Below are 54,778 nucleotides of genomic sequence, written 5' to 3' on the forward strand. Positions count from 1 at the left end.
TCCTGGGCGGCCGCGCGATCCCCTACCCCGGCGCCCGCCAGGCGCAGAAGCAGAAGGAGCCCGAGATGCAGCTCGGCGTCATCGCAGACGACTACACCGGAGCGACCGATCTCGCGGGCATGCTCGCCAGGCTGGGGCTCAGCGCTGTGCAGCACCTCGGTGTGCCCGACGAGCCCGACACGAGCGGCGCGGATGTTGTCGTCGTCGCGCTGAAGTCGCGGAGCATCCCCGCCTCGGATGCGGTGGCGCAGTCCGTCGCGGCCGCTCGGTGGCTGCTGGAGCAGGGCGCGCCGCAGCTGTTCTTCAAGTACTGCTCCACCTTCGACTCGACCGACCGCGGCAACATCGGCCCCGTCGCCGTCGCGCTCGCCGATCTCGTCGATGCCGAGTCCGTCGTCTTCGCCCCGTCGGTGCCCGAGAACGGCCGCACCGTCTACCGCTCCCACCTCTTCGTGCACGACCAGCTGCTCTCCGAGTCCCCGCTCCGCGACCACCCGATCAACCCGATGCGCGACGCCGATCTGCGTCGAGTGCTGCGCGCGCAGGTCGACGAGCCGGTCGCCGCAGTGCACCTCGACGTCGTCGCTCAGGGTGCGACCGCGGTGCGCGATGCGCTCACAGCCGCGGCGGATGCTGGCACACGCTTCGTCATCGCGGACGCCGTCGACGACGCCGACCTCGTCACCTGGGGAGCAGCGCTCACCGACGCGAGGCTCGTCACCGGTGGCGCGGGGCTTGCCGTCGGCATGGCTCGCGCATCCCTGCTGACGGCGGATGCCGCGTCGCGCGCCTTCACCGTCCCCGCGGGCCCCGCTGCCGTACTCTCGGGCTCCTGCTCCGCGGCGACGCGACGGCAGGTCGCGCACCATCGAGACTCGCACCCGTCGTTCGAGCTCGACGTGCGCGCGCTTGCCGAGGGCGACGTCCCGATCGACGAGGCGATCGCGTTCCTCCGGTCGCACGTCGATGAGCGACCGCTCGTGTACTCGTCGAGCGACCCCGACGTCGTCGCGCAGATCCAGGCCGACCTCGGCGTCGACGCATCCGCCGCCCTCGTCGAGCGCGCATTCGGCCGCATCGCGGCGGCCGCCGTCGACGCAGGCGTCCGTCAGATCGTGGTCGCGGGGGGCGAGACGAGCGGGGCCGTCGTCAACGGCCTCGGCGTGCGCTCCCTCGCGATCGGCCCGGAGGTCGATCCCGGTGTGCCGTGGACTTCGAGCGGCGGCGAGGTGCCCGTCGCGCTGCTCCTCAAGTCGGGCAACTTCGGCCAGGACGACATCTTCACCCGCGCCCTCGACACCGCACCGATCGGAGACACCCGATGACCGCCGTCGCGAACGACCTCGTCCACTACGGGCAGCGCCTCGACCGGCTCGGCATGTGCCCCGGCACGAGCGGCAACATCAGCGCCCGCATCGACGACCGCATCCTCGTCTCTCCCACCGGGGCGCTGCTCGGAGCGCTCGACGCCGACCACTTGAGCGTCATCGACCTCGAGGGCCGTCACCTCGACGGGCCGAGGCCGACCAAGGAGGCGGTGCTGCACGCGGCCGTCTACCGGGTTCGTGCGGAGGCGAGCGCCATCGTGCACCTCCACTCCCCGTGGGCGCTCGCTGCCTCCTGCCTCGACGATCTGCCCCGTGATGACGCGCTCCCCGCCTACACGCCGTACTACGCGATGCGCGTCGGTGTCCTCCCCCGAGTGCCCTACGTCGCGCCGGGGCAGCCGGGTCTCGCAGACGCCTGCGCTGCCGGCTTCGAACCGGATGCGCGAGCGCGCGGTGTGCTGCTCGATCGCCATGGACTGGTGACTGTCGGCAGCTCGGTGGGTGATGCGACCGCGATCGCCGAGGAGCTCGAGCTCGCGGCGCGCATGCACTTCCTGCTCGACGGCCGGGCCGTCACACCGCTGACCGAGGCTGAGCGGGCTCTGCTCGCCTGATCGCAGCGCCGACTGGTGGGAGCCGGCTGAGCAACGCCCGTCCCGGTGACCTGGTCAGACCGCGAGCGGCTCGCCGCAGTCTCGGCAGGTCGCAGCGACGGGCACGACCATGAAGCAGTTCGGGCAGGTCGTCTCGCGCATGACCGCTGCGGGCGGCGGAGGGGGCGTGGCGGCCGCACGGGTGCGGGCCGGTCGGGTGGCCGGCCGGGTCTGCCGAGTAGGGATCGACGCGAGCACCGTCGGCGTGCCCCCATCGGCCGGCATCGTGGCACCGAAGGAGCGGTAGCACTCGAGGCGGTCCTCTGCGGCGACGCGTTCGCGAGTGCGGACGTCGGTGCCGGCGGGAACGTCGGGGTGGCCGTCCTCGACCAGTCGCTCGGCAGTCACGCTCAACGAGGTCAGCCGCGGCTCGCCGCGCTGCTCCGCGTCCGCCGCCACTGCGCTCAGCACTCGGCCGATCCACTCACCCACGGGCTGCCTGGTGGTGATGCCGGTCCTCGCCTGGATGCGATCGCTCAGCTCGTCGTGGCTGATCCAGGCGCCGTACTCGCCGGCGACGTCGATGAGCACCGCGCGAGCGGCAGGACACCACTGGCGAATCGCGTCGGACTGCGAGACGTACTTGCCGTTCGCGAGCTCTGGCATGGTCCTCCTCGATCGATGACCATCAACCGTATCGACGATCGCGCCCGCCACACGCGGGTCGGAGCGCGCTCGACGGCTCTGCGGCCCGACCGGTCGCCTGCCCGGCAGATCAGCGGATCACGCCATCCCCGACATACCCGACCACCTCGCGGCTCTCGAGCATCGGAATGATCTGCATCTTCCCGATCGACGCGAAGTGGGCGCTCTCGCGGTGCACGGTGAACGCATCCACGTCGTCGTAGATCTCGACGACCGTGAAGACGTTGGGCCGCTCGAGGTCGCGGGCGATGGAGTAGGAGCGGTTGCCCTCCTCCTGGCGGCTCTCGGCGGCGAGCGCCGGCAGCAGCTGCGCAACGCGGTCGGCCGTCTCGGGCTTGGCGGTGTAGGTCGCGATGACGACGTAGTGCTCGTTCTGCTCAGCCATGTCAGCACGGTAGCGCGGGCGCCCGCCTCGGATCCGAGTGCGGGCGCCCGCGCCGTGCCGAACCGAGTCCTAGTCGCGCGCCGTCTCCCCCATCGTCGGCGCCTGCGTCTCGAACGCCGCGTGCGTGGCGTGCGTGCGGTAGTCGGTGTACATGTACGGGTTGTCGAGCACCTTCGTCTCGGGGATCTCGGGGTTCATGCCCGCCGCCCACTGCTCCTCGCCGAGCGTCGACCGCAGGTGCTCGACGGTGTCCTCGAGCTTCGCGCGCAGCGGTGCGAGGTCGACGCCGACGAGCTTGCCGTCGTACTTCTTCGCGTCGCCGTTGACGAGCACGGTGTGCACGTCGCCGCGGCTCGCCTGCATCGCGATGTGGCCGTAGACGTTCACGAGCGGGAACATCGTCGGCGAGTGGTCGTTCTTGAGCAGCACGACGTCGGCGAGGCGGCCCTTCTCAAGGGCGCCGAGCTCGGAGTCGCGGCCGATCGCCTTCGCGCCGCCGCGCGTCGCCCACTCGACGACGTGCTGCGAGCGCAGCCGCGAGTGCGTCACCGTCTCGCCGAGCTCGTGCGCGCTCAGGTGCTCCCACGAGCGGTCGGCGCCGAGCGTCGTGCGCATCGCCGAGAACAGGTCGGCGCTGAACCACACGCTCGTGTCGACCGAGAGGGAGACGGGGATGTCGTGCTCGCGCAGGGCGTGCGAGGGCGGGTAGCCCTGGCCGCAGCTCTGCTCGCTCTCGGTCGAGAGCGAGACGATGCCGCCGGTCGCCGCGATGCGCTGGTACGAGTCCTGGCTGAGCGTCGCCGCGTGCACGTAGACGGTGCCCGGCTCCATGTACCCGTGCTCGTGCATGAGGCGCACGCCGTCGTCGTTCGTCGCGCCCCACACGCCGGCGTGTGTCGTGACGCGCACGTCGAGCTCGCGCGCCACCTCGAAGGCTGCCTTCTCGGGGAAGGCCGGGTCGCCGGTGACGTCGAAGGCGAGCTGCACGCCCGCGAGCCGCGGGTCGCGGATGGCCGCCTCGACCGTGCGGCGGTAGGCGGGGTCGGCCGTCCACTCCCACGGGCCGGCGAAGATGTTGCCGAAGCCCATCACGTAGCGGCCGGGCGACGAGACGAGCGCGTCGATCGCGGCCTCCGCGTGCTCGATGGTCTGGAGCCCGTGCGACCAGTCGACGGTCGTGGTGATGCCCGACTCGATCGCGTCGAGCGTGCTGAGCGCGTTGCCGGCCCAGTAGTCCTGCGGCCGGAAGGCGCGGCCGTGCTCGAGGTAGTACCAGACGAAGTACTGCGTGAGCGTCCAGTCGGAGCCGTACGCGCGCATCGCCGTCTGCCACATGTGGCGGTGCGAGTCGATCATGCCGGGCATGACGATGCCGCCCGCCGCGTCGATCTCGAAGGTGCCGTCGGGCACGGTGAGCGACGGCCCGATCTCGGCGATGCGCCCGTCGACGACGAGCACGTCGGCCTTGTCGTGCACGGTGTGGGCGTCGTCCATCGTGACGACCGTGCCGTTGCGGAAGACGATCGGGCGGCCGGGCTCGGGCGCCTCCGTCGGTCGGGGCGCTGCCCCTGTGGTGTCGGTCATCGCGTGCTCCTCGTCGAGTCTGCGTGGTTGATCTGCGTGGTGATGCGGGTGGTGGATGCGCGAGTCAGCACTCGACGCCGGGATAGTCCTTCCCGAGCCAGTGCTCGAGCTTCTTCGCGTACTCGCGCTGGAACGCGAGCGGCCCGCTGCGGGCCATGTAGTCCTCCTCGTAGACGCCGATGAAGATCGTCAGCGTGAGGAAGAAGTGCGCGCCCATCTCGAAGAGCTGCACGTAGTCGTGCTCGACGAGCGCGAGCCGCTCGGCCGGCTCGAGGTGCAGCCACGTGGTGCGCTCGACGCGCTGCCCCTGCGAGCCGAGGTACGGCATGTAGTCGGCCTCCCAGCGGGCGACGAGCGCCTCCGGGTCGGCCTTGTAGGCGGCGAGCATCTCGGGGTCGCGGTCGACCTGGAAGAGGAACTTGTTGAGGGCGTACCTGCTCATGCCGACACCGCCTCGCGCGACTCGGCCGACGCATCCGCCGCCGCCGCCTGCTCGCGCGGGTCGCCGTTCGGGTACCAAGTCATGTACATCTCACGCGTGTGATAGAGGTCGAGGTCGTCGACGTAGGCGGCCTTCTCGGGCCCCGCGATGCCGAGCATGAGGATGAGGTCGAGGAACCCGGGCGTCGCGTTGCCCGACTTCACCATCGACTCCCACGTGACGTTCTCGAGGATCGCCTCGATGTCGCCGGTCGCGAGCCACTCGATCGCCTGCAGGTCCCACTCGGGGTCGGGACCGTGCTCGCCGAACATGCGCGGGCCACCGAGCTCGAGCGAGAGGTGCCCCGAGCCGATCGCGGCGACGCGCTGGTCGCCGGGCCACGCGTCGATGACCTCGCGGATGGCTCGGCCTAGGTCGTAGAAGCGCTTCGGGCTGGGCAGCGGCGGAGCGAAGATGTTCGTGTAGATCGGCACGACCGGCAGGTCGGCCTGCGGCCGCGTCGTGATGATGGGGCAGATGATCGAGTGGTCGATCTTCAGCTCGCTCGAGACCGAGAAGTCGAAGCCGCGGTCGAGCAGCCCCTGCAGCATGTAGCTCGAGAACTCGACGTGCCCCTCGAGCTCGTACGTCGGCATGCTGAACTCGCGCACCTCGTTGTAGAAGGTCGCGTCGTAGCGCGGCTGCCTGCCGATCAGGAAGGTCGGGTAGTTGTCGTAGAAGAACTGGTGGAAGTGGTCGGAGCCGACCATCACGAGGATGTCGGGCTCGGCCGCCGTGAACGTCTCGCGGTAGGCCTCGACCTTGGCCTTCCACTCCGCCGCCTGCGGCATCTGCTCCTCGACCGGGGTGAGCTCGGTCGCCTTGTAGAAGAAGGGGTGGTGCGTCGTCGCGAGCACCGCACTCAGATGGGCCATGGGTTCTCTCCTTCGAGCGTCAGGCCTGGCTCGGCGCGGACGCCGGCGGCACGTATCGGGCGTTGCGGTCGACCTCCATGTAGATGGAGGGGCCGACGGGATCCTGCTGCTCCTCGGCGAGGTGGCCGATGAGCCCGGCGGTGCGGGCCAGCAGGGCGAAGCCGCGCAGCAGCCCGATGGGCAGCCCGGCGTCGGCGAGGGATGCGCCGGCGACCCCGGCGCCGTTGAGCGGCAGCGTGCGGCCGAGCACCTCGGCGTGCACGCGGCCGATCGCCTCGAAGAGCGACAGGTGCGGGCCGAAGACCTCCGCCTCGCGGGCGATGCGGAACATCACGGGCGTGCGCGGGTCGCCGTTCTTGTGGACGGGGTGGCCGAGGCCGGGCACCTTGCGCCCGCTCGCCTTCGCCGCGCTCACCGCGTCGCGCGCGACCGCGTCCCAGCGCTCGTCGTCCCACTCGGCGGTGTCGCCGAGGCCGGCGACGATCTCGTGCAGGAAGACGCCGGTGTCCTCGGTGACGCCGAGGAACCTCGAGCCGCCGCCGAGCAGCCCGGCCGCGATCGCGCCCTGGATCGACTCGGGCGCCGAGTAGTAGGTCATGCGCGCGGCGATCGCCGTGGGCGTGTAGCCGTGGTCGGCGAGCGAGACCAGCGCGGCCTCGAACACGCGCAGCTGACCGGCGGTCGGCCGGCGCTTCGTGGCGAGCCAGTAGGCGAGCTCGCCGAAGCTCACGGTGCCGAGCACCTCGGAGGCGAGGTCGAGCCCGAGCAGCTCGATCGTCTCGCTCGTGGAGGTGCCGATCCCGGTCGGGTAGGAGCGCTCGTCGGTCATCGGTCGTCTTCCTCTCGCTCGCGCAGCCACGCACGCACCTCGTCGCTCTGCTCGCCCAGGGTGGGCGGCGGCATCCGGTACTGCGGCTTGGAGCGCGAGAACGTGATGGCGTTGCGGATCATCGGCACAGCACGGTCGCCCTCGCCGACGGTGATGATGGGGTCGAGCCCGAGCTTCTCGGCGAGGCGCACGCCGCCGTCGATCGTCTGGATGGGCCCGCACGCGATGCCGGCCGCGGTGAGCCGCTCGAACCACTCGTCGATCGTGCCCTGCTGCAGGGCCTCGACGAGCAGCGGCCGCAGCTCGGCGCGGTTGTGGTTGCGCGCATCCGTCGTCGTGAAGCGCTCGTCGTCGCCGACCTCGGGGATGCCGAGGGTCTCGACGAGCGCCGTGAACTGCCGGTCGGTCGCGGCGACGATGATGATGTCGCCGTCCTTCGCGGGCAGCGGCTCGTAGGGGAAGAGGCTCGGATGCGCGTTGCCCATCCGGTAGGGCACGGTGCCGCCCGCGACGTAGGTCGACGAGTGGTTCGCCATGCCGGCGAGCGCGGTGGAGAGCAGGTTGACCTCGACGTGCTGGCCCTCGCCGGTCGCGTCGCGGTGGCGGAGGGCGGTGAGGATGCCGATGACCGACTGCAGGCCGCTCATGATGTCGAAGACCGAGACGCCCGAGCGGTAGGCGGGGCCGTCGGCGTCGCCCGTGAGGCTCATGAGGCCCGACATCGCCTGCACGATGAGGTCGTAGCCGGGCAGCCCCGCGCCGCCAGCGCTGCCGAAGCCGCTGATCGACGCGTAGACCACCGACGGGTTCGTCGCCGCGACGCTGTCGTAGTCGAGGCCGAACTTCTCGAGCCCGCCGGGCTTGAAGTTCTCGATCACGATGTCGGCGCGGCGCGCGAGCTCCTGCGCGAGCGCGCGGTCGTCGTCGTCGCGGAAGTCGAGCACGACGTCGCGCTTGTTGCGGTTGATGCCCAGGTAGTAGGTGGAGACGCCGTCGCGCTCCGGCGGCCGCCATCCGCGGGTCTCGTCGCCGACCGGCGCCTCGACCTTGATGACGTCGGCGCCGAAGTCGCCGAGGATCTGCGTGGCGAAGGGGCCAGCGAGCACTCGGGAGAAGTCTGCGACCAGCAGGCCTGCGAGGGGACCGGTGGTGACCTCTCCCAGCACGGCGCGAGCCTGCTCGGGGATGGGGGCGCTCATGCCGCGACCCTACGCTTGTCGATCATCGTGCTGGAGTCGACGAAGAGCATGAGCACCGCGCCCACGACCGAGACGCCGACGATCTGCAGGAGTCCTGCGCCCGACCATCCGATGCCGCCCACGAGCGCGCCGAAGGCGGTGCCCGAGAACGCCGCGGCGACGTAGTACGTCAGGACGAAGACGCCCTGGCCGCGGCCGACGCTCTCGGGGCGCACCGATCGCTGCAGCGCGGTGGAGAAGTTCGTGAAGAGGCCGCCGGACGCGAACGCGCCGATGAGGAACGAGAGCACGTACTGCGCCACGGGTGCGGTGGCGATCGTGTACATCGGGAGCGCGACGAGCGCGGTGCCGGCGAAGCTCACCATGAGCACCCACTTCTGCGGGTAGCGGTCGCCGAACCAGCCGAACAGCAGCGCGAGCATCGCGCCGAGGCCGCCCATCGCGACCGCGAGGCTCGACTGGCCCGGGTCGAAGCCGAGGTTCTCGACGAGGTAGGTCGGGTAGAGCCCGAGGTAGCCGTAGAACACGGTGCCGGCGAGCGCGGCGCCGATGCCGAAGACGATGACGTTGCGGTTGACGATCGCGGTGGGCATGTAGTCGAAGGCACGCAGCTCGAGCGCGCCCGTGCGGCCGGCCTCCGCCTCGGACATCTCGCGCTTCACGAAGACGGCGATGAGGATGACCATCACGATGCCGAGTGCGGCGAACAGCAGGAACGGGGCGCGCCACGTGCCCCACTCGGTGGCGAACGGCACGCCGACGAGCGGGCCGAGGAAGATGCCGGCGCCGAACGCGACGCCGACGAACCCGGCGGCGAACGCGCGGCGGTGGAAGAAGTAGGCGCCGATGATCGCGTAGAGCGCCGTGGCCTGCACGCCCTCGCCGAGCCCCGAGAGGAGGCGGTAGAGCGCCATGTCGACGAAGCCGGTCGAGAGGGCGACGAGGCCCGTGCCGACCGAGAAGACGATGACGCTCACCATCATGACCGTCTTGCGCGACCAGCGATCGACGAGGAAGCCGGCGGTGAAGCCCGCGATCGCGAGGCCGAGCGTGAAGCTCGTGGCCAGGAAGCCCGACTCGGTGAGCGAGAAGCCGAGCTCCTCGCGGATCTGCGGCAGCAGCGGGTAGAAGACCTGGCGGTCCATCGCGTTGAGCATCCACGATGCGCACAGCACCGCGAAGCCGACGGCGACGAGCACCGGAGTGACCTGCTTCGCCTTGGGTACGACCCCTCGCGGTGCTTCGACGGTGCCAGTCATGCGCGTTCTCCCTTGAACGGTGTCCGTGTAGCGGACAGATGCCCGCTGTGCGGTCGTCCACTGAGGGGTCACGCTAGCGGGCACGCTCGCGCGTGTCAACGTGGCGCTCCCGGGCCCTACCGGCGGCCGTGCGTCGCAGGCTCCGGGCAACGCGAAGCGCCGCGCCAACGTCGATCGGACGCGTGGGCGCGCGCGGAGCGGCCTACACCGAGGCGGCGGGGATGCGCGCGCGGAGCGCGTAGTCGACGCTGAGGTCGGATGCGGTGCGGAGCAGGTGCGGGAGGTGCTCCTCGGTGAGCCGCTCGATGGAGGTCTCAGCCGCGTGGGCGTTGACGTTGAGGGCGGCGAAGACCGAGCCGTCCTCGCTGCGGATCGGCGCGGCGATCGAGCGGATGGCCGGCGCGAGCTGCTGGTCGGACATCGCCCAGCCCTGCGCCCGCACCGTCGCAAGCACGTCGTCGAGCTCGGCGCGCGACGGCGTCCAGACGGGGGCGATGCCCGAGCGGGAGGGCTCCTCGAGCACGGCGGTGACGACGTCGGCATCCGCGTAGGCGAGCAGCACCTTGCCGAGCGACGTCTGCGCGGCCGGGAACCGCGTGCCGACCGCGACCGACAGGGTCACGAGCTTCGGCACCGCGACGCGCGCGACGTAGACCACGTCGGCGCCGTCGAGCTGCGCGATCGACGACGACTCCCCCGTGCGCTCGACGAGCTGCCGCAGCCGCGGCATCGCGTTCGCCCAGAACTCCGAGCCGGTGAAGTAGGCGACGCCCAGCTCGAGCACACGCGGCGTGAGCTCGAAGCGGCCGCCGTCGGTGACGACGTAGCCGATCTGCTGCAGGGTGATGAGGATGCGGCGGGCGGTCGGGCGCGCGAGCCCGGTGCGCTGCGCGACCTCGGCGAGCGTGAGCGACGGCGCACCCTCGAAGCTGCGGACGACGTCGAAGCCGCGGGCGATCGCCTCGACGAAGTCGGGGCTCGTTCTCTCGCGCATCCGCGTGCCTTCCCTCCGGCCCCGCTGACTGCCCGGGGACGCCCAGTGTAATCGGCGCTCGCGCGAGCGCTTGGTTGACCGAAGCGCCAGACGCGATTACTGTGCGGACAACTGTACGCATGCCGGTTGGTCGGCGGAGGCAGTGAGCTGGAGGCTGCGATGGAGATCGATCTCGGACTGCTCGTGCTGCGGCTCGCGCTCGCCGCGCTGCTGGCCGGCCACGCGACGCAGAAGCTCTTCGGCTGGTTCCGCGGCCGCGGCATCCAGGGCACCGGCAAGCTCTTCGAGGCCGACGGCCTGCGACCCGGCGCGGTGATGGTGACCTTCGCCGGTCTCTCGGAGCTCGCCGCCGCCGGGCTGCTCGCGCTGGGCCTCGCGACGCCGCTCGCGAGCGCCATGGTGATCGGCGCGATGCTCGCCGCCATCTCGACGCTGTGGCCGAAGGGCCTGTGGGCGCACCTCGGCGGCTTCGAGGTGCCGCTGACGTACGCGATCATCGCGTTCGTGCTCGCCTGCACCGGCCCCGGCGCGATCGCGGTCGACGCGCTGCTCCCGTGGCAGCTGCACGGACCCGTCTGGGCGCTCGGCGCCGCGGTGCTCGGCGTGCTGTCCGCGGCACCGCTGCTCGCCATGGTCGTGCGGCACCGGCGCGCGACCCGCGAGGGGAGCCAGCCGGCCGCTGGCTAGGCTGGCGCGGTGCCGCTCCCGTCGCCCCTCACGCTCGCCGGCAGCGCGTCGACCTGGGGACCGCTCGACTGGTGGCGGCTCGAGATGCACGCGCTGCGACCCACCTCGGCCGCCGCGGAGGTCGCGGTCATCTCGCCGAAGGCAGTCTGGTCGAAGGCCGGCAAGGGCCCGGTGCCGTGGCTCGGCTGCCTGCTCGTGCCGCTCTTCATCACATCCTTCGTCACGCCGCTCATCGGCGCCCTGCTCATGGTGGCTGCGGTGGTCGAGGACGACGGTTTCGACTGGGCGCTCGCCGCCGCGGGCTGGCTCACGCTCGTGAGCGCCGCCGTGACCGTCTACGGCGAGTGGCAGGAGCGGCGGCAGCCGCGCGCGCTCACGACCGGCACCGTGCTCATCATCGCCGGGTTCCACCTGCTCCCGGGCGTCGTCACGCTGGGCATCGGCCTGCTCGTCGCGCTGCCCACCATCGAGGGCCCGGCGGGCTGGTGGCTGCTCGTGGTCGTGGCCGACCTCGCAATCCACATCGCCATGCTCGTGCGCGGCCGCTCGCGCCGCGGCGGGCCGCAGCATGAGATCGACAACCTGCAGCGCGCCGTTGCCGAGCTGCCGGCGGACGTCGCCACGACGGTCACCGCCGAGCGCCGAGCGGCGATCGACCTGCTCGTCGAGCGCGGCCTCGTCGACGGCGAGACCGCCGAGCGCGCGAAGGCGGCACCGCTCGGACTGCTGGGCCCGACGATGGCGCCGGCGCTCATGCCGGAGCACATCCGTGCGTCGGTGGAACGGCACGACTGATCGCGAGCGCCGTCGTCGCGCGCCGTGTCACCCGCGCTCCGTAGGCTCGAGCTGCTCGAGGAGGCGACGATGATCCTGGAAGACCGCGCGGTGCTGCTCACCGCGAGCGACCTGACCCGCGCCAGCGCGTGCGAGTGGCAGGTGCTGACCGCGCTCGACGCGCGCCTCGGCCGTCGCGAACCGGTGCCCGACGAGGGCGACGCGATGCTCGAGCGCACCGCGATGCTCGGCGATCGCCATGAGGAGGCACTGCTCGCCGAGCTGCGCGCCCGCACCGATGTGGTCGAGATCCCCAAGGGCCTCGACGCCGAGGGCCGCTCGCTCGCGGTCGCACTGACGCAGCAGGCCGTCGACGCCCGTGCCGGCGCGATCTTCCAGGCCGCCTTCGAGGGCGAGCGCTTCTTCGGCTACGCGGACTTCGTCGAGCTCGACGAAGAGGGCCGCTACGTCGTCTCTGACGCCAAGCTCGCCCGCCGCGCGAAGGTGACGGCGCTGCTGCAGCTCGCCGCCTACGCGCGGGCGCTGCGCACGATGGGCGTGCCGGTCGCCGACGAGGTGCGGCTGCTGCTCGGCGACGGCACGGTGAGCGTGCACGAGCTGCGCGACATCGAGCCGGTGCTGCTCGAGCGGCGCGCTCGGCTCGAGCGGATCGTCGACGAGCGGCTCGCGGCCGACGCCGCCATCCCCTGGGGCACCGACGGCATCCTCGCGTGCGGCCAGTGCGCGGCGTGCGCCGAGCAGATCGCCCTGCACGACGACGTCTTCCAGGTGGCAGGCATCCGCAAGCAGCAGCGCGACCGGCTGCGCGCGGTCGGCATCGAGACGATGGCGCAGCTGGCGGATGCGTCGGAGGGCCCGAAGGGCATGGCGGCGGCGACGTTCGCGGCGCTGCAGCGGCAGGCGAGGTCGCAGATGCGCTCGCGCGACGCATCTGCGCCGACCGTCGACGTCGTCGACGACGCCGCGATCCGGGCGCTGCCCTCGCCGTCGCCCGGCGACCTCTTCTTCGACTTCGAGGGCGACCCGCTCTGGCAGCACGGCGACCACTGGGGCATCGACTACCTCTTCGGCGTGCGCGACGCCGCGGGCGAGTTCGCGGGCTTCTGGGCGCACTCGCTCGCCGAGGAGAAGCAGGCGCTCATCGACTTCCTCGCCTACGTCGACGAGCGGCGGCAGCGGCATCCCGACCTGCACATCTACCACTACGCCTCGTACGAGCGCACGCACCTGCTGAGCCTCGCCGCGCGCCACGGCGTCGGCGAGGAGCAGATCGACGACCTGCTGCGCGCCGGCGTGCTCGTCGACCTCTACCCGGTGGTGAAGCGCTCGCTCGTGATCGGCAGCGCGAGCTACTCGCTCAAGAAGCTCGAGCCGCTCTACATGCCCGGATCGCGGATGGGCGAGGTCACGAACGCGGGCGACTCGATCGTGTGGTTCCAGCAGGCCACCGAGCTGCGGGAGGCGGGCGATGAGGAGGCGGCTGCCGCGCTCTTCGCGCAGATCGAGGAGTACAACGCGTACGACGTCGAGTCGACGCATCGACTGCGTGACTGGCTGCTCGAGCTCGTGGCCGCGCCTGCCGCGAGCCCTGCTGGTGACGGCGCCGTGCCGCCGAAGGAGGTCTCGGCCGAGCGCGCCGAGGTCGTCGCAGCGCGCGAGGCGCTCGTCGAGCGGCTGCTGGCGCCAGCGGGCGACGATCCCGCGCAGCGCACGCCCGACCAGCTGGCGCTCGCGCTCGCCGCGGCCGCGGTCGGCTACCACGCGCGCGAGCGCAAGACGTTCTGGTGGGAGCACTTCTCGCGGCTCGATGACCCGCTCGACGACTGGCGCGACCAGCGCGACGTCATCACGGTCGACGAGGTGCTCGAGGTAGGGCCGTGGGAGCAGGCGAAGCAGAGCCTGGTGCGCCGCGTGCGCTTCCGCGGCACCGTCGGGCCCGGCACTCGGCTCTCCGACGAGACGACGCAGCAGTTCGCCGTCTACGAACCGCCGCACGTGCCCGGCGACGACCCGAACGCGTGGCGCTCGACGCATGCGAAGACGACGCTCACGCAGGCGGAGGACGTGTTCGAGCTGGTCGAGAGCGCCGGCCGCCACACCACCGCGATCCCGTGGGAGGCGACGCCCATCGCGCTCGCGCCGGCACAGCCGCCGAACAGCGGGCCGCTCGAGCAGTCGATCGAGCGCTGGGCGGGGGCGGTCGCCGACTCGCTCGCGGCCGACGGTGAGCTCGCTGCGGCGCTCCCCGACGACGCCTCGCTCGACGTGCTGCGTCGCCGTGCGCCCGCGCGCCTGGCCGCGGTCGAGGGCGACGGCACGACCGACGCGATCGTGTGCTCGCTCGCCGAGCTCGACGCATCCTTCGTCGCCGTGCAGGGTCCGCCCGGCACGGGCAAGACCTACACGGGTGCGCGCGTGATCGCCGCGCTCGTGCGGCGCGGCTGGCGGATCGGCGTGGTCGCGCAGTCGCACGCGACGGTCGAGCACATGCTCGACGGCGTCGTGAAGGCGGGCGTGCCGGCCGAGCGCGTGTTGAAGAAGCTGCGCGAGGGCGACAAGGGCGAGCACCCGTGGACCGCGGCGAAGGACGCATCGGAGGCGCTCGGCAGCGAACCCGGCGTCATGGGCGGAACGGCGTGGGCGTTCGCCGGGCACGCGAACAAGGGCTTCCCGCCGCTCGACCTGCTCGTGATCGACGAGGCGGGGCAGTTCTCGCTCGCCAACACGATCGCGGCCGGGGGCGCAGCGCGACGGCTGCTGCTGATCGGCGACCCGCAGCAGCTGCCGCAGGTGAGCCAGGGCACGCATCCCGCGCCCGTCGACGGCTCGGCGCTCGGCTGGCTGTGCGACGGGGAGGCGGTCATCCCCGAGCGCTTCGGCTACTTCCTCGGTACGTCGTGGCGGATGCATCCGGCGCTCTGCGAGGCGGTCTCCGACCTCGCGTACGACGGCCGGCTCGGCGCGCACGGCTCCGAGCGGAGGCTCGTCGGCGTCGACCCGGGGCTCGAGCCGGTCGCCGTGCGGCACGCGGGCAACACGACCTCATCGGCCGAGGAGGCGGATGCGGTGGTCGCCATCGTGCAGGGCCTCGTCGGCCGCGAGTGGCACGACGGCACGGCCGCGCGGCCGCTCACGGCGGGCGATGTGATCGTCGTCGCGCCGTACAACGCCCAGGTGGGGCTGCTGCACGATCGGCTCGCGGCGGCCGGCTTCGATGCGGCGTCGGTCGGGACCGTCGACCGCTTCCAGGGGCGGGAGGCGGCGATCGTGATCGTGTCGATGGCGGCGTCGAGCGCGGTCGACGTGCCGCGCGGCATCGAGTTCCTGCTGTCGGTGAATCGCCTCAACGTGGCGATCTCGCGGGGGCAGTGGCGGGCGTACCTCGTGCACTCCCCCGGGCTGCGCGCGCACCTGCCGCCGACGCCCGAGGGCGTGGCGCAGCTGAGCGCGTTCCTGCGGCTGCTGGGGTGACACGCCGCACCCTGGTGACGCATGGGCGCCTCTGTGAGACTCGAAGGGCGCGCCGGGGCGCGACCGACTCGGTCGTGACGCTCCGGCGCCACCGACGAGAGGAAGCACCATGACCGTGAAGCTCGAGGACGCCCGCCGCATCATCGCCGCCGCCGAGGCGAAGGCCGACGAGATCGGCCAGCCCATGAACATCGCCGTCGTCGACGCGGGCGGCAACCTCGTCGCGCATGTGCGGCAGGACGGCGCCTGGATCGGCAGCGTGGACATCTCGATCAGCAAGGCGTGGACGTCGCGCGCCTTCGACATCACCACGAAGGACCTCGGCGACAACGCGCAGCCGACGCAGCAGTTCTTCGGCATCCACACGACCAACGGCGGCAAGGTCGCGATCTTCGCCGGCGGCATCCCGCTCTCGCGCGACGGCGTCGTCGTCGGCGCCGTGGGCGTCAGCGGCGGATCGGGCGAGCAGGACCACTCGGTGGCCGAAGCGGGCGCCGCGGCGTTCTGAGCGACCTCAGGTGAGCCGTTGGCCCGGCTGACCTCGGCAGATGTTCGCCGGAGCGGGCTGCCGGCTGCATCGTGCAGTCGGCGTGCCGCTCCGGCGAACAGATTCTGAGCCGAGCCTCGTGCGTCGGACTTGCTCGACCGGTGTCTCCACGCAAGGCTGGCCCTGTACCCCGAGCCCGAGGAGGCAGCGATGACCGACGAGCGCCGCAGCGAGGCCGACGAGAACCTCGCGACCTACCTCAACGAGCACCTGCTCGCGTCGGAGGGCGGGGTGCAGGCGTTCAAGGCCGCCGCGCACACGTTCGAGGGCACGAAGCACGAGGCGGCGCTGCTGGCGCTCTCCGACGAGATCGAGCGAGACCGGCGGGACCTCGCGAAGATCATCCAGCAGCTCGACTTCCGGCCGAAGGGCTGGAAGCGCGTCCTGACGCTCGCCCTGCGCGCCGGCGGCCGCGCGAACCCGGTCAACCTCCTGCGACAGCGCCGGAGCTCGCTCGCGCAGTTCGAGCTCGACTTCCTCACCGGTGCCGTACGCGCGAAGCGCTCGATGTGGGATGCGCTGCTCGAGCTCGCGGAGGACGACCCGCGCCAGGATCGCAAGCTGCTGCTCTCGCTCCAGCTGCGCGCCGACCAGCAGATCGCCGAGCTGCAGCGCATCAACCGCGAGACCGTGCGCGAGCGCTTCCTGTCTCGAGAGGCGTGAGCAGCCGAGCGGATCGGCTCGCGAGTCCTCACGTCGGCGTCAGCGCCGCCGCTGTCGCCCTCATGGCCGCGGTGCTCGTCGGCTGCAGTCCGGCGGGCGCGACACCGCCTGCGGCGTCTCGCGCGTCACCGTCGTCCACCGCGACACCCGCGCAGACCACGCCCGCGGCGCAGCCCGCCGAGTCCCCCGCCGCGTCGCCGTCGATCACGCCGCCCGCATCCGAGCTCCAGGAAGCCGCTCTCGGCCTCCCGCTCATCGACGACTCGGCACAGACGCCCCAGTATCGCCGTGACGACTTCGGTGACGGGTGGGTCGACGTCGACCGGAACGGCTGCTCGACGCGGCAGGACGTGCTGCTGCGCGATCTGGTCGCCGAGACCTTGGCCGAGGACGGCTGCACGGTGCTGACCGGCACACTGGCCGTCGATCCGTACACCGGCGCGACCATCGCGTTCACCCACGACCGCGTCGGCGGCGACAGCCAGGCGGTGCAGATCGACCACATCATCAGCCTCTCTGCCGCGCACCGCGGCGGCGCGTGGACCTGGACCTACGACGAGCGCGTGGCGTTCGCCAACGATCCCGAGACCCTGCTCGCCGTCGACGGTCCCACGAATGCGGCGAAGAGCGACCGCGGTCCGGCCGACTGGATGCCTGAGGACCCCGCCTCCTGGTGCGACTACGCCGCCGACTCCACGACCATCGCTCGCGACTACAGCCTGGCCGTCTCGGCCGCCGACCGGCAGATGCTCGTCGACGTGCTCACCGCGTGCGCGTGAGGGACATCACCCCGCGCCCTGAGGAGGTGGCGCCTCAGCGCGCCATGACGGTCCTGACGATCTCCTTCGCCCACTCCGCCGCGCGCTGCAGCTCGCCGTCGAGCAGCGGACCCGCGTAGTCGTGCACGCGGAACGTCTTCTGCTTCGCCACGATGTCGAAGCCGAGGCTGTGCAGCTCCTGCTTCGCGGCACGCGCCGCCGAGCCAGGCAGTCTGGGCCGGTCGACGCGGGTGTCGAACGTGGCCGCCCGCGTGCCGTGCGGCGCGTGCTCGAGCGCCGCCAGCCACTCCCGGATGCCGCGCGCCGGCGCCCAGGGCGCGCCGTGCTGCGAGACCGCGTTCCCCCGGGTGGACGGGCGCGACATCGAGAACGCGTGCGTCGGTCCGCCGACGAGCACCAGGTCGAAGCCGTCGACGTTGGTCGGCGCCGCATCCGCATCGACCACGTCGACGGACATCGCGGTCTGCAGCTGCTCGGCGATGGCTCGCGCGACGCCTTCGGTGTTGCCCCACAGCGATTCGTAGACGATCAATGCGCGCATGCGTGCCTCCAGGGCCGTTGCTCGTGAGCGTATGCCCGTGGGGTCGCGTCCGCGCTACCCGATCTGCGGCGGAGCCACGCGCGGCGCCGCAGGCTGCGCTCTGCGCGCGATCTCCGCGGCGACGATCCACTCGACGATGAGGCCGACGTAGCCGGTCAACCAGGCGACGGCCGCGACCCACCCGATCGTCTCGGAGAGCGCGTGCGCCGCCGACGGGCTCGTGGGCGAGCCGAGCATGATCGTCAGGGTCGACTGCACCGACTCGCGGGTGTCGCCGCCGTCGACGAGCGTGAGGCCCAGCACCACGATGCCGATCGAGGTGAGCAGCGCCCAGATGATCGACCGGGTGCGGCGGGCGCCGACGCGCATCGCTCCCCGGCTGCGCAGCATGCCGCGCGCGACCGCGATGATCAGCACCGCGTAGCCGGGGATCCACACGAGGAAGCCCCACACGATGACGATGAGCATGAGCCACCCGAACGACGGCAGCTTGGCGAGCACCGCCACGATCGGCGCCACGATCGTGACGATGCCGACGACGATCATGAGCGGGTCGGATGCGCGGGGTCGCGGGCTGTCGAGCGGTGGCGGCGCGGAGGTCATGGGAAGAGCATGGCCCCCACGCGTGGGGAACGCACCGGCGCGATCGCGGTGCGTCGCCGCACCGCTTGCTCTCCTCAGGTTGGCGCGGGAGGGTTGCGGTGCACCCGCACCACCCGACGTTCCAGCTAGGAGGCCGCATGACCACCGCCGTCATCGTCGGCGCCGGCCCGAACGGGCTCACCGCCGCAGCGGTGCTCGCTCGCGCGGGCCTCGACGTGACCGTGCTCGAACGGCTGCCGTACGTGGGCGGCGCGAGCTCGTCGCGCCCCGCTTTCGGCGACCAGGCGGTCATCGACCCCGGCGCCTCCGGGCACCCGTTCGGCATCACGAGCCTCGCGTTCCGCGCGCTGGGTCTCGAGCAGCACGGCCTCGAGTGGCTGCACGCGGAGGTGCCGATGGCCCATCCGCTGCCCGGCGGTCGTGCCGCGATCCTCCACCGCGACGCCGAGCAGACGGCGCGCGAGCTCGGCGTCGACGCGCGCGCGTGGCTCGCGCTCCACAAGCCGGCGACCGACGACCCCAACGGCACGGCCGAGAGCATCCTCGGGCCGCTCGTGCGCATCCCGAAGGATCCGGTGCTGCTCGCGCGCTTCGGGCTCCGCGGCGCGTGGCCGGCGACGCTGCTCGCGCGCACGGTCTTCCGCTCGGGAGCCGCGCAGGCGCTCTTCGCCGGCTCGGTCACGCACGCGACCCTGCCGCTCGGGCTGCCGCTCACGAGCGCGTTCGGCATCGCCTTCGGCGGCGTCGGTCACAGTGCCGGCTGGCCGTTCGCGAAAGGCGGCTCCCAGTCGATCGCGGATGCGCTGCGTCGCGTCGCCGAGGCGGCCGGCGCCCGCATCGAGACGGGTGTCGACGTCACCGATCTGCGCGATCTGCCACCTGCCGACCTGATCCTGCTCGACGTGACCCCGCATCAGCTCGCGCGCATGGCCGGCGACCGGCTGACCGGGCGCTACGCGAAGCGGATGCGCTCGTGGAAGTACGGGCCGGCGGTCTCGAAGCTCGACCTGCTCCTCGACGGACCGATCCCGTGGGCCGATCCGCGCGCCGAGGGCGCCGGCACCGTGCACGTCGGCGGTCCGCTCGCCGAGGTCGTCGAGGCGGAGCACGCCGTCGCGGTGGGCCGCATGCCCGAGAAGCCCTTCGTGCTGCTCACGCAGCCGACCGCCGCCGACCCGGATCGGGCGCCGGCCGGCAAGCATCTCGTGTGGGCGTACGCGCACGTGCCGCACGGGTGGCCGGGCGACGCATCCGACATCATCGAGTCGCGCATCGAGGAGTACGCGCCGGGCTTCCGCGACCGCGTGCTCGAGCGGCAGTCGATGCCGCCCGCCGCGCTCGAGCTGTGGAACCCCAACCTCGTCGGCGGCTCGATCGGCGGCGGCACGCTCGCCGGCACCCAGCAGCTGCTGCGGCCCGTGCTCGCGCACCCCTACCGGGTGCCGATGCCCGGGCGGGTGTTCCTGTGCTCCTCGTCGACGCCGCCGGGCGGCGGCGTGCACGGCATGAGCGGTTGGCACGCGGCGCACGCGGCGCTCAAGGAGATCGGCGTGCACGAGGGCTGAGCCGTCGTGGCTCCGGGGCGCGCAAAGGATGTGCGCCGCCGCTCAGGGCAGCAGCACCGTGATCAGCGTCACGTCGACGTCGTCCCAGAGCCGCCCGAGCGCGCTCTGCTCGTTCGCGAGGCCGATCGGGTGCACCTCGACGCTCGTCGTGCCGTCGCTCAGCGTGGTCGTGTCGTAGCCGTCGGCCGGCTCCGTGCTCGCCGACCAGCCCTGCGCTTCGAGCCCCTCGACGACGGCGGGTCCGGTGCCGGGCGCGTCGAACCAGGTCATCACGACCGTCCGCCGCCCGTCGTCCTGCAGGTGCGAGATGCCGCAGGTCGCCACCGTCGGCAGCAGCATGTCGATCGCCTCGTAGACCTGCACCTGATCATCGATGCGGCCGCGCTCCGGCTGCTCTGCCGAGAAGGCGTCGAGCAGGCCGCTCTCGCACGATGCGAGCAGCCTCCGCTCCTCGTCCGCCGCCGTCGTGTCGGCATCCGCCCCCGCGTCGGCCGCGCTCGTCGGCTCGACGACCGGCTGGGTCGAGATGGCGGGGTCGGATGCCGCGCCGGCGTCGGGCCCGGATCCCCCGCCGCACCCCGCGAGCGCCAGCGCCGTCGCGAGCGCGGCTGCCACCGCGAACGTGCTCGTTCTCGTGCGTCTGCGCATGGGGCACCTCCGTCGGGGATCGACGCTCGGATGCCCGAAGCGTATGTCGCGGGCCACCGCTCCGCTGCGGGTCTCGGGCGATCTGTTGCAGAACTTGAGCGGGCGGCCAGCCGGCGGCTGCCCCTTGCCTCCGCCGCTCGCGCGCGCGACGCTGGCCGGGTGAGCACCCTCGAGGCGAGGGCGCCACAAGCCGAGGGGCGAGGTGAGGCATGGACTGGACGGGCCTGATCGCCTGGTTCGACGCCCCGCACGCCGAGCTCGCGCGGCAGGTGCTGCAGCGCGGCACCGCGGCGATCTTCGCGGTCGCGTTCCTCTCCACCTTCATGCAGTTCCCGGCGCTGCTGGGCGAGCGCGGGCTCTCCCCCGCGCCGCGCTACATCGCGGCCGGCGGGCTCGAGGGCCAGCCCAGCATCTTCCGGTGGCACTACTCCGACCGGTTCCTGCGCATCCTCTGCCTGGCCTGCATCGTCATCGCGCTCACCCTCGTGACCGGGTTCCTGCAGTCGGGGCCGCCGTGGGCGCCGATGCTCGCGTTCCTCGCGCTGTGGATCGTCTACCTGTCGATCCTGCCGATCGGCCAGGTCTTCTACGGCTTCGGCTGGGAGCTGCTGCTGTGCGAGGTCGGGTTCCTCATGGCGTTCCTGGGCTCGGACGATCACGCGCCGCCGACCCTCGCGCTGCTGCTCGTCGTGTGGCTCGTCTTCCGGCTCGAGTTCGGCGCCGGGATGATCAAGCTGCGCGGCGGCCGCGAGTGGCGCGACCTGACCGCGTTGACGTTCCACCACGAGACGCAGCCGATGCCCGGCCCGCTCAGTCGCCTCGCGCACCTCGCGCCGCTCTGGTGGCACAAGGCCGAGGTGCTCGGCAACCACGTCGCGCAGCTCGTCGCCCCGTGGGTGCTGCTCGTCTGCGCGGTGGGCGCGATCGGCGCCGTGGACCGGCCGGCCGGCGCGGTGACCGCGGTGCTCGGCGCGATCGCGACGGCTGCAGCCGCCGTGATGATCCTCACGCAGGGCTGGCTCGTGCTCACCGGCAACTTCGCGTGGCTCAACTGGATCACCATCGTCGTCGCCTTCGCCGCCGTCGACGACCGCGCGGTGGCCTGGCTCGTGCCAGCCTGGCCCACCGACCACGCCTACGAGCCCACGCCGATCTGGTTCAGCATCCTCGTCGGTCTCGTCTTCTTGAGCTACATGTGGCTGTCGATCCCGTCGGCGCGCAACCTCGCCTCGAAGCGGCAGCTCATGAACGCGTCGTTCAACCGGCTGCGGCTCGCGAACGCGTACGGCGCGTTCGGCACGGTCACGAAGCGGCGCGACGAGATCGTCATCGAGGGGTCGATGGCGGATGCGCCGGCTGACGACGACTGGGTCGAGTACGGGTTCAAGGGAAAGCCGGGCGACGTCCGGCGAGTGCCGGGCTGGTTCGCGCCGTACCACCTGCGGCTCGACTGGCTGATGTGGTTCCTGGCGCTCGGGCAGTACGGCAGCTGGTTCCGGGTGCTGCTCCAGCGGCTGCTCGAGGCCGACCGCCCGACGCTTCGCCTGCTGGGGCACGACCCGTTCGACGGCGAGCGGCCGCGGTGGGTGCGAGCGCGCGTCTACCGCTACCGCTTCGCGACGCGCGCCGAGAAGCGGGCGACCGGGCAGGTGTGGATGCGCGAGGACCGCGGGCTGTTCGTCGCACCGATGCGCGGTGGCGGCTGAGCCCGCCGGTCCCGCACCACGCAAGCCTGAGCCGCCGATCCAGCGGTGAGCAGCCGGCCGACTCGGGGTGGCAGCAGCCGTCCGTGGATCGGGCTTGCGTTGTGCGAGCACCGCGGCGCATCCGGAGGTCGCGAAGCCCGTGCCGCGAGCTCGTGTCAGTGGGTCGACCTACGTTGCAGATAAGGCCGAGGGGATCTCAACTTTCGGCCCGTTCCTCGCTCGCTGGCTCCCCAGGCCGGAGGGCATCCCTTGCATCGAGAGAGACTCCATGTCCAACCTTCCCCCGCAGGGCTACGGCGGTTCGCCGCAGCCTCCCGCCGCGCAGTTCAGCGCACCGACCTACGCGCCCGCACCCGGCTACGCGCCCGCACCCGGCTACGCCCCCGCCTCGCCGTTCGGCGGACAGCAGGCTCCGCTGAAGAGCTTCCTCGTCACGTGGCTGCTCGCGCTGCTGCTCGGTGCGCTGGGTGCCGACCGCTTCTACCTCGGCAAGATCGGCACCGGCATCGCGAAGCTGCTGACGCTCGGCGGCTTCGGCGTTTGGTGGCTCATCGATCTCATCATCACGCTGGCCGGCAGCCGCACGGACAGCCAGCGCCGCCCGCTCGACGGCTTCGAGCACCACAAGAAGATCGCGTGGATCGTCACCGCCGCTTGGGTCGTGCTGGGCATGATCCTCGGGGCGGTGAACGGCGCGACGGCGGCCACCCGCATCCCCGCAGCGGCGCCGGCAGCCCCGACTCTGGTCGCTCCCGTCGCGCAGCCGACGTCGGCAGCCGCGGCGGCGCCGGAGGCTGAGGCGACGGAAAGCGCCGAGCCCGTCGTGGAGACAGCCGCGCCCGTCGAAGAGGCCGCCCCGGCGCCTGTCGTTCCCTCCGCTGCGCCCGCACCGTACGGCAGCCCGTACCCCGCGGCGCAACAGCAGTTCCTCGACCGCATCCAGCAGGCATCCGATCAGTACGACGCGGCGACGACGGACCTGCAGCGCGATCAGGTGCTCGTCTCGCGCAACGCCGACCTCTGTGGGATCACGGGTGGTGCGATGCAGAACTGGGTCGGGCGGATCACGATGATCGGCTCGACCGGCGACGGCAACGCCTACGTCGACATCGAGATCGCCGACAACGTCGTCGTGAGCACCTGGAACAACGAGTTCTCCGACATCGGCGATGACACGCTCATCCCTGCCAACTCGGAGCTCTTCAACCAGCTGCTCGCCATGCCCGAGGACTCGCTCGTCGAGTTCAACGGCGCTTTCGAGCCGGCCGACGGTGTGTGCCTGAAGACCGACAACCTCACGACGATCTTCGACGTGCTGGATCCGAACTTCGTCAGCAGCTTCACCGCCATCGTCGTGAAGTAGGTCACCGCGCTCGGTGGGGTGGCGGCTTCAGCGCCTCCAGCCCACCGAGCCGCGGGCCGTCACGGAGTCGGCGGCGGCAGCGTCGTGAGTGCGCTCGACGCAGGGATGTCCGCGAGGACGTGCAGCCCAGCGAGGCGGCAGGCCTCGATCCCGGGGATCGCCTCGACCACGCGGCCCAACGGATGCGCACCGGCGGGCCCGAACACCGCCCAGGAGTTCGCGGGTCCGGGCGTGAACCGCGCCGTGTACCGGATGCCGTCGAAGCCTGCCGCAGCGAAGGCTTCTGCCCACATCTGCGGCACGGTGTACATCGGCATCGACGTCAGCTCGCTCGTGACGCCGAAGCGTGCAGCTTCGGGCACGCTCACCGCGGCGAATCGACCCGCGACGCCCACCACGATGCTCGCAGCACGCAGCCGCGCTTCCGCGACAGGCACGCGCCCTTGCCTCGCCAAGCCTCCCAGCGCCTCACGGAGCGCCACAGCGAGAGCGTCGCCCGCGTAGCTCGTCCCTCGAGGCGCCGTGAGATCGAACCGGCCTCCTTTGTCGGACGAGAACCATCCGGGACCATGGCCAGCGCCATGGACACGCACGAGGCGACGGTCGACTGCGAGGTCGACAGCGGGGAAGTCGTCGAGCCGCAGGTCGGTGCCAGGCGCTTCCTGCGCGATGCGCTGCCGGCTCATGCGGACGCTGGTGCGCCCGTGCGCGAGGCGAGGAGCGTGGCAGCGTCCTCTGTCGCCCGCAGCCGCACGCTCTCCTGGTCTTCCGCAGAGCCGCGGAGCATCTCCGCCGGCGTGCGACCCTGCCACTCATCGATCGGAGTGTTGAACCACAGCGCCACGCTCCAGTCGTCAGCCAACGCGGGCTGCAGCAGCGGCACGATCCCGTCGAGCGCCGGTGTCAAGCCGCCGTCAGTGTCGAACTGGAACGACGGATGCAGCGTCACGCCGTCCCGCGTCCGGACACTCAGCAGGCGGTGCTGCCGACGCAGGATCGAGAGCCGTTGCCGGGTCACCCGCTTCCACGCGACCAGGGCGGCAGTGTCATAGAACGGACCGATCAGCTCGTCCCACTCGCTGTGCTGAGTCGACGGCACGGAGGCCACGAGTCGATCGGCAACCCGGCCGACGTCGAGCGCGTCAAGCGCGTCGTCGCCCTCAGCGTCGAGACGCTGCTGGAGCTTTGCGGCGAACTCGACGACCAGCGCACCCGCCACTGGTGACAGCTCGACCGGGCTCCTCACGCCCGCCCCCAAGGACGCGGACTCGCTCGCCGCGATCCGCAGCTCCACGCGGCTGACAGCCTCGCGACCACTGTGCGGGGAGCTCTGGGTTCGCTTCGACATCGCGTCCTCCCGTCAACAGCGTCAACCCATCGTAGGACGAGCCATCGAAGGCGTCAACAGCGTCAATAGCATGAACACCGATCGGAGGAGCGAGCATCTCGGCCTCCTGAATAGTTCAAGAGACCCGCCTCACGGGGGCCGGCGGTCACTCGGCCCGGGACTCGGGCTTCGCCGCCGCCGCGGCAGCCGCCCAGTCCACCCGCTCGCGCATCGCGCGCAGGGCGAAGATCACCGTCGCGACCCCGGACTGCGGCTCCGCGTCCTCGATCGAGCGCCGGTAGAGCGCGTCGATCGCGTCGAGCGAGGCGGTGGACGCGGCATCCACTCCCTCCTGGTCGTGCCAGGCGTGCAGGTGCGCGGCGAGCGCCTCGACCGCGTCGGCCGCGAGCCGGCGCTCGTCCCGCTCGAGCTCGATCGTGATCGGCCGATCCCACGCCGCGGCCGCGAGCGACTCGAGCACGTCGTCCATCCGGTGGACGACCGAGCGCAGCGCCGAGACCGCCCGCACGTCGACGTCGAGGTCGTGACGGTGCCACAGCATCCGCAGGTTGAAGCGGCGCGCTTCACGGGCCTCGTCGACCTGTGCGTCGAGCGCGACGACGCGGTCGCGCAGCTCGGGACCCCAGCCGGCCCAGTCCTCGCGCTCGGGCGGCCAGTCGCCGCGCAGCGTCTCGGCGAGCACCTCGGTGCGCTCGGCGAGGTCCTGCACGGTCTCGTGGATCTGCTGGCGCGTCTCCCGGTCGTACAGCGGCGGCAGCGCGACGGCGTTCACGAGCACGCCGATCGCCATGCCGAGCGTGAACTGCCCGACGTAGCCGATCGCGTAGCCGTCGGCGTCGACGCCGCCGAAGATGATGACGAGCAGCGCGACGACCGGCACGACCGTCGCCGCCTGACCGAAGCGTGGGATGCCCTGCATGAGCACGGCGACGCCCGCGATGAGCCCGATCTTGGCGATGCCGGGCCACTCGACGGCGAGGATGCCCATGCCGATGACCGCACCGACCGTCATGCCGATCGCCTGGCGCAGCGCCGTGCGGGCGACGGTGAAGATCGTGGTGCCGGTGGCGACGAACGCTCCGAGCGGGGCCGCGTAGGCGTAGGCGGCGAGCTGATCGCCCAGCTGGTTGGCCAGCAGCCAGGCGGCCATCGCCGCGAGCGCCGCGCGCACCGCGATCGCGACGCGGAACAGCGGGAGCGCCCGGGCGACCGAGCGCTTCGCGACCTGGGCGGCAGCCTTCGCGTCGGGCGCGACGGCGGCCATCATCGGCGAGAGCGCGCCCTCGCCTGTCACCTCGGGGTCGGCGACGGACGCCGGGCCGGTCGTCGCCGCCTCGTCTCGCTCGCGCACCTCGTCGGGCGCTTCGTCGTGCGATTCGTCCGGTCGGGCCACGGTGCCACCGTAGCCCCGGTCGCGCCGAGGCGTCAGCGGGCGAACGCGAAGCGGGGCCGGCCCGGTGGGAACGGCCCCGCTGGTGCTGCGGTCACGACAGCAGGTTGCGTGCGAGTGCATCCATGTGCGCGCGGTCGCGAGCGGTGACGGCCTGCTCGTAGGCCGCAGCCTCGCGGCGCTGCTGCTCGGTGACGACGGGCTGCATGGCCCAGCGCTCGAGCAGTCGCGATGCACTCAGGGCGAGCCGGCGAGGAGCCGGCAGCGACAGAGTCAGCGTTGACATGATGGTGTTCTGCTTTCTGGCATGGCGATATCGCCCCTGGAATGGGCGTGGGATATCGCACGAGCAATTGCGAGGAATGGGCGCACTGAATTGCACCGAGATGGTGCGGATGCGCGGAATGCGACGGATGCGGCACGGCAGTCGCGTCGGACGCGGGGCCGTTGCAGCCGCTGCAGGTCAGCGTGCGGTGAAGGGAGGCGCAGGGCTCAGATGCCTGCTGTGGCCTGGCGAGTGCGATGCCTCGAGAGGCATCGCGAGCCGTTGGCCCGTGCGCTCCGCGCTAGCGGATCCCGCCGGGGAGGAGGGCTCCAGTGATCTGGATCTTGTCGGTCATGAACACGAGCTCCTCCTTTCTCGACGTGCGGGAGTTCGCAGGAGAGACGCTATACCGACGTCATGGCGGAATGCAAGCGCATTCACAAGATTGCTCGGATCGATTCTCGAATGGGGGACATCGGCGACGCTTGCCGCGTCGCCGGCTCCGGGGAGCCTGTGGATACGGCTGACCGCGGGGCCTCCTCCTGACGTACTCTGCCGCCATGCTTCGGAGGCTCGCATCGGGTGCCGCGCTCGCCGCGGTCGCTGCGGTGGTGCTCGCGGGGTGCACGCCGCCGGAGCCGGTGGAGACGACGCCAGTCCCGACTCCAACAGTTTCCGCTACGGCATCGGGCAACTCTGAGGAAGAGCTGCTCGCGAGGTCGTTCGAGGTGTCCGTCCAGTTGCTCGCGCTGGTGGACCGGGGTTTCCGCGAGGGGTCACTCCCGAGCGATGACCTCCGGGAGATCGCATCCGCGGAACTCATCGCGATGATCGATGCAGATCTTGCCGAGTTCCAACAGCAGGGCCTGCAAGTCTCCGGCTCTTCGGGACTAGACAGTCCGTCACTCATCTCAAATGATCCCGACGATGACGGCGGTGGAGCGCTGGTGCTTGCAACCTGCTGGGACACGTCGGGCACGCGCACGACCGGTCCAGACGGGGAAGTCGTCTCTGGTGGAGTCACGAGACAGCCGCGGCTCTTCGAGATTCAATACTCAGCCAGCGACATGCTCGTCACTCGCACTGGTCCCCCCGCTCAAGACCTGGAGCTGCCCGCATGTGGTTGACGAACGCTCTTGTCGTGGTTGCCACGAGCTTCGCCATACTTCCGCAACCCCTGTCCGGATCGTCAGTCCAGCCGATCTGTGATGCACCCGGCACCGGGTTCGGACCCGGGTACGTTGCGGTCGAGGTGAACTGCGCCGCTTCGCCTACACCTGGCGATGACGGTGCTCCGCCGGGCGGGGGAGCGGCAATCTCGGCGCCGTTAACTCCTCTGTGCGATGCGTTCGCGCAGATGGGCCGCGACTGCATCGGCGCGGTCGACAATCGGCCTGGCGCTGCAGACGTGGGCCAGCCGATCACGATGGCTGACCTCGCCCAGTTCCGCCCGATCGTCGGCGAGCTTGTCGTCGAACCCGACGGCTGGGGCGTGGTCGGGACACCCACGAACTTCTACGCGACAGCCGAGACGCACACCATGCCGGGCGAGCTGTTCGACACCCCGATCCAGGTGCGGTGGACGCCGACCTCGTACGTGTTCGACTACGGCGACGGCACCGAGGAGACGAGCGAGGCATCCGGCACTGCTTGGAGCGGCACGGAGGAGTCGTGGACTGAGACCGCGACGAGCCACGTGTACGCGGCGCGAGAGGACGTAACTGCATCCCTCACCGTCGTATTCACCGCCGAGGTCGACGCGGGCGGCGGCTGGTTCGTGGTGCCGGGCACGCTGCCGGTCGCTGCACCGAGCGTCGGAGTGAAGCTCTTCGAGGTGGACACCGTGCTGACGAACGGCGACTGCATGGCGAACCCGAGCGCTGCCGGCTGCAGCTGATCAGTTCTCCGACTCGTCCTCTTCCTCGCCACCGCTCGCGCCGAAGGCGACGCCCAGCGCCACTCCGATCACGAGCCCCATGCCGATGCCGAGCCCGAGGTCGTCGAGCGCGATGCCGAATCCTGCACCGAGACTCAGCCCGAGCGCGATGCCGACGCCGATGCTGATGCTGCTCCGCTGATCGCCCTGCATGCCGCCACCGTAGGCTCGACGCCGCAGCGCACGCCTCCACCGCGAGGCGGAGATCACCGCACTAGAGTCACCGCATGACGACCTCTTCGCCCGCTTGGGGCATCCTGGCGCCCGGCGGCATCGCGGGCGCCTTCGCGCGCGACCTCGCCGTCGGCGGGCACCGCATCGCCGCAGTCGGCAGCCGCGACCAGGGCCGCGCCGACGCGTTCGCCGCGACCCACGACATCCCGAAGGCGCACGGCAGCTACGAGGCACTCGTCGCCGATCCAGACGTCGACATCGTCTACATCGCGTCGCCGCACTCGCACCACCGCGAGCACGCGCTACTCGCGATCGAAGCCGGCAAGCACCTGCTCGTCGAGAAAGCCTTCACGACGACCGGCGACGACGCGCAGGCAGTCGTCGACGCGGCGCGCGCGAAGGGCGTCTTCGTCATGGAGGCGATGTGGACGCGCTTCCTGCCGACGATGGTCGCCGTGCGCGAGCGCATCGCCGCGGGCGAGCTCGGCGAGCTCGTCAGCGTCACCGCCGACCACTCGCAGATGCTCGACCTCTCCCCCGGCAGCCGCATGATCGAGCCGTCGCTCGGCGGGGGCGCGCTGCTCGACCTTGGTGTCTACTGTGTCTCGCTCGCGCATGCGCTGCTCGGGCCGGTGACGCGCGTGCAGGCGGCGGGCGTTGTCGACGCAGCGGGCGTCGACCATCGGGGCGCCGCGATGCTCACGCACGAGCGGGGCGGGATGTCGACGGTGACGTTCTCGATGGAGACGCTCGGCTCGAACCGCGCCACGATCGCCGGCACGCAGGGGGCGATCGAGCTCGATCCCGCGTTCTACACGTGGACGGGCTTCACGCGCCGCCACGCATCCCTCGAGAAGGAAGCGTTCGTGCCCGAGATGCAGGGGCGCGGCATGCAGTTCCAGGCAGCGGAGGTCGAGCGCTGCGTCGCCGCGGGCGAACTCGAGAGCGCCGTCATGCCGCTCGACGAGACCGTCGCGATCATGCGGGTCATGGACGAGATCACGGCGCAGATGCGCGGCTGATCGCTCAACGTCGCGGGTGGTCGTTCGGCGCGTGGAGCGGCACGAGCGACCACTCGCGACGTTGAGAACGGGGTCAGCGGGCGGCTGCGGCGGCCTCGCGCTCGGCGATGCGCGCGCGCACCTCGGGGCGGCGCAGCGGCGGGACCGTCTGCGGCGGCTGGCGCCGCTCGGGCAGCTCGTCGAGCAGGTGGTGCGTGATGTGCGCGACCTCGGCAACGACCCGCTCGAAGACGTCGCGCGTGCGGTCCGTCGGATGCGTGATCCCCGAGACCTTGCGCACGTACTGGCGGGCCGCGGCCTCGATCTCTTCGTCGTTCGCGGCCGGCTCGAGACCGCGGAGCTCGGTGATGTTCCTGCACATGGCGTCGACTGTAGGCCGCTCAGCGCGGCGCCGCCAGACCCTTGCGGTCGGATCCCGCGTGCCTTACTGTGCCGTTTATCGATATAGCGAAGAACGATAGGGGTAATGATGAGGAAGCTTGATCCCGGCCGCAGCGTCGGCCTCGTGCTGGGTCGCGGCGGCCTGATCGCCGTCATCGTCGTCGCCGCGGTCGGCATCGTCGGCGCGCTCGTCACCTTGGCGGTGCACTTCGAGTACTCGATCAACAACTTCGTGTCGTACGAGGTGCCGATGGTGAGCCCCCTCGACACGCGACCCGACCTCGTCGCCGATGCCGACATCCAGTACGCGACCGTTCACGTGGAGCCGCTGATCGCTGACTCCTCCGCGATCCTGCTCGAGTCGATCGGCGTCAGCTCCCGCTATGCCGTCGCCGTGCTGACATGCGTCGTGGTCATCTGGCTCGCGGTGCAACTGCTGCGCAAGCGGAGCTTCGGCGTCGGCACCGCCATCTCGCTCGGCGTGCTCGCGGCGGCGATGGCGGCCGTGGCGATCGCTGCACCGCTGCTGGAGGCGCAGGCGACGGTCATGGCGGTCGAGGCCCTCGGGCTGCCGACAGCGCCGGACCCCGTCGGCGGTTCCGAGGAAGCGGCGACGTGGCTCATGCCTGCGGTGCCGCACTGGCAGAGCTCGGAATGGTCGCTGCTCGCACTCGGACTGGTCACCGGCCTCTCAGCGCTGCTGCTCGGCCGAGCCGCTCGGCTGCAGGACGACGCGGAGGGCCTCATCTGATGGCGCGGAAGGCCGAGGAGCCGACCGGAGTGCACTGCCGCCTCGACGAGCTGCTCGAGCAGCGCGGCATGACCCTCACCGAGCTCAGCCGCACGGTCGACATCACCTTCGCCAACCTCTCCGCGCTCAAGAACGATCGCGGCCGTGCCATCCGCTTCTCGACGCTCACCGCCATCTGCCGGGCGCTCGGCTGCGAGATCGGCGAGCTGCTCGTGCTGGATCCCGCTCCCAAGCCTGACGAGCTCAACGTCGCCGGTGGTGGCTCAGCCGCCACCACCGCTGCAGCTCCCACCCGCGACGTTGAGGAGGCTAGGACTCCTTCGTGATCTCCACGCTCACGAAGAGCTGGCTCTTGCCGGCGCCCGCGTAGACGCCACGCAGCGGCGGCACGTCGTTGTAGTCGCGGCCGAGGCCGACCTTCACGTGGCGCTCACCGATGTCGATGAGGTTCGTCGGGTCCCACGCGTTCCACTCGCCCGTGAACCACTCGACCCACGCGTGCGACTCGCCGCGGATCGTCTCGCCGATCTGCGCGTTGGGGCGCGGGTGCAGGTAGCCGGAGACGTAGCGGGCGGGGATGCCGACCTGCCGCAGCGCGCCGATGGTGATGTGCGCGATGTCCTGGCAGACGCCCTTGCGGCTCGTCCACGCCTCGGAGGCGAGGGTGTGCACGTGCGTGACGCCCGACATGTACTCCATCTGCTCACCGACCATGCGGGCGATCGCCGCGGCCGCGGCGCCCGGCGTGGGTGACGCATCCTTGATCTCCTGCGCCGCGACGACGAGGTCGTGCGTCGGCCGCGTGCGCACGGTCTGCCCGAGCTGCTCGACGTACTGCGTCGCGCGCATCGAGACCTTCTCGAGCTGCTCCCACGACAGGTCGTGCCCGCCGATGAGGCGCGGGCGCACCTCGACGAGGCTCGTCGCGGTGAGCTGCAGCTCGGTGTGCGGCGCGAGCACGTCGAACGAGACGACCTTCGTGCCCCAGTAGTCCTCGTACGTGTTGATCGAGGTGTTGGGGCGGATGTCGAGGTTCGAGTAGATGACGAACTGGCCGTCGGCGGTCGACGGCAGCATGCGCGACTCGTTGTACGAGGCGACGGCGGGCTGCTCGTAGCGGTAGCCCGTGGTGTGGCGGATGCGGATGCGGCTCACGATGCCTCCCTCGTCCAGGCGGGCATGTTGTGGGTCGGGAAGTAGCGCTCCCGCACGGCGTGCGAGACGGCGGTCGTGGTCGTCTGCACCTTGTCCATGACGACCGGCAGGTCCTCGATGATCTCCTGGATGGGTCGGAACTCGAGCTCCGCGCGGATCTGCCCGAGCATCCGCTGCGCCTGGTCGACGTAGCCGATGCGGTCCTGCCGCGGCTCGATGTCGAGCAGGCACTGCTCGGCGCCCCGCACCGAGAACAGGATCGAGCGCGGGAAGAGCCGGTCGAGCAGCAGGAACTCCGCCGCGTTCGTGCTCGACGGCACGCCGCGGTAGGTGCGGAGGTACGCCTCGTAGGCGCCGACCGAGCGGAGGATGGTCGTCCACGACGGGCCGGACGCCTCGGTGAGCGCTCGGGTCGCCAGCAGCCGCGCGACCATGTCGGCGCGCTCGATGAAGCGACCGAGCGTGAAGAAGCTCCACGCGTCGTCGCGGCTCGCGGTCGAGTCGGCCATGCCGCCCGCGAGCGCCGCGCGCTCGCGCACCCAGCCGAACATCTGGTGCACCTGCTCGGGGTTCACGCGCCGCGGCATGTTCGCGTAGGTCGCGTTGAGCACCTCCCACAGCTCGGTCGAGATGATCTCGCGGGCACGGCGGGCGTTCTCGCGCGCGGCGTTGACGGAGTAGGCGATGGAGGCGGGCTGCGTGCGGTCGGTCGCGAGCGAGTTGACGACGTCGACGCGCGTGAGCTTGCGCTCCGGCGGGGCGTCGTGGCCCATGACACCGAGCAGGGCGCGGCAGGCGGTGTCCTCGTCGACGGCGACGTCCTCGAGCAGCAGCTGCAGGTAGACGTCGAGGATGCGCGCGGTGCCGTCCGCGCGCTCGATGTAGCGGCCGATCCAGAACAGGCTCTCGGCGATGCGGCTGAGCATCATGCGTGGGAGCCTTCCGTGTCGGGGCGGTGTCGTCTCGATACGCGGTCGGCTTCGCCGACTGCTGCTCGACGAGCGTTGGAGGACTGCGACTGCGACTGCGCCTGCCGCTGCGAACCGGAGCCGCGCTGGGACTGCGACTGCGCCTGCTGCTGCTGCTCGCCCTGGCCGCGCGGCGCATCCTGCGGGGACTGGTCCTGCGGGTGCTCGTGGCCCGTGATAATCGCCATCGGTCGCGTCATCGGCTCGCCCGAGGCGCCGAACTCGGCGTCGTGGTCGACGAGCGGCAGCTGCTCGCGCGCCCCGGCGATCACCCAGGTGTCCTTCGAGCCGCCGCCCTGGGACGAGTTCACGACGAGCTGCCCCTCGGGGAGCGCCACGCGGGTGAGGCCGCCCGGCAGCACCCACACATCCTTGCCGTCGTTGACGGCGAAGGGGCGCAGGTCGACGTGGCGCGGGCGCATGCCGTCCTCGACGAGGGTCGGGATGGTCGACAGCTGCACGACCGGCTGCGCGATCCAGCCGCGCGGGTCGTCGAGCAGCCGCTGCTTGAGCGCCTCGAGCTCCTCGGGCGTCGCGTCCGGGCCGACGACGAGGCCCTTGCCGCCGGAGCCGTCGACGGGCTTCACGACCAGCTCGTGCAGGCGGTCGATGACCTCCTCGAGCGCGCCCGGATCCTCGAGGCGCCAGGTGTCGACGTTCTTCAGGATCGGCTCCTCCGACAGGTAGTAGCGGATGAGCTCGGGCACGTAGGTGTAGACGAGCTTGTCGTCGGCGATGCCGTTGCCGACCGCGTTGGCGATCGTGACGTTGCCGAGCCGGGCGGCGAGCATGAGGCCCGGGCTGCCGAGCATCGAATCGGCCCGGAACTGCAGCGGGTCGAGGTAGTCGTCGTCGACGCGGCGGTAGATGACGTCGACGCGCGCGGGGCCCTCGGTCGTGCGCATGTAGACGCGGCCGCCCGAGGTGAACAGGTCGCGCCCCTCGACGAGCTCGACGCCCATGAGGCGCGCGAGCAGCGTGTGCTCGAAGTAGGCGGAGTTGTAGACGCCGGGCGTGAGGACGACGACGCGGGGGTCGTCGACGCCGGCGGGCGCGGCGGCGCGGAGCGCGTGCAGCAGCTTGTCGCAGTAGTCGCCGACCGGGCGCACGCGCATGGTGGCGAACATCTCGGGCAGCGTCTGCGCGATCACGCGGCGGTTGGAGATGACGTAGCTGACGCCCGAGGGCACTCGCACGTTGTCCTCGAGCACCCGCCACTCGCCGTCCTGGTCGCGGATGAGGTCGATGCCCGAGACGTGGATGCGCACGCCGTTCGCACCGACGACCCCGGCCGCCTGCCGGTGGAAGTGGTTCGAGGTCGAGATGAGCTTCGCGGGGACGATGCCGTCCTCGACCGCGCGCTGCGGCCCGTACATGTCGGCGAGGAACGCCTCGAGCGCGCGCACGCGCTGCTGCACGCCCGACTCGACGTGGCGCCAGTCCTCCGCCGTGATGATGCGCGGGATCGCGTCGAGCGGGAAGGGCCGCTCCTCGCCCGCGAAGTCGAACGTGACGCCCTGCGCGAGGTAGGAGGTCGCGAGCGCGTCGGCGCGAGCCCGCAGGTCGTCCTTCGTCAGCTCCGAGAGCGCGTCATGCAGCGGCTTGTAGGGCCCGCGGGCCTTGCCCTTGCTCTCGAACATCTCGTCCCACGCGAGCCCCTCGCGCTTCCGGGGATTCGCGAAGGGCTTGTCGTAGTCGTCGAACAGATCGCCCATGCCGCGAGCCTAGTGGCGCGCTGTTTCGCGCAGATCAACGCTGGCTCGCGGCGCGCAGGATGCGTGCGGTCGCCGTGACCATGTGCCGGGCCATCGCCTCCTGCGCGCCCGCGCTGTCGCCGGCGGCGATCGCCTCGGCGATCGCGTCGTGCTCGGCAACGGCCGTCTCGATGTCGTCGGGAGCATCGACCGCGTGCTCGAACCAGATGCGCAGCAGCGCGCGGGAGGTCGAGAGGAGGTCGCTGAGGATGGGATTGCCGGCCATGGCGGCGAGGTGCTGGTGGAAGGCGATGTCGTGCTCGACGTAGTCGCCGGTGCCGGCCGCCTCCCGCTGCGCGCGCACGAACCCGCGGAGGGTCGCGGCATCGTCGGGCGTCACCACTTCGGCGGCGCGCTCCGCCGCCGCCCGCTCGAGCGCCCCGCGCACGAACGCGACGTGCTCGGTCTGCTCCTGCCCGACGAGCATCGACCAGGAGAGGGTCTGCGGCAGGAGCTCCGACGTCGACGACCGCAGGTAGGTGCCGGATCCGGCGCGCGTCTCGACGACCCCGAGCACCTCGAGCGCCGCGAGCGCCTCCCGCACGGCGGAGCGCCCCACGCCGAGCGCCTCGGTCAGCTTGCGCTCCGAGGGCAGGCGATCGCCGGCCTCCATGCTGTCGCCGAGGAGCAGCTTCAGCAGCTGCTCGGCGACCGACCCGCTCACGGACTTCGAGGCGGTCGCTGATCGTCGGAGCGCGTCGAGGATCGGATCGTGGGTCACGGGACGAGCGTACCCACCCGTCCCATCCAAATTGGTCAACCGGTTGCGCGGTTGTCGTTCTCGGACTACGGTGGCGCAAGGCCCCGAGGACGACGGCGGCCCAGGCACACGACGGAGTTTGCGAATGGACATCGGGATCGGCTCGTACGCGCTGTTCTGGGAGTGGCAGGACCACCCGGACCCGCTCTCGATCGAGGCGATGGTCGACCGCGCCGCCTCGCTCGGCTGCACGGTCTTCGAGATCTGCGACGACCCGCGCATCGAGGACCTCTCGCCAGCCGAGCTGCTCGCGCTGCGCGATCGGGCGGATGCCCTCGGCCTCCGTCTGCAGCTGGGGACGCGCGGCATCGCGCCCGAGCACCTCGACCGCTACGGCGCCATCGCCGAGGCGCTCGGCGCTCGGGTGCTGCGCTCGATGGTGCTCCGCGACGACGCCGAGCGGGGCGTGGACCACGTCGTCGCGACCCTGCGCCGCTCGCTGCCGCGGCTGGAGTCGACCGGGCTGCGGCTCGCGCTCGAGACGTACGAGCAGATCCCGACCGCGACCCTCGTCGCCGCCGTGCAGGCGATCGGCTCGCCGCTCGTCGGCATCTGCCTCGACCCCGCGAACTGCATCGCGGCGCTCGAGCGACCGGCCGACGTCGTCGACGCCGCGGCGCCGTATGCGCTCGACCTGCACGTCAAGGACTTCGCCTTCGCGCGGCAGGACGGCTGGGTCGGCTTCACCCTCACGGGCGCCCGCATGGGCGCGGGCCAGCTCGACCTCGCGCACGAGCTGCGGGCGGTCTACGCCGACGGCCGCTCGCCCGCCGCGATCGTCGAGCACTGGCTGCCCTGGCAGGGCGACAGCGCGACGACCGTCGCGCTCGAGCGCGCCTGGACCGAGGCGACGCTCGCAGCCCTCACCGCGGCCGCCGCGGCCGCATCCGCTTCCACCACATCCACCACCACATCCAACGAAGGAGCAGCACCGTGAGTTCTCGTGCACTGAATCCGCTCGGCGACAAGCAGGTCGAGCTCGACCCGTCGCTGACCGTCGCCGTCATCGGCGCGGCCGGCAAGATGGGCATGCGCGTGTCGAACAACCTCGACCTGACCGACGCCACCATCCACTACTGCGAGGCGTCGGAAGCCGGGCAGCAGCGCATCGCCGACCTCGGCCGCACCGTCTCGACCGTCGACGAGGCCGTGCCGAACGCCGACGTCGTCATCCTCGCGGTGCCGGATGTCGTGCTGGGCAAGGTCTCGGAGCAGCTCGTGCCGATGATGCAGCCCGGCGCCGTGCTGCTCACGCTCGACCCGGCCGCCGCCTACGCGGGGCTGCTCGCGACGCGCGACGACGTGCACCAGGCGTGCGCGCACCCGTGCCACCCCTCGGTCTTCCTCGAGCGCACGACGGTCGAGCAGTACGGCGACACCTTCGGCGGCATCGCCGCCGACCAGGACGTCGTGGCCGCCTTCGAGGGCGCCGACGACGCGGCGAAGGCGCGCACCGAGGCCGTCATCCGCGCGATCTATGCGCCGGTGATCGACGTGCACTGGGTGACGATCAAGCAGCTCGCGCAGCTCGAGCCGACGCTCGTCGAGACCACCGCGTGCATGATCGGGCAGTTCCTCAAGGACTCGATGGACCACGCGATCGAGGAGGTCGGCATCCCGGAGGACGCCGTCAAGGCGATCTTCTTCGGCCACATCGGCATCGCCCTCACGAACGCGCTGCGCGGCTCGAACCCCTTCTCCGAGGCGTGCCACCTCGCGATGGACTACGGCCGCGAGGCGATCATCAAGGACGACTGGAAGCGCATCTGGGACGACGAGGACCTCGACCGCGTGCTCACCAAGATGCTCAAGATCGAGAAGATCGAGAGGAGCTGACGATGGATCCCATCTACCTGATGATCGTGGCGGTCGTCGCGATCGCCCTGCTGCTGTTCCTGGTCATGAAGCTCAAGTGGCCCGCCTACCTCGCGCTGCTCGCGATCGCCGTGCTCACGGCACTCGTCGGCGGCATCCCGGTGCAGGAGGTCATCCCGACCGTCATCGCCGGCATGGGAGGCACGCTCGGCAGCGTCGCGCTGCTCGTCGGCCTCGGCGCGATGCTCGGCGGCATCGTCGAGAAGACCGGCGGCGCAGAGCTCATCGCCACCAAGGCGGCCAACGTGCTCGGCAAGAAGCGCCTCGGCCCGGCGCTGCTCATCGCCTCGGCGGTCGTTGCGATCCCGATCTTCTTCGACGTCGCCTTCATCATCCTCGTGCCGATCATCTTCAGCTTCGCCAAGGCCGCTGGCCACAGGTCGCCCATCTACCTGGGTGCACCAGTCGCGGTGCTGATGGTGTTCATCCACAACGCCGTGCCCCCGCACCCCGGCATCGTCGGCTCGACGACGCTGCTGAACCCGGATGTCATGGGGCTCGTCACGATCCTGGGCCTGCTGCTCGCCGTGCCGATGGCGTTCGTCGTGTGGTTCGTCAACAAGCGCCTGGAGCCCAAGGGCGGCTGGGAGATGTCTCCCGAGGTCGCCGAGAAGTACGAGCACGCCGGTGCAGCCGACTTCGACGAGATCGAGAAGCACCACGGGGAGGTCGGCGACGCGCACGGCCACACGGTCACCAAGGTCGCGAAGGACCCCACGGTCACGCACATCACGAAGCCCAGCGCGGGCACCGTGATCGCGCTCATCCTGCTGCCGATCCTCATGATCGCGGTCGGCACGGTCGGCAAGCTCATCGTCGAGCCGGAGACCCCGGTCGCGAACGTGCTCGCCTTCGTCGGCGCGCCCGGCTTCGCGCTGCTCGTGGCGTGCATCCTCGCGATGTACATCCTCGGCATGCGCCATGGCTGGGGACGCCAGGACATGAGCGACATCATGGACTCGGCGCTAGCGCCGGCCGCGATCGTCGTGTTCGTCACCGGCGCGGGCGGCGTCTTCGCCCGCGTGCTCACCGAGTCGGGCATTGGCGACGCGGTCTCCGGGATGCTGATCTCGGCAGGTGTGCCGATCATCCTGCTCGCGTTCCTGCTCGCGCTCATCTTCAAGGTGGCGCAGGGCTCTGGCACCGTGGCGACGCTGACGGCGGCCGGTCTCGTGCAGTCGACCGTCATGTCGGGCGGCTTCAGCGAGTTCCAGGTGGCGCTCGTCATCCTCGCCATCGCCATGGGGTCGGTGTCGCTGTCGCACATCAACGACTCCGGCTTCTGGATCGCGACGAAGTTCCTCGGCCTCTCGGTAGGCGGCGGCTTGAAGACGTGGACGCTCATGTGCACGATCGTCGGCTTCCTCGGCATGGCCATCATCACCGTGGTCTGGTTCCTGACGGCCGCGCTCGTCTGACCATCTCGGAGCGGACGGCGGCGGGGAGCGGGCTCGACGCCGCCGTCCGTCGTCGGGGCTGACAGCGACGGCGGTCGGGTGCACCCTGTCGCCATGGATGCGATCACCCGACTCCGCCCGGACGGCCTCGTCCGCTCCCCCGCCTTCAGCCACGTCGCGGTCGTGCCGCCCGGCGCGACCACCATCTACCTCGGCGGCCAGAACGGCGTCGATGAGACCGGCGCGATCGTCTCCGCCGACGCCGCCGAGCAGTCGGCACGAGCGATCGACAACGCGGCCGTCGCACTCGCCGCGGCAGGCGCGACGCTCGCCGACGTCGTGCAGTGGACGGTGCTGCTCGCCGAGGGCGCCGATCTCGGCGCCGCCTACGGCGCCGTCGCGCAGAAGCTCGCCGGCGACGGCGAGCCGGCACTCGTCACTGCCGCGATCGTCTCGGCCCTGGGCGCGCCGGGCGCTCTCGTCGAAGTGAGCGCGGTGGCGGCGCTCCTGCCCGACTGATCTCGACGTCGCCCGTGGCGGCTCACGCGCCAGAGCGGCTCGAACGACCACCCGCGAGGTCGCGCATGCTCGGGAGTGAGGCTGCGGTCGACGCGACGACCGGTCGACGCGGCGCCGACAGTAGCCTGATGGGATGCCCACGCCCAGCCCCGCAGCGCTCGCCCGCGCCGAGTCGCTCATCGCGCTCACGCCCGACTTCCCAACGCCGGGCGTGCTCTTCCGCGACGTCGGTCCCATGCTGACCGACGCGGATGCGCTCGCCGACGTCATGCAGGCACTCGCCGCGCCCTTCGAGGGAGCCTTCGACCTCGTGGCGGGCGTCGAGGCGCGTGGCTTCCTGTTCGCGGGAGCACTGGCGGCATCCGCACGGACCGGCCTCCTGCCCATCCGCAAGGCGGGCAAGACACCGCGACCCACCGCATCCGTCGACTACGCGCTCGAGTACGGCACCGCGACCATCGAGGCGGCCGGCGACCTCACCGGCCGCCGCGTGCTGCTCGTCGACGACGTGCTCGCGACCGGCGGCACGCTCGTCGCCGCCGCAGCGCTCATCGAGCAGCTGGGCGGCGAGGTCGCCGGCGTCGCGGTCGTGCTCGAGCTCGTCGCGCTGAGCGGGCGCCGGCGCGTGCCGTCGGCGCACGCCGTCTTCACCGCCTGACGCCCGTCGGGCCTTCGCCGTCGCGACGGCTCCGATGCTCAGGATGCGGGGCGCATGCGGGTGCCGGCCGTGCGGTTGCGCGCGGTGACGGGGATGACGCCGACTGCCCGCGCGAGACCCGTCGGCGGCATCGATCCGTAGAACGACTCAGCGCGGGCGACCTCGAAGCTCTCGAGCCAGATGCCCACGGCTGCCGCCGGGCGAGCGCACGAGCGCGACGCAGGCGCGGTACGGCGAGGCGCACGTGCAGCGGCTGCAGCTCGTGCGGGCGCTCATCGACGTCGCGGGTCTCTCGATCGACCGCGTGAGGCGCATGCTCGCGGTCGTCGACGAGCCGCCATCGACGATGACCGAGCTGCTGCACCTCGCCACGGACCCCGAGGGCGGAGCCGCCGCCCCGCGCGCCGCCGCGTTCGTCGCCGACCTCGGTTGGGACGTGCCCGACGGCCTCGGTGCGCTCGAGGATCTCGAGCGCGGTCTCGCCGGGCTCGACGCATCCGGGCTCGAGATCCCCGCCACGCAGCTCGCAGCGCTCGCCGGCGCGATCGACCGGGTCGCTGAGATCGAGATCGACGGCGTGCCCACCGCCTCGAGCGAGGCGGCCGTCGCCTACGCGGTGCTCGGCACCGAGCTCGTGGCGCCGATCCTGCTCGCGCTCCGCCGCGTCGCCCACGCGCGCCACACGATCGCGCGCTTCGGCGACGGGCACGCCTGACGCATCCGAGCGATCAGTGGAGGGCGATCGTCTCCACGCTGCGCAGCTGGTCGCGGATGAACCGGTTCGCGTGCGCGGCGAGGTCGGCGGAGTCGTCCCACAGGTTGCGCCAGATGCCGAGCGTGTTCGAGAGCGACGCCGAGACCACCGCGCTCGAGAACGACTCGAAGACGATCGGGCCGTCGTAGCCGAGCCGCGCGAGGCCGCGGAAGAACGAGCCGAAGTCGACCGAGCCGGTGCCGAGGTAGCCGCGGTGGCTCTCGCCGATGTGCACGTACTTCAGGCGCTCCCCCGCGTCGAGCACGGGCTCGAGCATCCCCGACTCCTCGATGTTCATGTGGTACGTGTCGAGGTGCAGGTGGACGGTGTCGTGCCCCACCTGCTCGAGGAAGCGCAGCCCGCCGCGCGCGGTGTTGGCGATGTTCGTCTCGTAGCGGTTCACGATCTCGAGCGAGAGCGTGACGCCCGCGGCGGCGGCCCGGTCGCCCAGTCGCCCGAGTGCTGCGGCGGAGTTGGCGCGCCCCGCCTCGGTGGCAGGCGCCATGTACTTCTGCATCGCTGAGTAGATGACGCCGCACAGGTGCTGGCCGCCCGCCTCGGCGACGACGTCGATCGCGCGCTCGAGCAGCGTCTCGCCCTCGCGGCTGACCGCCGCGTCGTCGCTCGAGAGGTCGTGGGCGGCGTCGAGCCCGAGGCTCGAGCTCATGGCGACACCGTGGTCGTCGAGCATGCGCCGCACGAGGGCGCCGTCGATGGCGAACGGATCCATGAGCGGCAGCTCGAGCAGGTCGAAGCCCGCCGCCTGGGTACCGGCGATGGCCGTCTGGAGGCCCGCCTCGTCGAATGTGCCGGTGAAGACGAGGCCGTGGACGCCGATCTGCATGGGAGCTCCTTCGCTCAAGTGGTTCAGGTGGAGGGTCAGCGCGCCGTGTCGAGCAGGGCGCGGCGGAGGTGCTCGTCGTCGCGGCCGTCGATGCGGTCGAGCACGTCGTCAGGGAGGAAGCGCGGCTCGCCCGCTGCGAGCGCGCCGAGCAGGATGCGCGCGAACTTGTCGGCCATCTCGGTGATGCGCAAGCACTCCGCGGGGCTCGCGCCGATCGCGAAGATGCCGTGGTTCTGCAACCACACGACCTTCGGCAGCGCCCCGTGGCGGTCGGCGAACGCGCGCAGCTCGACGCGCATGAGCCGGCCGAGCGTGAGGCCCGGGTCGACGTAGTGCACGAGCAGGCTGCGGGTGCCGAGCACGACGATCTGGTCGGGGAAGAGCGCCCCGGCCGCGAGCAGCTCGGCGCGGTCGGAGCACAGCAGCGCGTTGGCGGCGACCGGATGCGTGTGGCACGCGGCCGCCGCGCCGCTCGTCAGCACGACGGCGTGCAGCAGCGCCTCGACGCTCGGGCGCTTCGCAGCCGGGTCGACGCGCGCGGCCATGAGCGCGTCGGCGACCCTCGCGTCGCCGGCACCGCCCTCGAACGCGGTCGGATCGTCGAGCAGCTCGAGGATGGGCGCGAACCGGCACTCGACGAGGTCGTCGGGGCGCGCGTCGGCGAGCGACGAGCCCGTCGCCTTGACGAGCATCCGCTCGTCGTCGAGCCGCGCCGAGACGTTGCCCTCGGCCAGGATCGCGAGCTCTCGCCGCGGCTCCCCCACGTCGTGGGCGAGCCGCAGCAGGGCGTCGGCGATCCCGAGCGGCATGCCGCTCACCTCGAGCCTGGCGCCGTGGCCGGCACCGAGACCGGCTTCGTCAACCCGCTCGCCTGCCGTCGGCGGATCGTCGCGTTCGAGAGCAGCGAGGCCCCGAGCAGCACGACGCCGAGCGCGAGCAGCTGCGCCTGGGCGCCCTCGTTGCCCGGCACGACGAGCAGGATCGACGCGTTGAGCCACACGATGAGCAGCGCCGCGAGCAGGATGCCTCCCAACCGGCCGATGCCGCCCGTGATGGCGACACCGCCGAGCACGGCGATCGTGATGGCGGGCAGCGCCATGCCGCTGCCGGCAGTGCCCGCGTCGGGTCGTGCCGACGCGAACTGCGCGACGGTGTAGACGCCGACGAGGCCGGAGAGGGCGCCGGCGGTGACGAACGCCATCATGCGCGTGCGCCGGGTGTCGATGCCCGCCCACTGCGCCGCGGTGTCGTTCGTGCCGATCGCGTAGAGCTTGCGACCGAAGGTCGTGCGGTTGAGCACGAACCACGCGACGATCGCGACCGGTAGCAGGAACGTGACGACCCCGAGCGGCACGAGCGGGAGCGATCCGCCGATGACGGGCAGCTCGACGGCCTTCGCGGCGTCGTAGAACGCCGAGATCTCGGGGCCCGAGATGGGGCGCTGGTCGCTCACCACGAGGGCGATCGAGCGGTAGGCGTAGAAGGTCGCGAGCGTCGTGATGAGCGCCGGGTAGCCGAGGTAGGCGGTGAGGAAGCCGTTGATGGCGCCGAGGACGGCACCGAAGAGCACGCCGAGCACGATCGCGACCGGCAGCGGCAGCCCCACCTGCTGGTAGAGCATCGCGAAGACGATGCCCGTGAGCGACACCATCGAGCCGACCGACAGGTCGATGCCGCCTCGGCCCGAGACGATCACGAAGAGCTCGGCGAGCGCGAGCAGGGCGAGCGGCACGAAGGCGATGAGGCTCGAGGCGAGGTAGTCGCTGTTGAACCGGCCGCTCGTGGCGCCGACCGCGTCGAGGATCGACATCACGACGAGCAGCACGATGATGAGCCCGAGCAGCAGGGCCGCGCGGTCCTTGAGCACGCCCGAGGCGAACCAGTCGCGGATGCCTCCGGCTGCGCCGCGACGCTGGTCGGTCGGGGTGGTGGTGACGGCGGTCATGCGCGCCTCCTCGCTCGCTCGCGGATCAGGTCGGTGCCGACGGCGATCAGGATGAAGATGCCGACGAAGAGGAAGCCGAGCTGGGTGGGCCAGCCGAGCTGCGTGACGCCCGAGACGACCGTCTGCACGAGGATCGCGCCGAGCAGGGTGCCGACGACGCTGCCGCGACCGCCGATGATCGACGTGCCGCCGATGACGACGGCCGCGATAACCTGCAGCTCCTTGCCCGAGCCGACCGACTGGTCGAGCGTCGAGGTGCCGCTCGCGATCATCATGCACGCGGCGAGGCCGGCGAGCGCGCCGGTGACGGCGTAGACCACCACGAGCCGCGGCTGCACCTTGATGCCCGCGAGCCGCGCGGCGTTCTGGTTGCCGCCGATCGCGTAGAGGTTGCGGCCGGCCTTCGCGTAGCGGAGGAACCACCACGCGACGGCGACCGCGACGACCGCGATGACGAAGGCGTGCGGCACGCCGAGCGTCGATCCCTCGCTGCCGCGCCCGAGGAAGTCGAGGGTGCCGGGGATGCCGTTGACCGTCGACGAGTCGAAGACCCGGAGCCCGATCCACTGGAAGATGTTGGCGGTGCCGAAGGTGATGATGATCGGATGCACGCGGCCGTAGCCGACGAGCACGCCGTTGAGCGCGCCGAGCGCGAGGCCGACGGCGATCGCGACGAGCAGCGCGAGCACGGCGGGGAGGTCGAAGGCGACGAGCAGCTGCGCGGTCGTGACGGCCGAGACCATGATCATCGCGGCGACCGACACGTCGATCCCCGCGGTCAGGATCACGAAGGTCATGCCGACCCCGACGAGCGCGATCGGCGCCACCTGCACGAGCAGCGGACCGATCGAGCCGGGCGTGAGGAACGCGGGCGTGAAGATGCCAAGCAGCACCCACAGCACGACGAGCACGCCGAGGAGCACGATCTCCTGGCCGGTGACGACGGGCGGCAGGATGCGCCGCAGGCTCAGCTGCGCGGGCCTCTCTGGCGCGGCGGTGGCGGTCATCGGGGCTCCTCCCCGGTCTCGGTCGAACGGATGTCGGTGGGCGCGTCGGGCTGCGCCGCCGGGGCGGGCTGCCCGGTGAGGGTCTCCCCCGGCTCGTCCACGGCACCCGCGGCGGCCGCGAGCAGCGAGGCCTGGGTGGCGCTGGGCGGGAACTCGCGCGCGACGCGGCCGGAGCGGAACACGAGGATGCGGTCGGCGATGCGCTGCACCTCGGCGAGGTCGGTCGTGATGACGAGCACCGCGGCGCCGCGCTCGGCGAGGTCGGCGATGATGCGGTGGATCTCCTCCTTGGCGCCCACGTCGACGCCCTGCGTCGGTTCGGCGAGGACGAGCAGCTCCGGCTGCTCGACGATCTGCCGCGCGAGCACGACCTTCTGCGCGTTGCCGCCCGACATCGCGCCGATCGGCTGCTTGCCCGAGGGCGTCTTGACCGCGAGCCGGCGGATGAGGTCGTCGGAGACGCGGCGCTCGGCCTTGGGCGACACCCATCCCGGGAGCCTGCTGAGCAGGCCGAGCGAGCCGATGGTGATGTTGAAGGCGATCGACTGGAACGAGAACGAGCCCTGCGAGGAGCGGTTGGCGGGCACCATGCGGATGCCGCGGCGCTTCGCCTCCGACGGGTTCGCGGGGTGGCGCTCGTCGCCGGCCGCGCGCATCCGACCCGACGTCGCGCGGCGCATGCCGTAGACCACCTCGCCGACCTCCGCGGCGCCGGAGCCGACCAGGCCGTAGAGCCCGACGACCTCGCCGGCGCGGACGGAGAAGGAGACGTCGGTGAACGCGCCCTCGAGCGTCAGGTGCTCGAGCTCGAGCACGGGCTCGCCGTGCTCGCGCGCCTCGCGCACGCCCTCGGCGATCTCGCCGCCGACCATGCGCTCGGCGATCTCGCGCACGCTGAGCTCGCCGATCGGCTGCGACGACACCGTCTCGCCGTCGCGCATGATGGTGACCTCGTCGGCGATGCGGAACAGCTCGTCGAGGCGGTGGCTGATGTAGATGATCGAGACGCCGTCGGCGGCGAGCCGGCGGACGACCCCGAAGAGCACCTCGATCTCGGCGTCGGTGAGGATGGCGCTCGGCTCGTCGAGGATGAGGATGCTCGCCCGCTCGAGCAGCGCCTTCGCGATCGAGACCTGCTGCTGCTTCGCGATCGAGAGCGCGCCGAGGGGCTGCGAGGCGAGCGAGCGGTCGAGACCGACGGTGTCGAGCAGCTCGAGCATGCGCGGCGCCTGCGCGCGCCAGTCGATGGTGGGGCCGCGGGTGATCTCGCGGCCGACGAAGAAGTTCTCGGCGACGGTGAGCTCCGGGAACAGCTGCGGCTCCTGGTAGACCGTCTGCACGCCGAGCGCGATGGCGTCGGTCGTGGCGTGGATCGAGACGGGCTCGCCGTCGATCGCGATCGTGCCGGTGTCGGGGCGCTCGGCGCCCGCCAGGATCTTGATGAGCGTCGACTTGCCGGCGCCGTTCTCGCCGACGAGCGCGTGGACGGTGCCGGGCCGCACGGTGATGTCGGCGTGGCGGATGGCGCGGACGCCGCCGTAGCGCTTCGAGATGTCACGCATCTCGAGCCGGGGCGTGGCCTGCGGCGCGGGCTCGAGCCGTTGCGCGGTGTCGGTCATGGTGCTCCTCGTCGGCGCCGTCGCCGTGGCGGTGGATGCGGTGGTCGGGGTGCCGGGGGGCGGGGNNNNCCCCCCCCCGGCGTCGGGAGCCGTGCGGCCCCCCGGTCAGCCGATCGGGCGATCAGTAGTCGTAGTCGCCCGCGTTCTCGGCGGTGAACACGGTCGGCGGGCCGAGCAGCAGGACGCCCGACGCCTCGTCGTACTCGACCGCCGTGAGCGCCTCGTTGTCGACGCCGCTCAGGTCGCCGAGGTCGCCGTCGTTGGCGAGCTGCATGCCCGCCCAGCCGGTGAGGTAGCCGAGCGCCTCGACGTCCCACAGGATGGAGCCGCTCGACGAGCCCGACTCGAGGTAGGGCAGCATCGACTGCGGCGTGCCGAGGCCCACCGTGAAGACCTCGCCGGTGCGGCCCGCGTCCTCGACGGCCTGGGCGACGCCCGGTGCGCTCGAGGTGCACTCGCCGACGAGGCCGGTGAGGTCGGGGTTGCTGTTCATGAGGTCGGTCGCCATCTGGGTGGCCATCGCCTGGTCCTCGCCGGCGTAGACGACGTCGACGATCTCGGCGTCCGGGTACTCGGAGGCGGTGTACTCCTCCTGCACCTCGATCCACGCGTTGAGGTTGGCCGCGGTCTCGCCGCACGACACGATCGCGTACTTGCCGGAGCCGCCCATCGCCTCGAGGAGCGTGTCGGTCAGCGCCTGCCCGATGCCCTCGACCGACGCCTGGTTGACGAACACCTCGCGCACGGAGTCGGGCGCGTCGGTGTCGGTCGTGGCGACGTGGATGCCGGCGTCCTGCGCCTCCTGGAGCAGCGGCGCCATCGAGTTCGGGTCGTTCGGCGCGACGAAGAGCACGTCGACCCCCTGCTGGATGAACGAGCGCACGATGTCGGCCTGCGCGGCCGCGTCGGCGGTCGTCGGGCCCTGGTAGAGCCACTCGAAGCCGAGCTCCTCCGCCGCCTGCTGGCCGCCGGTGTTCATCGCCTCGAAGTAGGGGATGCCCTGCAGCTTGGGGACGAACGCGATGGTGAGGCCCTCGGCGCTCGCGCCGTCGGTGGCGCCCGGGGCGGCGGTCTCGCCGGTGTCGTTGCGCGACGTGCAGCCGGCCAGCACGACGGCGGCAGCCGCCGAGAGCGCCAGCGCACCCGCGATCTTGCGTGAGATCTTCATCGATGCTCCTTCTGGGTGGGGCGACGGGTGGTTCCCGTCCGCGCCTGGACCGGCGCCGTGCCGGTCGTCGTGCCGCCGGGGATGGGGACGCGCGTGACGGGCACGCCGACCGCCTCCCAATCCCCGACGAAGTCGTCGGATGCCTGGACATCCGTGATGAGGCTCGTCACCTGGTCGGCGCGAGCGAACGAGTGGAGCGCGAAGCCGCGCGTCTTCGTCGAGTCGAACAGGCCGTGGACCGCGTCGCTCGCGGCGACGAGCGCCTGCTTCGAGACCGCCTCGTCGGTGGCGAGCTCGAGCAGGCCGCGCTCGGGCGACAGCCCGACGACGCCCACGAAGGCCTTGTCGATGCGGCCGCGGCCGACGAGCGCGTCGGTGATGGGGCCGACGAGGCCGGAGCTCTCGCGCCGCAGCGTGCCGCCGGGCATGATCACGCGTGCGTCGGAGCGCTCGAGCAGCACCATGGCGGTCGGCAGCGACTGGGTGATGACGACGAGGCTCTGTCGGTGGAGCAGCTCGAGCGCGAGGTGGTGCGCGGTCGACGAGGTGTCGAGCGCGATGACGTCGCCGTCCGCGACGAGCTTCGCGGCCTCGGCGGCGATGGCGAGCTTCGCCGCCGACTCGCGGTGCATGCGGTCGCGGAACGCGCCCTCATCGCCCCGGTCGGGAAGCACGGCGCCGCCGCGCGTGCGCCGCAGCAGCTGGCGGCGCTCGAGCGCGTCGAGATCCTTGCGGATCGTGACCTCCGAGACGCCGAGGTCGCGAGCGAGGTCTGCGACGAGCACGGAGCCCTCGGCTCCGAGCGTGTCGAGGATGCTCGCCTCGCGACTGACCACAGCGTCTCCCTTGTCGGTGATGCTGGCGACAGTACGCATACGAAACCCGCTTCGCAAGTGAGCGATACCGAATCGCAACATTTGCGCTTGCGTTCGAAAGCATCACCGGGCATGCTGGCTCGCAGCGAGGACCCTGGTGCTGCGCGCATCGGCAGCACCGACGTCGACGAGGACAGGAGCGACCATGGCCAGCACGCCCGCTGCCGCGCCGGCGCCCGTCTGCTTCCGGCTGCGCGTGCGACCCGAGCTCGTGACCGCCTACCGCGAGCGCCACGCCGCCGTCTGGCCCGAGATGCTGCACGCCCTCGCCGAGACCGGCTGGCTCGACTACCGGATCTTCGTCGCCGACGACGGCACCTGCATCGGCACGTTCCGCGCGGTCGACCTCGAGGCATCCCTCGCCGGCATGGCGGAGCGCGACGTGAACGCGCGCTGGCAGGCCGAGATGCAGCCGTTCTTCGAGGGGCTCGAACGGCCCGCCGACGAGTCCTTCGAGCTCATCCCCCTCGCCTTCGACCTCGACGCCCAGCTCGCGGCGCTCGACCCCCACCCAAGGAGCTGACATGGCCGTCACCCCCACCAGCGAGCAGCTCGACCGGCTGCGCATCGAGGTGCCCAGCTGGGCCTACGGCAACTCGGGCACGCGGTTCCGCGTGTTCACCACGCCCGGCACGCCACGCGACCCCTTCGAGAAGATCGCCGACGCGGCGGAGGTGCATCGTCACACCGGGCTCGCGCCGACCGTCGCGCTCCACTACCCCTGGGACAGGGTCGACGAGTGGGATGCGCTGCGGCGGCACGCCGAGGACCTCGGCGTCGCGCTCGGCACGATCAACTCGAACACGTTCCAGGACGAGGACTTCAAGTTCGGCTCGCTCGCGCATCCCGACGCGCGCGTGCGCCGCAAGGCGGTCGACCACCACCTCGAGTGCATCGAGGTCATGCACGCGACCGGCTCGCGCGACCTCAAGGTCTGGCTCGCCGACGGCACGAACTACCCCGGCCAGGACTCCATCCGCGAGCGGCAGGACCGCCTGGCAGCCTCGCTCGCCGAGATCTACGCCGCGATCGACGAGGAGCACCGGATGGTGCTCGAGTACAAGTTCTTCGAGCCGGCGTTCTACCACACCGACATCCCCGACTGGGGGACGAGCTACGTGCACTGCCTCGCGCTCGGCGACCGCGCGAAGGTCGTGCTCGACACCGGCCACCACGCGCCGGGCACGAACATCGAGTTCATCGTCGCGCAGCTGCTCCGGCTCGGGAAGCTCGGCGCGTTCGACTTCAACTCGCGCTTCTACGCCGACGACGACCTCATCGTCGGCGCCGCCGACCCCTTCCAGCTCTTCCGCATCGTCACCGAGCTCATCGCGGGCGGCGGCTACGGCGACCCCGACGTGCAGCTCGTGCTCGACCAGTGCCACAACATCGAGGCGAAGATCCCCGGTCAGATCCGCAGCGTCCTCAACGTGCAGGAGGCCGTCGCGAAGGCGCTCTCGATCGACACGGAGGCGCTCGCCGCCGCGCGCCGCGACTGCGACGTGCTGCTCGCGAACGAGATCCTCATGGACGCCTTCGCCACCGACGTGCGGCCGCTGCTCGCCGAGCACCGCGCGGCCAAGGGGCTGCCCGAGCAGCCGATGCGCGCCTTCCTCGACTCGGGCTACCTCGAGCGCACCGCTGCCGAGCGCGTCGGCGGCACCCAGGCCGGCTGGGGCGCCTGAGCGGCGCCCCGACACCTCCGAACCAAGCAGGCGACCAATGCACAGCACTGAGACGAACAGCAAAGCGACGAACGACGACGTCGCGGCCCTCATCGCACGCTCCAACCGGCTCGGCAGCGATCCGAAGAACACGAACTACGCCGGCGGCAACACGTCGGCCAAGGGCACCGACCTCGATCCCGTGACGGGCGAGGAGGTCGAGCTGCTGTGGGTCAAGGGCTCCGGCGGCGACCTCGGCACGCTCCAGCCCAAGGGTCTCGCCGCGCTGCGGCTCGACCGGCTGCGGGCGCTCGAGGGCGTCTACCCCGGCGTCGAGCACGAGGACGAGATGGTCGCCGCGTTCGACTACTGCCTGCACGGCAAGGGCGGCGCGGCGCCCTCGATCGACACGGCGATGCACGCGCTCGTCGAGCAGCCGCACGTCGACCACCTGCACCCCGACGCGGGCATCGCGATCGCGACCGCGGCCGACGGCGAGGAGCTCACGCGCCGCATCTACGGCGAGCAGGTGGTCTGGGTGCCGTGGCGCCGACCGGGCTTCCAGCTCGGCCTCGACATCCGCGACATCCAGCGCGCCAACCCCGGCGCGATCGGCTGCGTCCTCGGCGGCCACGGCATCACCGCGTGGGGATCGACGAGCGACGAGGCCGAGGCCAACTCGCTCTGGATCATCCGCACCGCCGAGGCGTTCCTCGCCGAGCACGGCTCGGCCGAGCCCTTCGGCGCCCCGCTCGAGGGCTTCGGGCCGCTGCCCGAGGCCGAGCGCCGCGAGCGCGCCGCCCAGCTCGCCGCGCACGTGCGCGGCATCGCGAGCCTCGACCGGCCGATGGTCGGCCACTTCACCGACGCCGACGTCGTGCTCGACTTCCTCGCGCACGACGCGCATCCGCGGCTCGCGGCGCTCGGCACGTCGTGCCCCGACCACTTCCTGCGCACCAAGGTGAAGCCGCTCGTGCTCGACCTGCCGGCCGACGCGCCGCTCGAGCGCGCCGTCGAGCGGCTGCGGGAGCTGCACCAGGCGTATCGCGCCGACTACGCCGCGTACTACGACGCGCACGCGACCGACGACTCCCCCGCGATGCGCGGCGCCGACCCGGCGATCGTGCTCGTGCCGGGCGTCGGCATGTTCTCGTTCGGCAAGGACAAGCAGACCGCTCGCGTCGCTGGCGAGTTCTACATCAACGCCATCAATGTGATGCGCGGTGCCGAGTCGGTCTCGACCTACACGCCCATCTCCGACGCCGAGAAGTTCCGCATCGAGTACTGGTCGCTCGAGGAGGCGAAGCTGCAGCGGATGCCGAAGCCGCGCTCGCACGCCGGTCGCGTCGCGCTCATCACGGGTGCCGCATCCGGCATCGGCAAGGCCATCGCGACGCGCCTCGCCGCCGACGGCGCGTGCGTCGTGATCGCCGACCTCGAGCTCGAGAAGGCGCAGGCCGCCGCGGCCGAGCTCGGCTCGACCGATGTCGCGATCGGCGTGCAGTGCGACGTGACGAAGGCCGAGCAGGTGCAGGCCGCCGTCGACGCGACCGTGCTCGCGTTCGGCGGCGTCGACCTCGTCGTCAACAACGCGGGGCTGTCGCTGTCGCGCTCGCTGCTCGAGACGAGCGAGGCGGATTGGGACCTGCAGCACGACGTGATGGCGAAAGGCTCGTTCCTCGTCTCGCGCGCCGCTGCCCGAGCGCTCATCGACCAGGGCATGGGCGGCGACATCGTCTACATCTCGTCGAAGAACGCGGTCTTCGCGGGCCCGAACAACATCGCCTACTCGGCGACGAAGGCCGACCAGGCGCACCAGGTGCGGCTGCTCGCGGCCGAGCTCGGCCAGCACGGCGTGCGGGTCAACGGCATCAACCCCGACGGCGTCGTCCGCGGCTCCGGCATCTTCGCCGGCGGCTGGGGCGCCTCGCGCGCCGAGGTCTACGGCGTGAAGGAGGAGGAGCTCGGCAAGTACTACGCGGGCCGCACCCTGCTCGGCCTCGAAGTGCTGCCCGAGAACGTCGCCAACGCGGTCTCGGTGCTGACCGGGCCCGACCTCAGCCACACCACCGGCCTGCACGTGCCGGTCGACTCGGGCGTCGCGGCGGCGTTCCTGCGATGACGGCGACCGTCGCCGCGATCGACCTCGGCGCGACGAGCGGCCGCGTGCTGCGCGCGGAGGTCGGCCGCGACACGCTCCGGCTCGACGAGGTCGCGCGGTTCGAGAACCGGCCGGTGCGCGTCGGCGACGGGCTGCACTGGAGCGTGCTCGGGCTCTACGACGCGGCCCTCCACGGCGTCGCGGTCGCGTCGAGGGATGCGTCGCTCGCGTCGGTCGCGGTCGACTCGTGGGCGGTCGACTACGGCCTGCTGCGCCGGGGCAGCCTGCTCGGCATCCCCTACTCGTACCGCGACGACCGCACCGCCCGCGGGCTCGAGCTCGTCGACGCCGTCATCGAGCAGCCCGAGCTGTGGCAGCGGTGCGGCCTGCAGCGCATGCCGTTCACGACCATCAACCAGCTCATGGTCGACCGCGAGCGGGGACTCCTCGAGGCCGCCGATCGACTGCTGCTGCTGCCCGATCTCTTCGGCTACTGGATGACCGGGCGCATGGTGATGGAGCGCACGAACGCGTCGACCACGGGCCTCATGCGGCTCGACGGCTCGTGGGACCTCGAGCTCATGCAGCGGCTCGGCATCCCGGCGTCGCTGCTGTCGGAGGTCGTCCACCCGGGAGCCCTGATCGGCCCGATCGACGCCACCACGCGGGCGCACTTCGGCATCCAGGGCGCACCCGACGTGCTCGCCATCGGTTCGCACGACACCGCATCCGCCGTCGTCGCCGTGCCGATGGAGCCGGGCGGTGCCTACATCTCGAGCGGCACGTGGTCGCTCGTGGGCATCGAGACGCCCGCACCGATCGCGACGCGGGAGGCGCTCGAGGCGTCGTTCACGAACGAGGGCGGCGTCGACGGCCGCACCCGGTTCCTCAAGAACGTCATGGGGCTGTGGATCCTGAGCGAGTCGATGCGCACGTGGCAGGCCGCGGGCGAGCGGATGGGGCTGCCCGAGCTGCTCGACGCGGCCGCGGCCGTCGACTGGCGGGTGCCGGTGTTCGACCCGACCGACGCGAGCTTCTACCCGCCCGGCGACATGCCCGCGCGCATCCACGCGTGGTTCGAGGATCGCGGGCAGCGGCCGCCGCGCGGGCGGGCCGAGGTGGTGCGCTGCATCCTCGAGTCGCTCGCCGAGAGCTACGCCGTGACCCTGCGGGATGCGGCGCGGATCAGCGGGCAGCCGATCGAGCGCGTGCACGTCGTCGGCGGCGGGTCGCGCAACGCGCTGCTGTGCCAGCTGACCGCGAACCGCACCGGGCTGCCCGTCGTCGCGGGGCCGGTCGAGGCGACCGCGATCGGCAGCGTGCTCGTGCAGGCTCGTGCGCTCGGCGCCGCGCCCGAGTCGCTCGAGGAGCTGCGCGCGCTCGTGCGCGCGACGCAGTCGCTGCAGGAGTACCGCCCCCGCTGAGTCCTCGAAGTCAGCCGGCGGAGTCGCCGGCCGACTGCGCCGCGACGTCCGCCTCGCGCTCGACCTTCTCCCACGGTGCGGGGATGGGGAAGTACGACTCGAGGAACTCGCGCACGGCGGCGGTGCGCTCCTCCACCGAGATCTCGGGGAACGAGCCGTCGTTGAGGCAGAACATGTCCTGGTTGCGCTTGCGCAGCAGCCGCTGCATCGCCGGCAGCGACTCGCGCAGCGTCGTCTCGATGTACTGCACCTTCGCGGCCGTCTGCTGCACGGCCCGCCCGGTCATGAGCGCGTAGTAGTGGTACAGCGAGTTCGTCACCGAGATGTCGGTCGAGGAGCGGAATCGCGAGGCCGCCGTGCGGCGGAACTCCTCGGGGAACTCGCGCTCCATCTCGGCCATCACGCCGCGCGTGAGCGGCGCGGCGCAGTGCTCGAGGTGGCGCGTGGTGACGGCGCCGAAGCGCCGGCGCAGCACCTCGCGGTTCGTGCGCGCCGCGTTGTCGTGGCCCGATCGCTCGGGGGTGGTGTCGCCGAGGCCGATGCGCGTCGTCGCTTCGACGAACTTCGTGATGCCGCCGGGCGAGAAGAAGACGTCGGGCTTCAGGGGCCGGCCGAAGAACATGTCGTCGTTCGAGTAGAGGAAGTGCTCGCTGAGCCCCTCGATGTGGTGCAGCTGGCACTCCACGGCGTGCGAGTTGTGGGTCGGCAGCACCGACGGGTCGGCGAACATCGCCTCGGCGGGCACGATCGTCACCTTGGGGTGGTCGGCGAGCCACGCGGGCGCGGGCGAGTCCGTCGCGATGAAGATGCGCCGCACCCACGGCGCGTGCATGTGCACCGAGCGCAGCGCGTACCGCAGCTCGTCGATCTGGCGGAAGCGCGCCTCGGAGTCGTCGCCCCTGCCGACGACGTAGGTCTGCATCCGCTTCGCGCGCTCGCGCTGGAACTCGTCGCTCGAGCCATCGACCCACGAGAAGACCATGTCGATGTCGAAGCCGACGTCGCTCGCGAGCGGCTCCCACATGTCCTGGATCGTCGCCCACTCGCGGCCGTAGCGCTGCACGGTGGCCTCGACCGCCTCGTGCCGGGGCATCGTCGCGCGCATGAGCGCGTTCGGCTCCGGCGCGGTGAGCGACTCCTCGCCGAACCGCCACAGCTCGAGCTTGACGGCCGTCTCCCTGCCGTAGCGCAGCCGGCCGGCCGGCTCGACCCGCGGGCGGTAGATGCGCATGACGGATGCCTTGGAGTGGCCGGCGAGGCGGCCGTCGGCGAGCAGCACGGGGCCGCGCACGGCCTTGCGCGGGGCGATCGCCTCGGCGTAGAACGGCTCGGCGTCGAAGGCCGCGGCGAGCGCGGCCGCGAGCGCCTTGCGCTTCGCGCGATCGACGGCGATGATCGGCCGACCGTCGTCGTCGCGCACGAGC

The 54,778-nt window shown here is 71.6% G+C and carries 56 protein-coding genes and 1 pseudogene (1 of these 57 cut by a window edge); 26 read left to right on the top strand and 31 right to left on the bottom strand.

Translation table 11 applies throughout. The features are described from left to right. Positions 1–1,325: 3-oxo-tetronate kinase (gene otnK / locus ABD106_RS08315; RefSeq protein ID WP_343919270.1), on the top strand; the 1,325-nt coding region annotated here is incomplete at its 5' end. Then, the gene (locus ABD106_RS08320; RefSeq protein ID WP_343919272.1) at positions 1,322–1,942 is read left to right on the top strand and encodes a class II aldolase/adducin family protein; all 621 of its coding nucleotides are present in this window, start codon (positions 1,322–1,324) and stop codon (positions 1,940–1,942) included. The genes otnK and ABD106_RS08320, both read left to right, overlap by 4 nt. 54 nt (positions 1,943–1,996) lie before the next feature. Here the strand turns inward: ABD106_RS08320 and ABD106_RS08325 are convergent, their stop codons facing one another. From ABD106_RS08325 to ABD106_RS08365, 9 genes are all read right to left on the bottom strand, one after another. Beyond that, positions 1,997–2,587 carry a hypothetical protein gene (locus ABD106_RS08325; protein WP_343919274.1) on the bottom strand — a complete coding sequence of 197 codons (591 nt, stop codon included), beginning with the start codon at positions 2,585–2,587 and terminating at the stop codon, positions 1,997–1,999. A 109-nt stretch (positions 2,588–2,696) separates the two neighbouring features. Next, positions 2,697–3,011 (bottom strand): putative quinol monooxygenase, encoded by a 315-nt coding sequence (locus tag ABD106_RS08330; RefSeq protein ID WP_343919276.1) that lies wholly within the window; start codon positions 3,009–3,011, stop codon positions 2,697–2,699. A gap of 69 nt (positions 3,012–3,080) precedes the next feature. After that, positions 3,081–4,595, bottom strand: coding sequence for an amidohydrolase family protein (locus ABD106_RS08335; RefSeq protein WP_343919278.1), 1,515 nt, complete (start codon positions 4,593–4,595; stop codon positions 3,081–3,083). 64 nt (positions 4,596–4,659) lie between these two features. Next, entirely contained in the window at positions 4,660–5,037 is a 378-nt protein-coding gene (locus ABD106_RS08340) for a hypothetical protein (protein WP_343919280.1), read from the bottom strand. Next, on the bottom strand, positions 5,034–5,951 hold the full coding sequence (locus tag ABD106_RS08345; RefSeq protein WP_343919281.1) for a DODA-type extradiol aromatic ring-opening family dioxygenase: 918 nt from the start codon (positions 5,949–5,951) through the stop codon (positions 5,034–5,036). Before ABD106_RS08345 ends, ABD106_RS08340 begins: the two co-directional genes overlap by 4 nt. Before the next feature lie 19 nt (positions 5,952–5,970). Then, on the bottom strand, positions 5,971–6,780 hold the full coding sequence (locus tag ABD106_RS08350; protein WP_343919283.1) for a citryl-CoA lyase: 810 nt from the start codon (positions 6,778–6,780) through the stop codon (positions 5,971–5,973). Beyond that, positions 6,777–7,979, bottom strand: coding sequence for a CaiB/BaiF CoA transferase family protein (locus tag ABD106_RS08355; RefSeq protein ID WP_343919285.1), 1,203 nt, complete (start codon positions 7,977–7,979; stop codon positions 6,777–6,779). The genes ABD106_RS08350 and ABD106_RS08355 overlap by 4 nt, the downstream gene beginning before the upstream one ends. Beyond that, the gene (locus tag ABD106_RS08360) at positions 7,976–9,238 is read right to left on the bottom strand and encodes an MFS transporter (RefSeq protein ID WP_343919287.1); all 1,263 of its coding nucleotides are present in this window, start codon (positions 9,236–9,238) and stop codon (positions 7,976–7,978) included. Before ABD106_RS08360 ends, ABD106_RS08355 begins: the two co-directional genes overlap by 4 nt. Positions 9,239–9,440: 202 nt before the next feature. Beyond that, positions 9,441–10,232: an IclR family transcriptional regulator domain-containing protein gene (locus ABD106_RS08365; RefSeq protein ID WP_343919289.1), complete on the bottom strand. Its 792-nt coding sequence runs from the start codon at positions 10,230–10,232 to the stop codon at positions 9,441–9,443. Between the two features lie 159 nt (positions 10,233–10,391). Here ABD106_RS08365 and ABD106_RS08370 point away from each other — a divergent pair, with 159 nt between their 5' ends. The 6 genes from ABD106_RS08370 (at position 10,392) to ABD106_RS08395 (ending at position 17,174) form a co-directional block, all read left to right on the top strand. Next, positions 10,392–10,919, top strand: coding sequence for a DoxX family protein (locus ABD106_RS08370; RefSeq protein ID WP_343919291.1), 528 nt, complete (start codon positions 10,392–10,394; stop codon positions 10,917–10,919). A 9-nt stretch (positions 10,920–10,928) separates the two neighbouring features. Continuing rightward, positions 10,929–11,714, top strand: a complete 786-nt coding sequence (locus ABD106_RS08375; RefSeq protein ID WP_343919293.1) for a hypothetical protein — start codon at positions 10,929–10,931, stop codon at positions 11,712–11,714. Between the two features lie 69 nt (positions 11,715–11,783). Beyond that, the gene (locus tag ABD106_RS08380; RefSeq protein ID WP_343919295.1) at positions 11,784–15,185 is read left to right on the top strand and encodes a TM0106 family RecB-like putative nuclease; all 3,402 of its coding nucleotides are present in this window, start codon (positions 11,784–11,786) and stop codon (positions 15,183–15,185) included. A 109-nt stretch (positions 15,186–15,294) separates the two neighbouring features. Next, positions 15,295–15,693, top strand: coding sequence for a GlcG/HbpS family heme-binding protein (locus ABD106_RS08385; RefSeq protein WP_343919297.1), 399 nt, complete (start codon positions 15,295–15,297; stop codon positions 15,691–15,693). Between the two features lie 189 nt (positions 15,694–15,882). Continuing rightward, complete coding sequence (locus ABD106_RS08390; protein ID WP_343919299.1) at positions 15,883–16,395, top strand: hypothetical protein; 513 nt, start codon at positions 15,883–15,885, stop codon at positions 16,393–16,395. After that, positions 16,392–17,174 carry an HNH endonuclease family protein gene (locus tag ABD106_RS08395; protein WP_343919301.1) on the top strand — a complete coding sequence of 261 codons (783 nt, stop codon included), beginning with the start codon at positions 16,392–16,394 and terminating at the stop codon, positions 17,172–17,174. The genes ABD106_RS08390 and ABD106_RS08395 overlap by 4 nt, the downstream gene beginning before the upstream one ends. A 34-nt stretch (positions 17,175–17,208) precedes the next feature. On the opposite strand, the gene ABD106_RS08400 is transcribed toward ABD106_RS08395, so the two are convergent. Then, positions 17,209–17,715 carry a flavodoxin family protein gene (locus ABD106_RS08400; protein WP_343919303.1) on the bottom strand — a complete coding sequence of 169 codons (507 nt, stop codon included), beginning with the start codon at positions 17,713–17,715 and terminating at the stop codon, positions 17,209–17,211. A 54-nt stretch (positions 17,716–17,769) separates the two neighbouring features. Next, entirely contained in the window at positions 17,770–18,318 is a 549-nt protein-coding gene (locus ABD106_RS08405; protein WP_343919305.1) for a hypothetical protein, read from the bottom strand. Between the two features lie 137 nt (positions 18,319–18,455). Between ABD106_RS08405 and ABD106_RS08410 the strand changes: the two genes are divergently transcribed. After that, on the top strand, positions 18,456–19,883 hold the full coding sequence (locus tag ABD106_RS08410; protein WP_343919307.1) for a phytoene desaturase family protein: 1,428 nt from the start codon (positions 18,456–18,458) through the stop codon (positions 19,881–19,883). A gap of 42 nt (positions 19,884–19,925) precedes the next feature. Here ABD106_RS08410 and ABD106_RS08415 read toward each other — a convergent pair whose 3' ends face one another. Beyond that, positions 19,926–20,531: a hypothetical protein gene (locus tag ABD106_RS08415; protein WP_343919309.1), complete on the bottom strand. Its 606-nt coding sequence runs from the start codon at positions 20,529–20,531 to the stop codon at positions 19,926–19,928. Positions 20,532–20,740: 209 nt separating this feature from the next. Here ABD106_RS08415 and ABD106_RS08420 point away from each other — a divergent pair, with 209 nt between their 5' ends. Together ABD106_RS08420 and ABD106_RS08425 are read left to right on the top strand one after the other, a co-directional pair. Next, positions 20,741–22,237: a lipase maturation factor family protein gene (locus ABD106_RS08420; RefSeq protein WP_343919311.1), complete on the top strand. Its 1,497-nt coding sequence runs from the start codon at positions 20,741–20,743 to the stop codon at positions 22,235–22,237. A gap of 268 nt (positions 22,238–22,505) precedes the next feature. Then, complete coding sequence (locus ABD106_RS08425) at positions 22,506–23,600, top strand: TM2 domain-containing protein (protein ID WP_343919313.1); 1,095 nt, start codon at positions 22,506–22,508, stop codon at positions 23,598–23,600. Between the two features lie 59 nt (positions 23,601–23,659). On the opposite strand, the gene ABD106_RS08430 is transcribed toward ABD106_RS08425, so the two are convergent. The 4 genes from ABD106_RS08430 to ABD106_RS08445 form a co-directional block, all read right to left on the bottom strand. Further along, entirely contained in the window at positions 23,660–24,286 is a 627-nt protein-coding gene (locus ABD106_RS08430; protein WP_343919315.1) for an RES family NAD+ phosphorylase, read from the bottom strand. Then, positions 24,283–24,894, bottom strand: a complete 612-nt coding sequence (locus ABD106_RS08435) for a hypothetical protein (protein WP_343919317.1) — start codon at positions 24,892–24,894, stop codon at positions 24,283–24,285. The genes ABD106_RS08430 and ABD106_RS08435 overlap by 4 nt, the downstream gene beginning before the upstream one ends. A 199-nt stretch (positions 24,895–25,093) precedes the next feature. Then, complete coding sequence (locus ABD106_RS08440) at positions 25,094–26,341, bottom strand: FUSC family protein (RefSeq protein ID WP_343919319.1); 1,248 nt, start codon at positions 26,339–26,341, stop codon at positions 25,094–25,096. A gap of 91 nt (positions 26,342–26,432) precedes the next feature. Next, positions 26,433–26,624, bottom strand: coding sequence for a hypothetical protein (locus tag ABD106_RS08445; protein WP_343919321.1), 192 nt, complete (start codon positions 26,622–26,624; stop codon positions 26,433–26,435). A gap of 539 nt (positions 26,625–27,163) precedes the next feature. Between ABD106_RS08445 and ABD106_RS08450 the strand changes: the two genes are divergently transcribed. Next, positions 27,164–27,730: a hypothetical protein gene (locus ABD106_RS08450; protein ID WP_343919323.1), complete on the top strand. Its 567-nt coding sequence runs from the start codon at positions 27,164–27,166 to the stop codon at positions 27,728–27,730. 299 nt (positions 27,731–28,029) lie between these two features. Beyond that, positions 28,030–28,500, top strand: a complete 471-nt coding sequence (locus ABD106_RS08455; protein ID WP_343919325.1) for a hypothetical protein — start codon at positions 28,030–28,032, stop codon at positions 28,498–28,500. Here ABD106_RS08455 and ABD106_RS08460 read toward each other — a convergent pair whose 3' ends face one another. Beyond that, on the bottom strand, positions 28,501–28,692 hold the full coding sequence (locus ABD106_RS08460; protein WP_343919327.1) for a glycine zipper domain-containing protein: 192 nt from the start codon (positions 28,690–28,692) through the stop codon (positions 28,501–28,503). Positions 28,693–28,766: 74 nt separating this feature from the next. On the opposite strand from ABD106_RS08460, the gene ABD106_RS08465 reads away from it, so the two are divergent. Continuing rightward, complete coding sequence (locus tag ABD106_RS08465) at positions 28,767–29,735, top strand: Gfo/Idh/MocA family protein (protein ID WP_343919329.1); 969 nt, start codon at positions 28,767–28,769, stop codon at positions 29,733–29,735. 73 nt (positions 29,736–29,808) lie between these two features. On the opposite strand, the gene ABD106_RS08470 is transcribed toward ABD106_RS08465, so the two are convergent. Next, positions 29,809–30,096: a DUF2277 domain-containing protein gene (locus ABD106_RS08470; RefSeq protein ID WP_343919331.1), complete on the bottom strand. Its 288-nt coding sequence runs from the start codon at positions 30,094–30,096 to the stop codon at positions 29,809–29,811. 105 nt (positions 30,097–30,201) lie between these two features. Here ABD106_RS08470 and ABD106_RS08475 point away from each other — a divergent pair, with 105 nt between their 5' ends. Continuing rightward, positions 30,202–30,867, top strand: coding sequence for a hypothetical protein (locus tag ABD106_RS08475; protein ID WP_343919333.1), 666 nt, complete (start codon positions 30,202–30,204; stop codon positions 30,865–30,867). Next, positions 30,867–31,085, top strand: a pseudogene (locus ABD106_RS08480) (helix-turn-helix domain-containing protein); the annotation flags it as partial. The gene ABD106_RS08475 and the pseudogene ABD106_RS08480, both read left to right, overlap by 1 nt. 91 nt (positions 31,086–31,176) lie before the next feature. Here the strand turns inward: ABD106_RS08480 and ABD106_RS08485 are convergent. Genes ABD106_RS08485 through ABD106_RS08500 form a run of 4 tightly spaced genes read right to left on the bottom strand, consistent with a single transcriptional unit; the run spans position 31,177 to position 35,465 of the window. After that, complete coding sequence (locus tag ABD106_RS08485) at positions 31,177–32,022, bottom strand: transglutaminase family protein (RefSeq protein WP_343919335.1); 846 nt, start codon at positions 32,020–32,022, stop codon at positions 31,177–31,179. Next, entirely contained in the window at positions 32,019–32,948 is a 930-nt protein-coding gene (locus ABD106_RS08490) for an alpha-E domain-containing protein (protein WP_343919433.1), read from the bottom strand. The genes ABD106_RS08485 and ABD106_RS08490 overlap by 4 nt, the downstream gene beginning before the upstream one ends. Then, positions 32,948–34,705, bottom strand: coding sequence for a circularly permuted type 2 ATP-grasp protein (locus tag ABD106_RS08495; RefSeq protein WP_343919337.1), 1,758 nt, complete (start codon positions 34,703–34,705; stop codon positions 32,948–32,950). The genes ABD106_RS08490 and ABD106_RS08495 overlap by 1 nt, the downstream gene beginning before the upstream one ends. A 34-nt stretch (positions 34,706–34,739) precedes the next feature. Then, entirely contained in the window at positions 34,740–35,465 is a 726-nt protein-coding gene (locus tag ABD106_RS08500; RefSeq protein WP_343919339.1) for a FadR/GntR family transcriptional regulator, read from the bottom strand. A 124-nt stretch (positions 35,466–35,589) separates the two neighbouring features. On the opposite strand from ABD106_RS08500, the gene ABD106_RS08505 reads away from it, so the two are divergent. The 5 genes from ABD106_RS08505 to ABD106_RS08525 all read left to right on the top strand — a co-directional run bounded on the left by ABD106_RS08505 (position 35,590) and on the right by ABD106_RS08525 (position 39,953). Next, a complete protein-coding gene (locus ABD106_RS08505; RefSeq protein WP_343919341.1) occupies positions 35,590–36,441 on the top strand; it encodes a sugar phosphate isomerase/epimerase family protein in 852 nt (283 codons plus the stop codon). Then, the gene (locus ABD106_RS08510) at positions 36,438–37,340 is read left to right on the top strand and encodes a phosphogluconate dehydrogenase C-terminal domain-containing protein (protein ID WP_343919343.1); all 903 of its coding nucleotides are present in this window, start codon (positions 36,438–36,440) and stop codon (positions 37,338–37,340) included. Before ABD106_RS08505 ends, ABD106_RS08510 begins: the two co-directional genes overlap by 4 nt. A gap of 2 nt (positions 37,341–37,342) precedes the next feature. Next, positions 37,343–38,797 carry a GntT/GntP/DsdX family permease gene (locus tag ABD106_RS08515; RefSeq protein ID WP_343919345.1) on the top strand — a complete coding sequence of 485 codons (1,455 nt, stop codon included), beginning with the start codon at positions 37,343–37,345 and terminating at the stop codon, positions 38,795–38,797. A 93-nt stretch (positions 38,798–38,890) separates the two neighbouring features. Beyond that, complete coding sequence (locus ABD106_RS08520; protein WP_343919347.1) at positions 38,891–39,295, top strand: RidA family protein; 405 nt, start codon at positions 38,891–38,893, stop codon at positions 39,293–39,295. Positions 39,296–39,428: 133 nt separating this feature from the next. Further along, positions 39,429–39,953, top strand: a complete 525-nt coding sequence (locus ABD106_RS08525; RefSeq protein WP_343919349.1) for an adenine phosphoribosyltransferase — start codon at positions 39,429–39,431, stop codon at positions 39,951–39,953. Between the two features lie 38 nt (positions 39,954–39,991). On the opposite strand, the gene ABD106_RS08530 is transcribed toward ABD106_RS08525, so the two are convergent. Then, positions 39,992–40,141, bottom strand: a complete 150-nt coding sequence (locus tag ABD106_RS08530) for a hypothetical protein (protein WP_343919351.1) — start codon at positions 40,139–40,141, stop codon at positions 39,992–39,994. 2 nt (positions 40,142–40,143) lie between these two features. On the opposite strand from ABD106_RS08530, the gene ABD106_RS08535 reads away from it, so the two are divergent. Then, positions 40,144–40,668 (top strand): MerR family transcriptional regulator, encoded by a 525-nt coding sequence (locus tag ABD106_RS08535; protein WP_425545735.1) that lies wholly within the window; start codon positions 40,144–40,146, stop codon positions 40,666–40,668. Positions 40,669–40,681: 13 nt separating this feature from the next. Here the strand turns inward: ABD106_RS08535 and ABD106_RS08540 are convergent, their stop codons facing one another. The 7 genes from ABD106_RS08540 to ABD106_RS08570 all read right to left on the bottom strand — a co-directional run bounded on the left by ABD106_RS08540 (position 40,682) and on the right by ABD106_RS08570 (position 48,126). Beyond that, positions 40,682–41,551 carry a sugar phosphate isomerase/epimerase family protein gene (locus ABD106_RS08540; RefSeq protein WP_343919355.1) on the bottom strand — a complete coding sequence of 290 codons (870 nt, stop codon included), beginning with the start codon at positions 41,549–41,551 and terminating at the stop codon, positions 40,682–40,684. Between the two features lie 35 nt (positions 41,552–41,586). Continuing rightward, complete coding sequence (locus ABD106_RS08545) at positions 41,587–42,360, bottom strand: class II aldolase/adducin family protein (RefSeq protein ID WP_343919357.1); 774 nt, start codon at positions 42,358–42,360, stop codon at positions 41,587–41,589. A gap of 5 nt (positions 42,361–42,365) precedes the next feature. Continuing rightward, positions 42,366–43,496, bottom strand: coding sequence for an ABC transporter permease (locus tag ABD106_RS08550; protein WP_343919358.1), 1,131 nt, complete (start codon positions 43,494–43,496; stop codon positions 42,366–42,368). Beyond that, positions 43,493–44,503: an ABC transporter permease gene (locus tag ABD106_RS08555; protein WP_343919360.1), complete on the bottom strand. Its 1,011-nt coding sequence runs from the start codon at positions 44,501–44,503 to the stop codon at positions 43,493–43,495. Before ABD106_RS08555 ends, ABD106_RS08550 begins: the two co-directional genes overlap by 4 nt. Beyond that, the gene (locus ABD106_RS08560; protein WP_343919362.1) at positions 44,500–46,122 is read right to left on the bottom strand and encodes a sugar ABC transporter ATP-binding protein; all 1,623 of its coding nucleotides are present in this window, start codon (positions 46,120–46,122) and stop codon (positions 44,500–44,502) included. The genes ABD106_RS08555 and ABD106_RS08560 overlap by 4 nt, the downstream gene beginning before the upstream one ends. Before the next feature lie 121 nt (positions 46,123–46,243). Beyond that, a complete protein-coding gene (locus ABD106_RS08565; protein WP_343919364.1) occupies positions 46,244–47,290 on the bottom strand; it encodes an autoinducer 2 ABC transporter substrate-binding protein in 1,047 nt (348 codons plus the stop codon). After that, entirely contained in the window at positions 47,287–48,126 is an 840-nt protein-coding gene (locus tag ABD106_RS08570; RefSeq protein ID WP_343919366.1) for a DeoR/GlpR family DNA-binding transcription regulator, read from the bottom strand. Before ABD106_RS08570 ends, ABD106_RS08565 begins: the two co-directional genes overlap by 4 nt. A 184-nt stretch (positions 48,127–48,310) precedes the next feature. On the opposite strand from ABD106_RS08570, the gene ABD106_RS08575 reads away from it, so the two are divergent. The 4 genes from ABD106_RS08575 to ABD106_RS08590 are packed head-to-tail and all read left to right on the top strand — an operon-like array spanning position 48,311 to position 53,354. Then, entirely contained in the window at positions 48,311–48,688 is a 378-nt protein-coding gene (locus ABD106_RS08575; RefSeq protein WP_343919368.1) for an L-rhamnose mutarotase, read from the top strand. A gap of 1 nt (position 48,689) precedes the next feature. Then, positions 48,690–49,850: an L-rhamnose isomerase gene (rhaI, locus tag ABD106_RS08580; protein WP_343919369.1), complete on the top strand. Its 1,161-nt coding sequence runs from the start codon at positions 48,690–48,692 to the stop codon at positions 49,848–49,850. 37 nt (positions 49,851–49,887) lie between these two features. Further along, positions 49,888–51,951: a bifunctional aldolase/short-chain dehydrogenase gene (locus ABD106_RS08585; protein WP_343919371.1), complete on the top strand. Its 2,064-nt coding sequence runs from the start codon at positions 49,888–49,890 to the stop codon at positions 51,949–51,951. Further along, a complete protein-coding gene (locus ABD106_RS08590) occupies positions 51,948–53,354 on the top strand; it encodes a rhamnulokinase (protein WP_343919373.1) in 1,407 nt (468 codons plus the stop codon). The genes ABD106_RS08585 and ABD106_RS08590 overlap by 4 nt, the downstream gene beginning before the upstream one ends. 10 nt (positions 53,355–53,364) lie before the next feature. Here the strand turns inward: ABD106_RS08590 and ABD106_RS08595 are convergent, their stop codons facing one another. Further along, on the bottom strand, positions 53,365–54,778 hold the 3' portion of the coding sequence (locus ABD106_RS08595; RefSeq protein ID WP_343919435.1) for a stealth family protein. It continues 167 nt past the right edge of the window; only the last 1,414 of its 1,581 coding nucleotides appear in the window; its start codon lies beyond the right edge, outside the window — the gene reads right to left on this strand; its stop codon occupies positions 53,365–53,367.

It is taken from the genome of Agrococcus citreus (assembly GCF_039527715.1).
Lineage (GTDB): Bacteria > Actinomycetota > Actinomycetes > Actinomycetales > Microbacteriaceae > Agrococcus > Agrococcus citreus.

Bases quoted from the DNA above. Each gene is read 5' to 3' on its own strand.
- ABD106_RS08520 (WP_343919347.1), top strand. From the start codon at position 38,891: ATGGATGCGATCACCCGACTCCGCCCGGACGGCCTCGTCCGCTCCCCC.
- ABD106_RS08560 (WP_343919362.1), bottom strand. From the start codon at position 46,122: ATGACCGACACCGCGCAACGGCTCGAGCCCGCGCCGCAGGCCACGCCC.
- ABD106_RS08550 (WP_343919358.1), bottom strand. From the start codon at position 43,496: ATGACCGCCGTCACCACCACCCCGACCGACCAGCGTCGCGGCGCAGCC.
- ABD106_RS08360 (WP_343919287.1), bottom strand. From the start codon at position 9,238: ATGACTGGCACCGTCGAAGCACCGCGAGGGGTCGTACCCAAGGCGAAG.
- ABD106_RS08495 (WP_343919337.1), bottom strand. From the start codon at position 34,705: ATGGGCGATCTGTTCGACGACTACGACAAGCCCTTCGCGAATCCCCGG.
- ABD106_RS08460 (WP_343919327.1), bottom strand. From the start codon at position 28,692: ATGCAGGGCGATCAGCGGAGCAGCATCAGCATCGGCGTCGGCATCGCG.
- ABD106_RS08475 (WP_343919333.1), top strand. From the start codon at position 30,202: ATGATGAGGAAGCTTGATCCCGGCCGCAGCGTCGGCCTCGTGCTGGGT.
- ABD106_RS08575 (WP_343919368.1), top strand. From the start codon at position 48,311: ATGGCCAGCACGCCCGCTGCCGCGCCGGCGCCCGTCTGCTTCCGGCTG.
- ABD106_RS08320 (WP_343919272.1), top strand. From the start codon at position 1,322: ATGACCGCCGTCGCGAACGACCTCGTCCACTACGGGCAGCGCCTCGAC.
- ABD106_RS08370 (WP_343919291.1), top strand. From the start codon at position 10,392: ATGGAGATCGATCTCGGACTGCTCGTGCTGCGGCTCGCGCTCGCCGCG.
- ABD106_RS08400 (WP_343919303.1), bottom strand. From the start codon at position 17,715: ATGCGCGCATTGATCGTCTACGAATCGCTGTGGGGCAACACCGAAGGC.
- ABD106_RS08545 (WP_343919357.1), bottom strand. From the start codon at position 42,360: ATGCCGCTCGGGATCGCCGACGCCCTGCTGCGGCTCGCCCACGACGTG.
- ABD106_RS08330 (WP_343919276.1), bottom strand. From the start codon at position 3,011: ATGGCTGAGCAGAACGAGCACTACGTCGTCATCGCGACCTACACCGCC.
- ABD106_RS08540 (WP_343919355.1), bottom strand. From the start codon at position 41,551: ATGCAGATCGGCGTCCACGGCCTCGTCTTCACCGGCACATTCGACGAG.
- ABD106_RS08410 (WP_343919307.1), top strand. From the start codon at position 18,456: ATGACCACCGCCGTCATCGTCGGCGCCGGCCCGAACGGGCTCACCGCC.
- ABD106_RS08420 (WP_343919311.1), top strand. From the start codon at position 20,741: ATGGACTGGACGGGCCTGATCGCCTGGTTCGACGCCCCGCACGCCGAG.
- ABD106_RS08325 (WP_343919274.1), bottom strand. From the start codon at position 2,587: ATGCCAGAGCTCGCGAACGGCAAGTACGTCTCGCAGTCCGACGCGATT.
- ABD106_RS08430 (WP_343919315.1), bottom strand. From the start codon at position 24,286: ATGAGCCGGCAGCGCATCGCGCAGGAAGCGCCTGGCACCGACCTGCGG.
- ABD106_RS08590 (WP_343919373.1), top strand. From the start codon at position 51,948: ATGACGGCGACCGTCGCCGCGATCGACCTCGGCGCGACGAGCGGCCGC.
- ABD106_RS08425 (WP_343919313.1), top strand. From the start codon at position 22,506: ATGTCCAACCTTCCCCCGCAGGGCTACGGCGGTTCGCCGCAGCCTCCC.
- ABD106_RS08525 (WP_343919349.1), top strand. From the start codon at position 39,429: ATGCCCACGCCCAGCCCCGCAGCGCTCGCCCGCGCCGAGTCGCTCATC.
- ABD106_RS08490 (WP_343919433.1), bottom strand. From the start codon at position 32,948: ATGCTCAGCCGCATCGCCGAGAGCCTGTTCTGGATCGGCCGCTACATC.
- ABD106_RS08415 (WP_343919309.1), bottom strand. From the start codon at position 20,531: ATGCGCAGACGCACGAGAACGAGCACGTTCGCGGTGGCAGCCGCGCTC.
- ABD106_RS08515 (WP_343919345.1), top strand. From the start codon at position 37,343: ATGGATCCCATCTACCTGATGATCGTGGCGGTCGTCGCGATCGCCCTG.
- ABD106_RS08385 (WP_343919297.1), top strand. From the start codon at position 15,295: ATGACCGTGAAGCTCGAGGACGCCCGCCGCATCATCGCCGCCGCCGAG.
- ABD106_RS08335 (WP_343919278.1), bottom strand. From the start codon at position 4,595: ATGACCGACACCACAGGGGCAGCGCCCCGACCGACGGAGGCGCCCGAG.
- ABD106_RS08445 (WP_343919321.1), bottom strand. From the start codon at position 26,624: ATGTCAACGCTGACTCTGTCGCTGCCGGCTCCTCGCCGGCTCGCCCTG.
- ABD106_RS08380 (WP_343919295.1), top strand. From the start codon at position 11,784: ATGATCCTGGAAGACCGCGCGGTGCTGCTCACCGCGAGCGACCTGACC.
- ABD106_RS08345 (WP_343919281.1), bottom strand. From the start codon at position 5,951: ATGGCCCATCTGAGTGCGGTGCTCGCGACGACGCACCACCCCTTCTTC.
- ABD106_RS08565 (WP_343919364.1), bottom strand. From the start codon at position 47,290: ATGAAGATCTCACGCAAGATCGCGGGTGCGCTGGCGCTCTCGGCGGCT.
- ABD106_RS08450 (WP_343919323.1), top strand. From the start codon at position 27,164: ATGCTTCGGAGGCTCGCATCGGGTGCCGCGCTCGCCGCGGTCGCTGCG.
- ABD106_RS08470 (WP_343919331.1), bottom strand. From the start codon at position 30,096: ATGTGCAGGAACATCACCGAGCTCCGCGGTCTCGAGCCGGCCGCGAAC.
- ABD106_RS08455 (WP_343919325.1), top strand. From the start codon at position 28,030: ATGGCTGACCTCGCCCAGTTCCGCCCGATCGTCGGCGAGCTTGTCGTC.
- ABD106_RS08555 (WP_343919360.1), bottom strand. From the start codon at position 44,503: ATGACCGCCACCGCCGCGCCAGAGAGGCCCGCGCAGCTGAGCCTGCGG.
- ABD106_RS08465 (WP_343919329.1), top strand. From the start codon at position 28,767: ATGACGACCTCTTCGCCCGCTTGGGGCATCCTGGCGCCCGGCGGCATC.
- ABD106_RS08505 (WP_343919341.1), top strand. From the start codon at position 35,590: ATGGACATCGGGATCGGCTCGTACGCGCTGTTCTGGGAGTGGCAGGAC.
- ABD106_RS08365 (WP_343919289.1), bottom strand. From the start codon at position 10,232: ATGCGCGAGAGAACGAGCCCCGACTTCGTCGAGGCGATCGCCCGCGGC.
- ABD106_RS08355 (WP_343919285.1), bottom strand. From the start codon at position 7,979: ATGAGCGCCCCCATCCCCGAGCAGGCTCGCGCCGTGCTGGGAGAGGTC.
- ABD106_RS08405 (WP_343919305.1), bottom strand. From the start codon at position 18,318: ATGACCTCCGCGCCGCCACCGCTCGACAGCCCGCGACCCCGCGCATCC.
- ABD106_RS08350 (WP_343919283.1), bottom strand. From the start codon at position 6,780: ATGACCGACGAGCGCTCCTACCCGACCGGGATCGGCACCTCCACGAGC.
- ABD106_RS08390 (WP_343919299.1), top strand. From the start codon at position 15,883: ATGACCGACGAGCGCCGCAGCGAGGCCGACGAGAACCTCGCGACCTAC.
- ABD106_RS08585 (WP_343919371.1), top strand. From the start codon at position 49,888: ATGCACAGCACTGAGACGAACAGCAAAGCGACGAACGACGACGTCGCG.
- rhaI (WP_343919369.1), top strand. From the start codon at position 48,690: ATGGCCGTCACCCCCACCAGCGAGCAGCTCGACCGGCTGCGCATCGAG.
- ABD106_RS08340 (WP_343919280.1), bottom strand. From the start codon at position 5,037: ATGAGCAGGTACGCCCTCAACAAGTTCCTCTTCCAGGTCGACCGCGAC.